Source organism: Streptomyces sp. NPDC111744, from assembly GCF_055634995.1.
Genome location: NZ_JBVKCG010000011.1, coordinates 1 through 55,914 on the forward strand (window position 1 = coordinate 1; position 55,914 = coordinate 55,914).

Genomic DNA, 55,914 nt, shown 5'->3' on the forward strand with positions numbered 1-55,914 from the left:
ACGCCTCGGGGATCCGCGAAGCGTTCCATGGCGTAGTCGCGGACCAGGTCCCGCATCAGAACCGCGCTCCAAGGGGTGAGGTTCAAGAACCGTTGGAGTGCTTTGGGCTCCTGCTCGCCGGCGAACTCAGCGATGGTCCAGCCGTTCTTGCGCTGCAACGGGGAGAGGAGCCCACGCAGGTACTGAAGGGCGTGCTCTTGAGATTCCGGGCGGTAGAACAGCGGGGTTATCCGCTCGCCCAGCGCGGCGAACTCGCGGTCCCAGAAAGCTAAATCGGCCGGGCTGACGGCGTCCGACGAACGATCTGAATCACGGGGCTGTGTCGTGGCCACAGCCAGAGCCTCCCATCACTCCGTGATCCAGATCTAGCCCTGTAGTACTAGGAGCAGCCGTGCCACGTCCTGGCCCTTGAGAAGTCATCGGAAGGCCGTTGGACCGTGGTGCAGTCCGACCTGCCTCCGCTCGCCGAGGGACGGTGGGACGTCAACGTCGTCGGCCCGGGCCAGGACGAACGACGGGCACGTCCCGGTTTGCGTGACCTGCGGCTGCTCCTTGACGGCAGCCGACGGGAGTGGACCTCTCCGGTGGCCGTCCGCATCCCGTAGGCCACCAAGGACGGCTACCTGGCGGTGCGGACCTGGCTGCGCTCGGCGCACGCGGAGACGCAGTCGCTTCGTGTCGACAGCGAGGGCATGACCGTATCGGCGCGGCTGCACCCCTTGCCGCTACGACAGGCCGGCGAACACGAGTTCTCCTTCCGCGTCGACTACGTCTCCTTCAGCACCGCGGATCTGGACGAGGCGCGGACGGTGCTCGGTGAGACGTACTACGCCAACTTCATCGACCGGCTCGAGACGGACCACGTCTTCAGTGCCGCCTTCGACGTGGTGAGGCTGGGGCCGTTGACCGTCGGGGAAGTCGGGTTCGGTGCCGACGTACGGTTGCGGTTCGGGGACCTCGGAGCCCATCAGGTGGACATCCCTGTGTCGGGGAGCATGGTGTGGCGCCAGGGGGAGCTGGACCCTCTTGTCACCAGGCCGGGGCGTGCGGCGGTGTTCCGGCCCCAGGGGCGCACGGTGCTGGAGCGGTTGCAGCGGGGCCGGATGCTGGCGGTGAAGATCGAGCCCAGCGCGCTCGAGCGCCATCTGGAAGGGATGCTGGGCAGGCCGGTGCGCGCGGGATTTCACCTGGCCCGCAGCATGGACGTGGCGTCGGGGAGGGGGCGGAGCTGGGCGCGGCTGGTGCGGATGGTCATCGGCGAGGCGGGCAGCGAAGGGAGTCTGCCGCGGCTGCCACTGCTCGCCGCTCAGATGCGGGAAGCCCTGCTGACCGGCCTGCTGCTGGCAGTGGATCACCCCTATCGGCAGGAGCTCGACCGGCCTGCGGAGGCCGGGATCCAGCGGCCCGTACAGCGGGTGATGGACGCCGTGCGCTCCAGCCCGGAGCACCCGTTCACTGCCGCCGAGCTGGCCCGTGTCGGGCAAGTCGGCGAGCGCAACCAGTACTGGGACACCGGCACCTGCGGTGGCGGAGTGTGGTGGGATCGCGAGCGCACGTACAAGAACGCGGTGACCAACGGGCTGTACCTCTGGCTGACCGCGGCACTGCACGAACGCGTCAGCGGCGACACCGTATGGGGGCAGCGAGCGACGACAGCCGCGGCGTGGTTCCGTTCCAGCGGATTGATCAATTCCTCGGGCCTTGTGAACGACGGGCTGACCTCGGACTGCCGCAACAACGGTGGAACCGTCTGGAGTTACAACCAGGGGCTGGCCATCGGCGGCCTGCTGGAGGCGTCGAAGGCGACCGGGGACGGCTCGCTGCTGACCACTGCCCGCACGTTGGCCGACGCGGCGATGTCCAGCCCGCAACTGACCACGAACGGGGTGCTCACCGAGTCCTGCGATGTCGGCCAGGCGACCTGCGACGACAACCAGAAGCAGTTCAAGGGCATCTTCGTCCGCTGTCTGTACGACCTTCAGCAGGCGACCGGCTCCGCCACCTACCGTTCCTACATCCAGCGGCAGGCGGACTCCCTGTGGGCCACGGACCGCGATTCACTCAACGCACTCGGCGAGCGGTGGGCCGGCGTCGCCCCGAACCAGGCGGACTGGCGCACACAGGCCAGCGCCCTCGGCGCACTCACCGCAGCCGACCCGACGGCATGATGGCGCCCGCACCGTCTCGCGTCGTAGCGCGTGGGCAATGGCGCGAGCCTCGATGCCCGCCTGACGGAGGACACCCGTGAGTGGATTGGTGTATCCGGCGAAGTGAAGGCGTGCGGCTTCGGGATGGGTCTGTGCCCCTGCGGCGAGGGGTTGCCCGTCCTCGTCGAGTACGCCCAGGGACCCGACCAGGTCGTGCAGGTCGGTCCGGTACCCGGTGGCGGCGATGACCGTGTCCGGTCGCAGTCGCGTGCCGTCGGCCAGTAACACGTCGGGGCCGTCGAACCCCTGGACTGCTGCGACCGGCTCGACCCGCCCGGACCGGACGGCGTCCACGAAGCCGTGGTCGAGCACCGGGTTGACCCCTTCGCGGGCATTGCGGGTGTACAGGCCCGTGCGGGGCCGCGGCAGTCCCCGTGAGGTCAGGTCCGGCACCGCGAGACGTTGCGTGAGCAGGGAGGTGCGGTCGCGCCACGCGAGCGGGAGGACCTCCGTCAGTCGGCCGACGGCGTGCCATCGGGCGCTGGAGCGGGGCAGGATGTTGGGCGGGGTACGGACTGCGATCCATACCCGTTCGGCTCCGGCCCCGGCGAGGACGCCGGCGATCTCGGTACCGCTGTTACCGGCGCCGACCACCAGGACGTCCCGCCCGCGGTAGGGGGCCGGAGAGCGGTAGTGGGCCGAGTGGAGCAGTGTGCCGGTGAAGGTCGAACGTCCGGGCCAGTCTGGGACGTTCGGGGTGTGGCAGCGGCCGGTGGCCACCACGACGGCACCAGCAGTCACTGGGCCGTCGGGGGTGTGGACCAGCCACTGCGCTCCCGAACCCGGCTCGGCCCGCTCGACGCGCTGAACCAGGGTGGTCACCCGGACGTCGAGTCGGTGATGGGCGACGTAACGCTCCAGGTATCGCACATAGTCATCCCGGCTCACCCACGGGCCCGCCTGGCGCGGCAACGACAGGCCGGGGAGGCTCGAAGTGCCGGGAGTGGTGTGCAGGCGTAGATGGTCATAGCGCTGCACCCAGCTCGCTCCCACCCGGTCCGACCGTTCCAGGATCACGGTCGGCACCCCGGAGCGGCGCAGTAGTGCGGCGACCGCCAGACCTTGGGGGCCGGCTCCGATCACTACCGTGGAGGTGCTGAAGTCTTGCTGCGTTGTCGGGGGCATCGCCTTCTACAACGGCGGATCGCGGCTCACGTCACCCTCGACGGGGAGGCACAAGGCCTGTGGAGCGGCGACGTCGGCTGTTCACCGGAACGGCGGGTGGCTGCCGTTACACCAGCGGTACGGACTCGTTGAGCATCGGGCAGCAGCGCGCCGCCTCGCGCAGGGGCGGCCCGCCGAGGGCCGGGCTCTGTCCGGTCCGGACGCAGCGGACGGGTTAGGGAGGCATGAGCCGGCGCGGCCCCGGCCTCTGTGGCGGGCTTTTCCTCCGGGCCGGCTCGCTCCACCTGTCCGATCTTTCGAGGGGCTCATGTGCAGGCAGTAACGACGCGCCACCGGCCACGGCTGCGGATCAGCGGAGTCTGCAAGAAGTACGGCGGCAGGCAGGTCCTGCGCAGTGTCGACCTTGATGTGTCTGCCGGGACGCTGGTGGGAGTCGTCGGCGAGAACGGCGCAGGCAAGACCACTCTGATGCAGATTGCCGTAGGGCAGCTCGCACCCGATCGCGGAAGGGTGACGAGGTCCGGGGCGGTGGGGTACTGCCCGCAGCGAGCGGTACTGAACGACGCGTTCACCGTCGGACAGCATCTGCGGTTGTTCCAGATGGCCTACCGGCTGCCGACGCTGGAACGCGTCGGGGAGCTGATGGAACTGCTGGCGCTGACCGGCTGCCGGCGACAGCCGGTCGGCGAACTCAGTGGCGGAACGCGACAGAAGCTGAACCTGCTCATCGCTCTCATGCACGATCCGGAGTTGTTGGTCCTGGACGAGCCCTACCAGGGTTTCGACTGGGACACCCACCAGCGGTTCTGGGCCCTGGCCGCCGATCTGCGTGATCAGGGCCGGTCGATCATCGTGGTTGCACACTTGCTGCACGACCTGCACCACTTCGACGCGATCGCTCATCTGCGCCAGGGCCGTCTGCACTTCGAGGAGGCCAACCGTTGAAGCTCTCCTGGACGGCCTTCACCGAACTGCTGCGCTCCACTCTGCTGGGCCACCTGCGCAACCGGCTGGCCTTACTTCTGGCGGTCGCGTTCATCCCCATCTGGGTCGCCGTGGCGCGGCTGTGCACCTCCGACGAAATGGTGCGCATCTGGCTGGACGCCATCAGCGCCCCCGTCTCCGCTCCGGCCAGCCAGGTGGGCCAGGTGACCAGCGCGCTGGGCGCCATCACGATGGTCGCCGGCTTCATCACCTTCACCGAGACCTTCCAATCGCGGCAGATGGACCGCCGCCTGCTGCTGGCCGGCTACCCCCGGCTGCCGATGCTGCTGGCCAAACTTGCTGCCATCGCCCTCACCGCCGCCCTGCTTGCCTCCTACACCGCGATCCTGCTGTGGATCTCCCTGCCCGTACACCACGCAGCACCCCTGGCGCTGGCCCTTGCAGGCGCCGGCCTCGCCTATGGCGGCATCGGGCTTCTGCTCGGCTCTCTGGTCCGCGGCGAGCTGGAGGGCTTCTTCCTCATCATCATGCTCAGCCTGGTGGACACCGGCCTGCAGAATCCCGTCTTCAACACACTCATGGACGTGGCGGGCGTATCCGCGCTTCCCCTGTACGGCGTGAACCAGCTGGCGCTGAGCTCAGCCCTGACCTCACACATCCCCTGGTCCCACGGCCTGCTCTCCCTCACCTGGTCCGCAGCGACCGGCGCCTTGGCGCTGCTCGTCCTCCACACCCAGCGCCCTTCCCGCTCCCCGTGGTCCCGCAGGACGAGAGTCCAGGCAGGGGGATCACGGTGAGGACGGCCTTTCCCCCCGGGCCCTCGTCGCCGGCCCAGGGGCTGTCCCACCACCGGCCCTGTCTCGCTTTCGGTGGTGACGGAGGGTCGTGATGGGTCGTTGACATTCGCGTGAAGGATGTCAGCGAGCTCGTGCAGACGGTCTTTTCGGGCCTGTCCCCGCTGGTCATTGGGGATGTGGTCGACGAAGGTGAGCGGATCGTGGTGCGGGCACGGACTCCGCGGGACACTGCGGTCTGCCCGCTGTGCGGGGCCCAGTCGGAACGCGTGCACGGCTATCACTGGCGGACAGTCGCGGACGTGCCGGTCGATGAACGACGGGTGGTGGTCCGTGTGCGGGTGCGGCGTCCGGTGTGTCCCACGCGCGGCTGCCGCCACACCTTCCGCGAACAGGTGCCCGGCGTCCTGGACCGGTACCAGCGGCGTACGACCCGCCTGACCAGGCAAGTCAAGGCCGTGGTCAAGGAGTTGGCGGGTCGGGCCGGGGCACGTCTGCCGGCGATTTCGGCGGTGAGCCTGTCGCGTCACACGGCCCTGCGCGCCCTGCTGCGGATCCCGTTGCCCACCGGGCGGTTGCCCCGTGTGAACGGCGTCGACGACTTCGCACTGCGCCGGCGGCACCGCTACGCCACCGTGGTCATCGATGCCGAGACTCATGAGCGGATCGACGTGCTGCCGGCCGCACGGCCGACACCCTGGAGGCGTGGCTGCGCGAGCATCCGGGCATCGAGATCGTGTGCCGTGACGGCTCGGCGACCTGTGCTGGGCGGGGGGCATTGCTCGTCGAGGGCCCGGGGGACCTACCGCACGTGGACGGGGAGCAAGCGTCTGATCGAACTCGGCTGCAAGGTCAACGGTGCCGTGGGCTGGAACCTGGGGTCCGAGCAGGTCTCCGATGGCCTGGGCTGCGCGAGCGAGGAGCGCTGCTATGTGCGCGAGTCCCGGGAGCGCTCCTGAGTCTGCCAGGTCGGGCGGCCCCCCAGGTGGCGCAGTGCTGATGCCGCCGCCCCGGCGCCGCACATGCCGTGTACCCCAGGGCCGGGTGGGGTGGCCGCTGAGCACAGGAACACTCCGGGCAGGCCAGTGGCGTACGGGTCCAGCGCCGGCCGGGCGCCCAGGAGGAGCTGGGAGACCGTCTTCGCTCCGGTGAGGATGTCGCCGCCGGTGAAGTTGGGGTTGGTCGCTGCGAAGTCGGCGGGGCGGGTGACGTGTCGGCCCACGATTCGTTCGTGTACGCCGGGGGCGAAGCGTTCGAGCTGCCGGAGGATCGCCTCCGTGGCATCGCCGTCGTAGCCGTGCGGGACATGGGCGTACGTCCAGACGGGGTGGACGTCGCCGACCGACCGGGAGGGGTCGGCAAGGTACTGCTGGCCGACGAGGACGAAGGGCCGCTCGGGCATCCGGCCCTGCGTCACGTCCCGTTCCGTCCGGGCCACTTCGGCGAGCGGGCCGCCGAGGTGCACGGTCCCGGCCCGTCGTGCCCGCTCGTCCCTCCAAGGCACGCCGCCCTCCACGGCCAGGTCCACCTTGAAGGCGCCAGGGCCACGGCGGAAGCGCCGGTACGCGCCCGTCACGCGGGCGGGCAGCCTGTCGCCGTAGAGGGCGGCGACCTGACCGGGGTCGAGGTCGAGCAGAGTCACGTCAGCGGGCGGGATCTGCCGCCGGGCGGTGATCCGCACGCCGGTCTCGATCGTGCCGCCGGCGGCGAGGAGAGCCGCGGCCATGCTGCGGGCGATGGACTGCGAGCCGCCCTCGGCGACGGCCCACCCGGCGGCGTGGCCGGAGGTGAGGATGCCGAGCCCGATCGCCGAGACGAGCGGGTCCCAGAACGGCCGGAACGCGTGCGCCGCCACCCCGGCCCACAGGGCCTGGGCCTGCGGGGTCCGGAAGAGGCGCGCGAGGACCGCGGGAGGCAGCACGGCCGGGAGGCCGAACCGGGCGAGCAGCAGCGGGTGCGCCGGGATCCGCAGCAGCGGGCCCATCACGTCGTGCGCGAGGGCGTCCCAGCGCCGCACCAAGGGCTCCACCAGGGCCCGGTAGCGGCGGCCGTCCGGGCCGAGCCCGGCTGCTGTCTCCGTGACGGAGCGCAGCAGGACCCCGGCCGTCCCGTCGTCCAGCGGGTGCACACAGTCGATCTCCGGCAGCCGCCAGCGCAGCCCCTGGCGTTCGAGGCCGAGGGCCCGGAGCGCGGGCGAGGTGACGGCCATGGGGTGGATGGCCGAACAGTGGTCGTGCAGCAGGCCGGGCAGGATCGCCTCGTGGCTGCGCGTGCCACCGCCGACCTCGTCGGCGGCCTCCAGCAGCGTGACGTCCAGGCCATCCCGCGCGAGGAGGGCCGCAGCGGCGAGCCCGTTGGGCCCGCCACCGACGACGACCGCGGTCGTCATGACGCCAACCCCACGGGCGGAACGCCGGACGCCAAGCGCAGCACGTGACGAGACACGGCACCGCACACGGGACAGTCCGGGCCATCGGTGGGCCCGGGCTGCCGGGTCACCATGTCGCCCACAGTGACCTGGCCTTGTCCGAGCAGGCCAGGGGCGGCGTCGTGGATCTCATATGCCACAGTCTGCCGGTGGATGGGCTGCCCTTCCAAATGGTCACCAACGTCAGCCGTGCTCTTATTCCTCGGCTCTTCCATGCGCCGAAAACCTTGGTGCGTCAGGGCGATCCTTGCCGGTGACCTGGTCAACCGATGTGCTCCCCGGAAGATGGGTGCAGGCTGTAGTGAAATCCTCTTCGCGGGTAACTGGATTGCGGGGAAGTACCGCTCCGGTGACGCGCAGAGGTCGGTTCCCTTCCCTGGCCTCACGCAAAGCCTTCATGGTCTTCTCACGGTGTTCCTTCCGCTCCGCCAGTAATACGAATCTCCTCCGGAGAGAATCGCGGAGCTGCTCATTTACTCAACACGCCGGTGAGGCCTCGGGTGCCGGATGGGGCGGCATCGGCCGAGGGGCTACGGATGCATGAAATTCTTTCCTGCCTGGGCTGAACTGGGAAGTGACGTCACCGTGTCACCCGCCTCGACTAAGCAGGAACGACCATTCAGCCCATTAAAAATTTTCTCAGCATTTGCGATCGGCTCGCCAGGTTCGGCGAAACCACGCGCATGAGTTGCAAGTTGGAGCATGCGCCTGCGTAATATTCCAGGAGCAGAGACAGGCGATGCTGTGTGACCGAGAATCGCCAAATACGTCTCCATCCCCTCACAGGAGCTGGCCCTTCGATGACGCCCAATTTCCCTGTCGCGCCTCTGCGGCGCACTTTGTCGGTATGGATCGCGGCGGTACTTGCCGTGGTGATCTCCGCTGTCGTAGTCGCTGTGTCGCCGACACAGGCAAGTGCCCTCGCCACGTTTGTAGATCTGGGCAGGGCGGACAGCTTCGCGGTACTGGCCGGTTCGGCAACCACCAACACCGGTCCCTCGGTGATCACCGGGGATGTCGGAGTGTCTCCGGGAACGTCCATCAGCGGATACGGGCCGCCCGCCGTGGTGAACGGGACCCTGCACTCTGCGGACACTGTGGCTCAGGACGCCCAGACCGACCTGATCACGGCGTACAACGACGCTGCCGGGCAGCCCTCCGACGGAGCACTTCCCCCGGACGCCGGTGGCCTGACGCTGGTTCCGGGCGTCTACACAGCCTCCTCCACTCTCGGGCTCACCGGCACCCTCACCCTGGACGCCCAGGGGGACCCCAACGCCGTCTGGGTGTTCCAGATCGGTTCGGGTCTGACGACGGCGTCCAGCAGCCGCGTATCCCTCATCAACGGCGCCTCGCCGTGCAATGTGTTCTGGAAGGTCGGCAGTTCGGCCACTCTTGGCACCAGCACCGCCTTCGTGGGCAACATCCTGGCCATGACCTCGATCACTGTCACCACGAGCGCGACCATCGAGGGACGGGCGCTGGCCCGTAACGGTGCCGTGACGCTGGACACCAACACGATCACCCGGCCGCAGTGCGCGGCTGGCACTACCGGTGGCACCACGACGACCGGTACGACCGCTACCGGCGGTACGACCGGTACGACCGCTACCGGCGGTACGACCGGGACGACCGCTACCGGCGGTACGACCGGTACGACCGGGACGACCGCTACCGGCGGGACGACCGGTACCACCGGGACGACCGCTACCGGCGGGACGACCGGTACGACCGCTACCGGCGGCACGACCGGCACGACCGCTACCGGCGGCACCACCGGGACGACCGCTACCGGCGGCACGACCGGCACGACCGCTACCGGCGGCACCACCGGGACGACCGCTACCGGCGGCACGACCGGTACCACTGGTACCACGACCGGCGGAACTTCCGGCGGAACCACCGGCGGAACTTCCGCCGGAACGTCCGGTGGGAACGGCCACGGCTGCAAGCCCGAACACAACGAGTATGGCGACAAGCCCGAAAAGCCCGGCCAGGACGACAGCTACGGCTGTGATCCTGCCTAGCATGCGCGGCCCACTCCAGCGGGGTGACTGCTCGCAGGCAGCCACCCACGTGCGCGAGTAGGACGGGTGGCGTGCGGCGCGGATCGTCATCGATTCCGCCGCACGCCGCAGGCGGAAGCCAAGGAGAACCAAGTGAGAGAAGTCGGGACGGAAGGACCGGATAGGGCCGTGCGGGGTGGCATTGCGTCAGCAGATGCTGACGAATCGGACCAGGCGGGCGCTAGGCCGACCGCACAGAAGGGGAGCGGGAGACCGACTGCGCTCCAAACGTCTTCAGAGCCGCCCCTCGCTCTTAAGGCCGGAGTACAAGTCGCCGTGGTCCTGTGCCTGGCGGCGGCCCTGGTACACGTGCTCCTGGTGTTCCTGCAGGTGGCACCCCCGAATCCCGTCTCCCGGCAGTACAGCCGACAGGTCAACGCCTGGATCTTCCCGTTGTTCGAACAGAACTGGCGGCTCTTCGCCCCGGACCCGGAGTCGGTCAACCGGCAGATTTCGGCAAGGACCGCGCACACCACCCCGGACGGCACCGCCCAGGTCAGCGGCTGGTTCGACCTGACCGCCGTCGACACAGCCGCGGTGGAACACGACCCCTTCCCGAGCCACACAGCACAGAACATGCTGCGCCGGGCCTGGATTTCCTACCTCGAAACGCACGGCGGCGACGACCATCCGCGCTCGCAACGCGCCCTGATGATCCAGCAGTACCTGCGCAACATCGCAGCGGATCGCGTCGCCGCACATCGCCACGGCGCATTCGAGTCCATCCAACTTCGGGTGATCACCCTGCCCATCGCCGCGCCGCCCGCAGCGGGCGGCCCCGGTCCCGGCACGGCCGCACCACGGCCCACCGACACCCGTTACCTGCCCTGGTGGAAGGTGGCCCGTCATGCAACAGGCTGAGCAGACATCGGCCCCGGCAACCACGCCGACGCGCCCCGGACACGGCGCCGAGCGGGCGAGCGCACAGGCGCCGCGACACATGCTGGCCCGTATCTCCACGCTCCTCACCCTCCTGCTGGAGCAGCCGATCTCCCTGTACGCCGCGGCGGTTCTGCGCATCGGGTACGGGTTCCTCTACTTCGCCTTCCTGGTGCGCGAGTTTCCCCACCGCGACGAGATCTGGGGTCCTGGCTCACCGTGGACGCCGGCACTGGCCAGGCAGCTCTTCGACCAGACCGGGTGGGCCAGCATCCTCACCCTGTCCGACAGCCGGGCCTATTTCGAGGTCTGCTACGCGGCAGCCATCGTCATCTCCGCACTGTTCATGCTGGGCTGGCGGACAAGAGCGGTGGCCGTGCTCTTCGCGGTCGTAGTGACGTCGTTCCACGCCAGGGCGATCTTCATGACGGACGGAGGGGACAACCTCATCCTCCTCATGGCCCTCTACCTCGTCGTCACCGCATGCGGCCGACGCTGGTCCCTCGACGCGCGCAGGGCCCTGCTCCGGGCATCCGCCGGCAAGGCAGTCCGGCTTCCGCTGGACCGGGCATCCGGCGAGCTGCGACGCCACCTCCGCGACGCGCGCCTGACAGTGATCACTGTGCTGCACAACTGCGGCATGCTCGTCATCGCCGCCCAGGTCTGCTTCCTCTACGGATCCGCTGGCCTGTACAAGGTGCAGGGTGCCTCCTGGGGCAACGGCACCGCCCTCCATTACGCCCTGAATCTCGACCTGTTCCAGCCCTGGCCCGCGCTCTCCGAAATGGCGGACGAACACGACGTACTGATCGCCATCGCCTGCTACCTGACGGTGCTGTTGCAGGTGGCCTTCCCGTTCGTCCTGTTCGGCAGGCTCAAGTACCCCGTCCTGGCGGTGCTGTTGGGCATGCACATGGGTATCGCCGTGTTCCTGGGCCTGCCGCTCTTCTCCGGCGCGATGATCGTCGCGGACGCCGTGTTCCTTCCGGACCGCTTCTACCGGTACCTGGGGCAGCTGTCGCGGCGAGTTGTCCCTTGGGCCGACGTCAGGGAGGCACAGACTCCGACTCCCGCAGAGGCTGCACTGGTACCTCCGCAGTCGGTACATACCGGCTGAGGCCGACACTTGGTGCCGCTGCACGACCGGAAATCCAACTCGCTGGCCGCTCGGTGCATCACGGCTCGTAGAGCACCGTGGTTGGGTGCCAGGTCCGGCAGCCCCACCCGTCCACCGCGCAGACCTGCCTTCTGTCCCGGTCTGTTGGCCGGCCGCAAGCCCGGACGGTGGTGCCCTGGTTCAGTGGATTGCTGCCTGACTTCGATGGCCCCTGGTCTCAGCCGCCCGCTCCTGGCCGGATCCGGTCGCAGACTGAGCGTCAACGGGGGGACGGGCGACCGTCCGTAGCGTGACGGGGAGGGACCGTGACCATCACGGCCGAAACAAGGCACAGACCTCAGCCGGAGGCCGGCGCGAGGCCGCCGCAGCCGGCGGCCACCCCGCCCGGAGGCAGCTCCGGACCGCGGCAGGGAGGGGTGTCGCGGACGGACGGTCCTCGACGTCTCCCGAGGCAGCAGGCCGTGGCCGCGCGGGCCGCTCTGCGCCGCCGCTCTGGGCATCCGTGCCCGCGCGGCTGCGCCTTCTGCGCGCGGCCACGGCCCTGCTCGCCGGCACACTCACGATGCTCCTGCTGGTGGCCGGGCTCACCACCCTGGGCACCTGGAGCAGCGTGGCCGGCCACGACGCGCCCCGCACCACCAGCGCGGCCGAGCTCGACCGCGCCGGAAAGATCCACTACGCGGGCCTGTCCAACTTCACCGGCTGGCAGCTCCAGTTGACCGTCTCCACCGCGAAGGCGGTGAGCGTCCACGTCCCGCTCACCCTCCAGCAGCAGTACAGCCTGCTGTCCCGGGAGAGCGAGTTCGAGATGGTCCCCGCCGCCCTGCACAACAGGATCGGCCTGCTGCCCTGGTCGCCTTTGGCCGGCGGCTTCCTCACCGGGAAATACCAGCGCGGCGGCACCCCGGCCGCCCACACCCGCGCCGGGTCCTCGAACGAGCTCTACCAGTGGGTGTCGGCCCAATACGCGGCATCCGACCGCAACTGGGCCACCATCGATGAGGTCGTCCGCATCGCCGAGGAGACCGGCGCGACTCCTGCCCAGGTTGCCCTGAGCTGGACCGCCGACCGCCCCGGCGTCATCGCCCCCATCTTCGGAGCCCGTACCCCAGAACAGCTCCACGACAGCCTCGGCGCCGTCGCCCTCACCCTGGACGACGAGGCAACCGCCGCTCTCGACAAGATCAGCGCCCCCACACCGGGCGGCTATCCCTACGGCGCGTTCGGCACCAGCCAGCGCGACCGCCGACTCCAGGGCGGGGACCAGGCCCTCGGAGACCTCATTGGCAGCGGATCGAACCAGCCCACCGGTCGCGTGTCCGCGCCCACCGGACAACGGTCGTCCGTCCGCTGACGGTGGGCGCGGAGCGTGCGGAGCACCGTTCAGCCGAGTCGGTCGGTGGGCTGTGCCGCTTGGGACTGGGTGGCTGCGAGGCTGGCGAGGAGCTTGAGGCGGTCTTCGGAGGTGCTGCCCGGCTCGGCGGTGTAGAGGGTCAGGTCGTGGACCGCCCGGTCGGGCATGGGCAGGTCCAGGGACTGGTAGGTCAACTCCAGGTCGCCGACCTCGGGGTGCCGCAGCCGTTTGACGCCGTCGTGACGGATACGGACGTCGTGGGCGGCCCACAGGGTACGGAAGTCAGGGCTGAGGGTGGACAGCTCGCCGATGAGGTCGCGCAGGGCCCGATCGTGCGGCTCGCGCCCGGCTTCCGCGCGCAGCAGGGCCGCGGTGGCGGCGGCGGCGCCGTCGAAGTCGACGAAGAAGTTCTGCGCGCCGGGGTCGAGGAAGATGTAGCGGGCGATGTTGGGGTGGTGGTGTCCGTCGGTGGTGGGGCTGTCGAATACCGGGGAGTGCAGGGACTGGCCGAGCGGGTTGGTGGCGACGATGTCCTGGCGACCGTTGCGGACGAAGGCCGAGGACAGTGTCACGGAGTCGAGCAGCCACTGGACCGCAGGCGGGACGGCGACGTCCTTGCGCCGTGACGGCGTTCGGCGGGCGGGGCGGGCGGCGCGGGCCAGGTCGAACAGGTAGGTGCGCTCGTCGTCGTCCAGCTGCAGGGCGCGGGCGACCGCGTCGACGACGTCGTCGGACACCCCGGCGATGTGGCCTTTCTCCAGCCGGGTGTACCACTCGGTGCTCACCCCGGCCAGCACGGCGACCTCCTCACGCCGCAGCCCCGGCACCCGGCGTCGACCGCTGGTGGGCAGCCCGACCTGCTCCGGGGTGATCTTCGCGCGGCGGCTGGCGAGGAAGTCGCGGATCTCGGTGCGGTGGTCGGTGCGGTCGTCGGGGCGCGGGTCCATGCCTTCCACGGTAGCCACCGCGCCGCAAGCAGGGAGGTTGAGCTTGTACCCCCCATAAACCCGACCTTCCTCAAGGGTGGGGCGGCCGGTTTCCTGGGACACGTACCCCGATCACGACCCCCCACGGAGATGAACCTTGAGTACGCGCGGAGCAGTTTTGGAGGCCCCCGCCGCGGGGTCTGCCGAAAGCACCGAGCAGCCGCCGGCGGCCCGGCTGCCGCTCGTCGTCTACGTGCTCGCGCTGGGCACGTTCCTGATGGGCACCACCGAGTTCGTGGTGGCCGGCCTGCTGCCCTCGATCGCAAGCGACCTGCAGGTCAGCGTCGCCCAGACCGGCCTGATGATCACCGTCTTCGCCATCGGGATGATCGTCGGCGCCCCGCTGATGGCGCTGCTCACGCTGCGGCTGCCCAAGCGGCTGACGCTGATGCTGGCCCTGGGCGTCTTCGCCGCCGGTCACGTGATTGTCGCCCTCAGCTCGAACTTCACCCTGGTCCTTGCCGCACGGTTTCTGACCGCCATTGCCACCGGCGCCTTCTGGGCGGTGGCCAATGTGGCCGCCGCACGCGCCGCGGACCCGACCGCCAGTTCCCGCGCCCTGGGCCTGGTCGGCGCCGGAGCCATGCTTGCCAACGTCGTCGGCGTGCCGCTGGGCGCGTTCGCCGGGCAGGCCATGGGCTGGCGCGGACCGTTCTGGGCCCTGGCCGCCCTCTCCGCGGTGGCCATCGTGCTCATCGCCCGCACCGTCCCCCACGACGATGGCGATGCGCAGGCGGTGTCGATCCGCTCCGAGGTGACCGCGCTGCGCTCCGGCCGTCTGTGGCTGGTCCTTGCAGCCTGCGCCACCACGACCGGCGGCGTTCTGGCCGCGTACTCCTACATCTCGCCGCTTCTTACCGACCGGTCCGGGATCTCCTCCGGGATCGTGCCGCTGGTCCTGGTCGGCTTCGGCCTGGGCGCCCTGGCCGGCTCGCTGGTTGGAGGCCGCCTGGGCGACCGCCGCCCGCACAGCGTGACCCTCGTGGCCGCCACAGGAGCAACCCTCCTGCTCCTGGCGATCTCCCTGCTGGCCGGCTACGCCGTGCTCACCGTCATCCTGGTCGCCCTGCTGGGCTTCTTCGGGCTCGGCGCCAACCCGGTGCTGATGGCTCTGGCCGTCCGCTTCGCACGCCAGGCACCGGTCCTGGCCTCCGCCCTGACCGTCTCGGCCTTCAACCTCGGCACCGCCATCGGCTCCTGGATCGCCGGACTCACCCTCGGCACCTGGCTCGGGACCACTGGCCCCGCCGTGGTCGGCACCGTCATCGCCGCCCTCACCCTGATTCCCACCACCGCCGTCGCCCTCGCCCGGCGGCGCCGCTCCGCCGCGTCCGGTCCGACGGACCTCCAGGGTGCGCGACCCGGCCACGCCGACAGGCTTGAACCCGGCCCAGGTGTGTACCCGCCCCCTACCCACTGACCAGCACCACCCGACACACCACCCCCGCACTGGAGAGCACCTCATGCGCGCAACCCTCATGTACAGCGCCGGCGACGTCCGCGTCGAGAACGTCCCCGACTCCGTCGTCAAGCACCCCACCGACGCTCTGGTCCGCATCACCGCGTCCTGCGTCTGCGGCAGCGACCTGCACCCCTACAACTCGATGAAGCCCGAGGACGGCCCCGCCCGGATGGGCCACGAGTTCATCGGCATCGTCGAGGACACCGGCTCCGAGGTCACCACCGTCAAGCGCGGCGATCTGGTCGTCGCCCCGTTCGCCATCTCCGACAACACCTGCGCGTTCTGCCGCGAACACCTGCACACCTCCTGCGCCCACCCGCAGGCCAACTTCTGGGACGGTCTGCCGGACGAGGGCGGCCAGGCCGAAGCGGTCCGGGTCCCGCTCGCCGACGGCACCCTCGTCAAGCTCCCCGTCGCCCCGGACTCCGCTCTCATCCCGTCCCTGCTGACCCTCTCGGACGTCTTCGGCACCGGCTACCACGCCGCCGTCGCAGGCGGCGTGAACGAGCGCACCCGCGTCACCGTGATCGGCGACGGCGCAGTCGGCCTGCTCGCGGTCCTGTCCGCCAAGCGGCTCGGTGCGGAACAGATCATCCTGATGGGCCGCCACCAGGCGCGTACCGACCTCGGCCGTGAGTTCGGCGCCACAGATGTCGTCGCCGCCCGCGGCGAGGAAGGCATCGAAGCGGTCCGCGAGCTCACCGGCGGCCACGGCACGCACGTGGTCCTCGAAGCCGTCGGCCACATGCCCGCCTACGAGCAGGCCCTCGGCGCCGTCCGCCCCGGCGGCGTGATCAGCCGCGTCGGCGTCCCCCAGTACGAAGACGCCCCGATCGGCTTCGGCAGCCTCTTCCGCCACAACATCCGCCTCGCCGGTGGGCCCGCACCGGTCCGCGCCTACATCGAGGAACTGATGCCCGCTATCCTCGACGGCACCATCGACCCGGGGAAGGTCTTCGACGCCACCACCGACCTCGACGGCGTCCCGGCCGGCTACCAGGACATGGCCGACCGCAAGAGCCTGAAGGTCCTCGTCAAGCCCTGACCCCGGACACATCAGGACGAACGCCGACCCATAAGGCCCCCACTCCCTCCAAGAACCCGCCCCAGACCGGAATCCCCGCAGTGTGGCGCGGCAGACGCCGTGCCGGCTCAGGTCGTACAGCAGCAGGTGGGAGATATGGGTGACCGCGAAGACGTAGACGAGGCCGGAAAACGGTCGGAGAACGAGACCGGCACCGCGCCCGCGCAGGAGTTGCTCGCCTCACAAGGACTTCGAGCACCCGCCGGGTCGTCCCGTACGGGCGGGGTTGTTCGCAGACTCACCGGCTTGCTGTGTCGGAGCACCGCTCCGTCCGAGGGGATATCCGCAGCAAGGTCCGTTCCGTTCGCGGCTTGTCGAAGTTATGGACAGGACACTCCCTGTTGTCCGTAGCTTCGACCGCACGGGGCCGTGTAGCGTCCAGGTCAGCAGTCGTGGTTCCGAAGTACCGCCCGTGGACGTGAGTTCACGGGCAGCTTGCTGTTCAGCGTCTCTGAGGACCAGGACGACCACCTCCGGTTTCCGCAGGGTGCGGGAGCCGACTTCGAGTCCCCTTGGAGGACAGATGGCCAGCGGAACCGTCAAGTGGTTCAACGCGGAAAAGGGCTTCGGCTTCATCGAGCAGGACGGCGGAGGCCCGGACGTCTTCGCCCACTACTCGAACATCAACGCCTCCGGCTTCCGTGAGCTCCAGGAAGGCCAGAAGGTGAACTTCGACATCACCCAGGGCCAGAAGGGCCCGCAGGCGGAGAACATCACTCCCGCCTGAGCCGGCCGACTCCGCGACGCCCGCTCGGGAACTCGTAGGTGTGGACTCCCAGGCAGAACTCCTGAAGACGATGCAGCGGACGGTTGAGGAGTCCGGACTCGAATACAGGTGCTTCCATGGGTTCGGCCTCATCGTTGGCTGTCCTCGGTGCGGAGCTCCAAGTTCGAAGTTGGAAGGCTGCAGCGCCGTTGACCCCGCCCGAGACGACATGTACGCGGGCGTCCGTTGCACCGAATGTGGGTGGGACGACGGCGGCGAAGTCTGACTACACCGCGCACACCGCACTGAGTTTCGTCGGGGCCAACGCGCTGTGGCGTTGGCCCTCGTCATAGGCGGTGCCGCGGCGGTGCTGCAGGCCACCCGGGTCACGCTGGGTCTGCTGGCTCACCGGATCGGTCAGCTCTCCGAGCAGATCCGGGACGTGGAGACTCGTCTTGTCCGGCTCGTGGAATGCCATGCTCCGCAGCTGCTCGACGTGGTGGGGATCGGTCCGGACACGGCGGTCACGTTGCTGATCACGGTGGGGGACAACCCGGAGCGGCTGGACGGCGAGGCGTCGTTCGCCGCGCTGTGCGGTGTCAGCCCTGTCGAGCGCTCCTCGGGACGCTGGCAGTTCCGTCGCCTCAACCGCGGCGGCGACCGGCAGGCCAACGCCGCCGTCCACCGCATCGTGTTCACCCGTCTGCGGGTCGACCCGCGCACTCAGGACTACTACGAGCGCCGGGTCAAGGAGGGCAAGACCCGGCGCGAAATCGTCCGTTGCCTCAAACGCTATGCGGCCCGGGAGGTCTTCCACCTGGTCAAAAAGCTACGGCCAGCACTCCGCTCATAGGGGCTGTGACACCTGGTAGCAAGACGAAGCCCCGCGGGCCGCGTGGCCGATCAGCAGCACGTGGCAAGGAAACGGCCCGCGGCGACTGCTGGACCAACTCGTGATGCCCAGGGCCGCGTAGAGCGGGACTTGCTTGACGCGATCGGCTGTTCGAATGCGCTGTGCGATGTCTCCCGTTCTCTCCGTGACCGCCGGGCTCCGGCTGGGGACGACTGGCTTGTGCTTCCAGCGCGATGGTGGGATCGGGCCCGAGTTCGTGCAGGCGCTGTCCTGCGGCCGCCTCCGCGGGGCTGGGTGGCTCATCGCGGCCCGGACCCCGATCTCGCGGGACCACCGCGGCCGGGGACACGGGTCAGGGCCGGAACAGATCGCCGACTTCGAGAAAGGTGAACCTGAAGCCGGATTCAGTAAACTGGCGGTTCTGTCCAGCGGCGGCGGTGATGACGTTGAGGAGCGAATACGTGACCGGTCTACGGGGCCGCCGCAGCGAGCGCGCATCACTCGAACAGCTCCTGGCGAGTGTCCGCGAAGGCCAGAGTCGGGTGCTGGTCCTTCGCGGCGAGGCCGGGATCGGCAAGACGGCGTTGCTGGAGTACCTCGCGAGCCACGCATCCGGGTACCGCATCGCGCGCGCCGCGGGCGTCGAGTCCGAGATGGAACTCCCGTTCGCCGGACTCCACCAGCTGTGCGCGCCGTTCCTCGACCGACTCGACCGGCTCCCCGTCCCGCAACGGAACGCGTTGGGAACGGCGTTCGGCCTGATGCAGGGGGACCCGCCGGACCGCTTCCTGATCGGACTCGCGACGTTGAGCCTACTGTCCGACGTTGCGGAGGAACGCCCGCTGCTCTGCCTCGTCGACGACGCTCACTGGCTTGACCAGACCTCGGCGCACACGCTCGCGTTCGTCGCCCGGCGCCTGTTCGCCGAGTCGGTCGCCCTGGTCCTCGCCACCCGAACGACTGTCGAGGACCAGGTGCTCCGGCAGCTGCCGGAGATACAGGTCAGTGGGCTGGGCGAGGCGGATTCCCGGGCCTTGTTGCGGGCCGTGCTCCAGGGCCCACTCGATGCGGCCGTGCTCGACGGGATCGTAGCCGAGGCGCGCGGCAACCCTTTGGCACTGCTGGAGCTGCCGAGGGGGCGAACGCCCACGCAGCTGGCGTTCGGCCTCGGGCTGCCGAACACGACGCCACTGGCCAGTCGCATGGAACAAGGGTTCATTCGACGGCTTCGACCGCTTCCGGACCAGACCAGAAGGCTTCTCCTCACGGCCGCGGTCGAGCCGGTCGGCGACATGACGGTGCTGTGGCGTGCGGCCGGGCGTCTCGGTATCCCTTCGGACGCGGCGGCCCCGGCCGCGGCGGCTGGCTTGATCGAGTTCGGCACACGAGTGCGGTTCCGCCATCCGCTGGTGCGCTCCGCCGCGTGGCGGGCGGCCGACGTGCGTGATCTGCGCGAGGTCCACGGCGCGCTGGCCGAGGTGAGCGAACTCGATCCCGACCGCAGGGCGTGGCACCGTGCTCAGGCCAGCACGAAGCCGGACGAGGCGGTCTCCACCGAACTCGAGCGTTCGGCCGGCCGTGCCCAGGCGCGTGGTGGGTTCGCCGCGGCGGCGGCATTCCTCGAGCGGGCGGCCGAGTTGACCCCCGGCCCGGCACACCGGGTGACCCGCCTCCTCGCGGCAGCGCAGGCCAGAGTTCAGGCAGGCGAGTTCGACCCGGCCGTCCAGTTGCTGGCGGCCACCGAGGCAGGACCGGTCGATGAACTCGGGCGGGCGAGGATCGATCTGCTGCGTGCCCAGATCGCGTACGCCTCGCGTCGCAGCAACGAGGCTCCCCGGTTGCTGCTCGCCGCCGCCGAACGACTCGAGCCGTTCGACACCGAACTCGCCCGGCAGACCTATTTGAGCGCCTTCTCCGCCGCCATGTACGCGGGCCGGTTCGCCGGTGCCGCGGACCTGGCGGAGGTGGCGGCGGCCGCACCCCGGATCACCCCGGACCGGGCCGGCCGGGGTGACATGCTGCTGGCGGGCATGGCCTCCATGGTCAGGGACGGGTATCCGGCTGCGCTGCCGACCGTCCGTCGAGCATTGCGGGCATACCGCACCGAGGAGATCTCGGTGTCGGAAGGCCTGCGGTCCCTCTGGGTCGCGGGGGTCGCCGCGGCGGACGTGTGGGACGACGAGAGCTTCGATGTCCTCACCGCCCGCTTCGTGAAGATCGCTCGCGATGCCGGGGCCCTCAGCGAGCTTCTCCTCGCGCTCAACTCCCGCATCATCATGCTGATGTTCGCCGGTGAGCATGAAGCGGCGGCGTCCGTCGTCGACGAGGCGAGAGCGGTGAGGGAGGCGATCGGAAGTGAACGTCCTCTCTACGAGATCATGGTGTTCGGTGCGTGGCAAGGACGCGAAGAACACACCCTCCCGCTGATCGAAGCCACTCTGAGCGAGGTCGTGGCCCGTGGCGAGGGCATTGGGACGACCGTCACGCAATGGGCGAACGCGCTGCTCTTCAATGGCCTGGGCCGGCACGAGGACGCGCTGGGCCCGGCTCGTGCGGCAGGCGAGTACCCGCGGGAACTAGCCGCCGCGAACTGGGGGTTGGTCGAGCTGATCGAGTCAGCCGCCGGCTGCGGCGCCACCGACCTGGTCGCCGATGCGCTCAAGCGGCTCTCCGAGATGACACAGGCCAGCGGTACCGATTGGGCGCTCGGCGTCGAGGCGCGCTCGCGTGCGCTGATGAGCGAGGGCGACGCCGCGGAACCCCTCTACCGCGAGGCGATCGAGCGGCTGGGCCGCACCCGGGTCAGGGCCGAGTTCGCCCGGGCTCGTCTTCTCTACGGCGAATGGCTGCGCCGCGAGGGCAGACATCTCGACGCCCGTGAGCAACTGCGGACGGCCCACGAACTCTTCACCGCGATGGGCGCCGAAGGATTCGGTGAGCGAGCCCGTCGAGCGCTCCTGGCCACGGGCGAGAGGGCACGCAGGTACACCGTCGAAGCCCGCGACGAACTCACACCTCAGGAGGCCCAGATCGCCCGGCTCGCCGCGCACCAGCAGACGAATTCGGCGATTGGTGCACAGCTGCTGATCAGTCCCCGTACCGTCGAGTGGCACCTTCGCAAGGTGTTCACCAAACTCGGCATCACTTCCCGCCGAGAGCTGTCCGAGGCGCTGCCCGACACCGTTCACGCAACCCACCCGCCCCGGCGAATCAGACGGAACGACCAGTGAGCAGAGGCGATCGGCGAACGTCGGATCGGTCGGCCGGTCGCGTGTCCGTGCCACAACGCGGCGGCCACTGCGGGGACCTGCCGGCCGCGAACGCGGACGGTGACACCGCTCGAAGCGGCGCCCGCCGTACGGTTCCAGGACGAGGCGTTCCTCCGGCTGTCGTCGACCGACTCGCTCAGCTGCCGGACCGACTCGAGAGGGTTCTCGGCGTTCTCAGCGACCCTGTGTTCCGGCAGAGGCGCACGGGCCGAGCCCCGAGCGCTGCCCGGCCAGCCGTCACCGGTATCGGCATCCGCCGAGCGAGCCGATCCGCGGGACAGCCCACTCATCGGCCCCCGGCGGCGGCTCCCCGGCGCGGTGGGACAGCCGGCGTGGCAACCTGACGGGCGAGGTCGGCGACAAGCAACTCTTCCAATTCGGCGAGGTCGAGGGTGTCCGCGGCTTGGCGGAACGTCCGGACGAGACGCCGGTGAGCGGTGGTGCTCACCGGGCGCAGCCGCGCCGTGATGAGGTGAGTGCGGGCACGGCGCAGGAGTTGCCGCGCGTGTGCCTCCCGCACGTTCAGTACTTCCGCGATCCGTGCATAGGGGTAGTCGAAAGCCATACGTAGGAGATAGACGGCTCGTTCGGCGGGGGGCAGCCGTTCCATGAGCAGCCGGATCGCGGTGTCCACCGCTTCCTGGCGTTCGACTGCCGTCTCCGGCCCCGTGGAACAGTCCGCGGACTCGGGCAACCACGGGCCGGCGAGGATTTCGCGGCGCCAGCGGGCCGACTGGGAGACGTTGATGGCGAGCCTGGCGGTCGTCGTCGCGAGGAACGCCGGCGGGCAGACGACGACGGAACGGTCGGTTCCGACCCAACGCAGCCACGTCTCCTGCACTACGTCCTGGGCCTCGCCCACGTCGTGCAGGATGCGCAGACCGATGGCGAAGAGCCGGGGCGTCGTGCCGACGAACACGGCGGCGGAGCCATCCTCTCTCCCGGCCGACCGGCCGTCGTCCTGGTCCGGGTGGTCCGCGTGCGACTCCAGCAGCATGGTCACGCTCTCGCCTCCGTTCACACCTGGCATCCGTTGATGCGGCATGCGAACACGGTCGCTTTCCGGGCAGCTCCACGGCGCCCCCGGCAGTGCCTGGTCCACACCCTGGTCCTGGGCAGTGACCACCCCCGGGGCCCCTGGCCACCGCTCCTCGGCACGAGCCGCCGGGCTCCCGGAACACACGTCCCGCGACTGGGCGTCCGCACGCGAAGTGCCGGGGAGGCCGAGGAGGGAGGTCGAGCAGCAAGGCGGGATCGTCCTGCCGCAGGGGTGTCCGTCGAGGGAGGACAAGACCGCAGGGCTCTCAGCCGAGGCCCGTGCCGGTCGGCGTGCCACACGACCGTGCACCATCCCGTCTCCGTTGTGTCGAGCCACGAGCGGAGGTCCCCTGCGCGAGATCCTGATCGGCGGTGGTGGCTGTCCCCGTTTCCGCGCCGCGCCGGAGTCTGAGAGGAAGCGGAGTGCGGGCGCGGCGCGCGCGTCACGGGGGCGACGCGCGCCCTTGCGTCACCGGCCGGCGGCTGCTGCCGGAGGTGACGACCGGCTCCGCGGAGGCGCGGCATGACACCGTGTCGCTGCGGCGCCACCTGCGCGGGTTCCGGCTGATCGTGGGCAGCGTGACAGAGATCCGCCGGGCGGACCGCATGCCCACGGTCCCGACGGTGAAAGGAGTCGGGCAGCAACCGCGAACCGTGTAAGGCATTTCTCGTGGTCACCGTCGGCCCCGCGAGCCGTGCTCCCACCATCCCCGGGTTCGCCCAGCAGGCGATGGAGCACAGGCACACGGAGGAACAGCGGCGATCCACGACCACCTGATGACGGCTTTCGAACCAGGTGGCGCCCCTGCCCCCGGGCGGCGAGCGCGACAAGCTGCCGAGCGGTGATGGCCGTGGGAGGCGGGTTCGCCGCCATGAGCCCGCTGGGGTGCCGTGTTCAGGAGGTTGGCCACACAGGGGGCTTGACTGGTGACAGGAGCAGGAACGAGAAGGGGCGAGATGGACGTCAGGTGATCTGGCTACGGGATCTGCTGATCCTCAAGGACACGGTGAGCGCGCAGGAACGCGCGGACCACGGCGGTGAACCGTGCGGGCCGTTCGATGTGCGCGAGGTGCCCGGTATCCTCCAGTACCGACAACTCGGCCGCAGGAATGGCCTCGTGGAGGAGAGCGGCCCATCGTGGGCCGCAGATGAAGTCCTGACGGCCTGCCAGTACAAGGGTCGGCGTGGCGATGCCGGGCAGCTCGTCCCGGACGTCGAACGGAGGGCCCTCCCCCTGGGCGGGAGCCGCGTACATCCGAAGCGACCGGCGGGCGGGCGCGAACTCGTCCTCTCGGCCCCAGTAGTCGAAGACATAGGCAGGCATCATCGTCCGCAACACGGCAGTGGTGCCGTCGTCGTCGAGCAGATCTAGAGGGGTCGTGAGGGCGGCGACGTAACCGGTCGTCTCCGGGTGGTGGTCGGCATGGTCTCTCACGAACCGCTCCATGGCGGTGACCGCCGCCGCCCAGAACTGGTCGTCCGCCACCGGCGATGTGTCGTACAGGACAAGGGCGGCAAGCCGTCCGGGGTGGTCGAGGGTGTACTGCTGGGCGACAAAACCACCGTGGGAGTGGCCGAGCAGGGTGAGCTGTGGCAACCCCAGGTGTTCGACGACACTGTGCAGGAAATGCGTGTACGTGGCCACGGTGTAGTCGCGCGGATCGGGAAGCCGACCGGACTCGCCCGTGCCGACCGGTTCCACGTAGACCATGGTCAGGCAGTCTTCGAGGCCGAGCACGCGCAGGTACTCCCAGCCGATGCCCGGTCCGCCCGGATGAGCGAGGCACACGGGGCCCGAGCCGGCGACGTGGTAACGCAGATCGACGTCGGCCGATCCATGGCGGACAGTGATCGTGTGGGTGCCGGGGGACAGAGGCGACGGCGGATCGTCGGTCGCGCGGGGGAGTTCCTGCGGCTGATTCGAGTGCTTCACGCCTGCCGATGATTCGTCACGTGTGGATGTACTGCAAGGAAAAGCATGACAGGTAATCACACTGTTATGGGACGCAGCAGCCACGCAACATTTGGCGCCGTGGATCGCGCACCGCGATGTGTCGTACCAGGGCGGCTGGGCGTGGGCCGGGCGGACGGCCGGCTTCGCGTTCGCTGACGAGACGCATGATGGCCTGTGAACCGATGTGCCGCAGGCCGCGGAGACCGCTGCTGCTCAGGACCCGGCCACGGTGGTGCGCCAGAGGCGGCTTCGGATCGCGGGGGGCGCCGAAACTCACAACGTTGTCACGGGAGGTGGGTGCGGGCCACCACTGTCGTCTCCGGACGTGTGAAAGTGCGGTAGGCTGATCACAGTGTTCTCGACGTCGGGTTTGGACACCTCGCGCAACGTCGGGAATGCTCCCGCACCCGTTGCGCAGAGCTGAGCGGGTGCGGTGTCCCGGACGCCCGTCGATCCCCCGCGAGGTGGCGTCCGGGGCACGGTCGGCCGCTGGTGAGGGTCTGTTCAGGATTGTCCGGCGCGGTAGAGACCTCGGCCGGTGCGCCGGACGCGGGAAGAGCCTACGAGACGGTCGAGCGTGCTGCGGATGGCGTTGATGCTGCCGCTGTCGGTGGCACGGCCGAGCGCCACCGCTACGTCGCGGGCGCGCACATCGGCGTCGCCGACCTGCGCGAAGTAGTCCAGGATCTGCTCGGTCAGCCTGCCGTACCTTCGCTCCGTGGCGACCTTCGCGCGAGACGTCCGCTTCGCTGTTTCCTTCTCACCTCCGGGCTGCCGTGATGCCCGGGTGACGTCGGCCGAGGTGTCGAGGGAGGCGGGGGCCGAAAGCGTGTCCGCCTCGGTCCGCCCCGCGTCGCGGTGCCGACCCGTGCCAACGGTGTCCGTCGCGGCCGTCGCTCCCGGCGAGTCCGCCAACACGGCTTCGAAGGCCCGCAGGGCCCGATGGACGGTGTCGAGGTGGGCGGCGACGGCGGCCAGTTCCCTCTCCAACGCCCGCTTCTGCAGCTCCAGACGGCTGAGGTCCTCATGGAGACTCTCAGCAGTGACCTCGATGTTGTGCGCTGCGCGAGATGCCGGAACCATGTCTCCCTCTCATCCTCAACCCCTCGTGCCACGCCCCTGCCCAGCTCACCTGGGGGTGTCACGCGACCCGGATGCCGGGGCGGGTACTGCGAAGCATCATATGCAACACGTACTCTTCGTCGCAGAGCGTCTGAAGCTCTCACACCAGATACTGGAATCATCGGCATACGAGGCCCGCCGGTGTCACGGTGACGATGATGCGGTGTTGGTTCGGGGGACGCCCGCCTAATGTCAATTGTTGCCACTGTCCCGAGCGCCGCGCAACGGGCGAACGCGTCCTCGGTGGTGCGGCAGCCGACGTCCTCACCGCCGAAGGCTTGATCGGGCAGCGGGTGTCACGGGTGAGCCGCACGGCAGTCCTCAGCAGTTCGTCGGCCGCGGGGCCCCGTAGGCGCACGAACGACAGGTACGGGCAGGAGAAGGCTTCGACGGACAGCGCGGGGGCGCCTCCCGCCGTCGAAGACACGGTGGCGTGGGGTGATGGCAGGAACAGCCGGCGGATGGCCTCGGCCGTGGCACCGCCGGCAGGACAGCCCTTCGGCCCAGGGCCGTCGCCCGGCACCCGGCACCCGTCGTCAGGGCGGCTCGGACAGTATGTATCGAGTGACACGGTTCACGTGGCTGGCCGAACCGTCGCAAGCACTACCGGCAGCGTCGACAATAGTGTGACAGCATGGGATGCCGCTCTCATCCACGAGGCGCCGTCCACTGATGAAGGAATTCACCCATGCCCGCGATTCTGATCCACGGCGTTCCTGACACCCACCACGTATGGGACGGTGTCCGACAGCACCTGACCAGGACCGACGTGGAAGCCTGGGATCTGCCCGGCTTCGGCGCCGCGCGACCGGCCGGTTTCGGCTCCACGAAGGAGGAGTACGTGGACTGGCTCATCCAGCGGCTGGAGCGGGTCGGCGAGCCGGTGGACCTGGTCGGCCACGACTGGGGCTGCATTCTCACTCTCCGGGTCGCCTACCTGCGGCCGGATCTGGTCCGTACCTGGGCAGGAGGCAACGGCCCGGTTAACGCCGAGTACGTCTGGCATCCGCTGGCCAAGATCTGGCAGGACCGGGTCGAGGGTGAGCGCTTCATGTCCGAACTGCGCACCGAACCCTTCGCCGCCGACCTGGCGGCAGGTTTCGACGTGCCCCTCGGCCTCGCCAGGGAGATGGCGAGCCGCGTGGACGAGCCGATGAAGGACGCGGTCCTCAGGCTGTACCGGTCGGCGATCACCATGGGGGCGGAGTGGGAGCCGGGCCTGTCCGCCGTGTCGGCGCCGTGCGTCGTCTTCTGGGGGGCGCTCGATCCCGCCTGCCAGATCGAGTTCGGGCGCAGGCTCGGCGCCTCCGTGCACGCCACGGCGGTGATCGAGATGGACTGCAATCACTGGACGGTCCTCCAGCGGCCCGCGGAGGTGGCCGAAATCCTGGAGAAGCACTGGAGCGCGCACGCCGACGCGTGACGGGCGCGGCGGCCGGACCGATCGGAGAACGGCATACGGCGTCGGCGCGGGCACGACGCGCTGTGTGGGCGTCGGCCCGGCGACGTCCCGGTCCCGCCGTGGTCGACGTCGACGACCGCGTCTTCCGGCCACCGGCTCGTCGGCCCGCCAGCGCCGTGTCTCCTGACGATGTGACGCACGGGCCCGGCGTGCGGGGGAACGGGCCGGAAGGCGCGCACGGCCCGCGACGTCGAAGGAGGAGGCCGAGGCCGACTCGCGCTCGTACGACGCCCCTCTCCCGGCCGGCCGCGCGTCCGAGGTCGGAACGAGTCGTGCCACGGGGCCGGCGCGGAACCACGGCGCCCGTGCCGCCGAGCGCGTGTGTCTCCCCCCGGTCCTGATCGAGTCGACGCGGGAGATCCCCCGCTGGACGGCGCCGGTCGGCAAGCCCCCCGGCCGGCACCGCGAACGCCCCGGGGCCTGCCGCATGCGGTGGCCGATTGACCAGAACTTGTCATGTCACACCATGTGGTGTCGACCGGTCTAGAAGGGTGAAGCCTAGAGAAACAGAGGACACCGTGCGTGAGATCGTGATCGTGGGTGGTGGTTACGCGGGTTTCTACACCGCGTGGGGCCTGGAGAAGAAACTGCGACGGGGTGAGGCACGCGTCACCGTGGTCGACCCTCGTCCGTACATGACGTACCAGCCGTTCCTGCCCGAGGTGGTCGCCGGGTCGGTGGAGGCCCGTCATGCCGCGGTCTCGCTCCGGCGGCATCTGCACCGGACCCGCCTGATCGCGGGCGCGGTGACGGAGATCCGCAACAGCGCGCACACGGTCACGGTCAGGCCGCAGACCGGGCCGGACTTCGACCTCCACTACGACGTGCTCGTGGTGACGGCGGGAGCCGTCACGCGCACCTTCCCGATCCCGGGGCTGGGTGACCAGGCGTACGGGCTGAAGCATGTCGAGGAGGCCGTGGCGATCCGCGACCGGCTGCTCACCTCGTTCGACCGCGCGGCGACCCTGCCGCGCGGGCCCGAACGCAGCAAGCTGCTCACCGTCACCGTCGTCGGTGGTGGCTTTTCGGGGGTGGAGGGCTTCGGCGAGCTGCTGGGCCTGGCGACCGCGCTGCTCAGGCACTATCCGGAGATCGGCGCGGAAGAACCCGCCTTCCACCTGGTCGAGGCGCGGGCCCGGATCCTGCCCGAGGTCACCGACCGGCCCGGTGAGTGGGTGGTGCGCTCGTTGGAGAAGCGGGGTGCCCGGGTGCACCTGAACACCCAGCTCGTCTCGGCGAAGGACGGACGCGTCGTGCTCTCGGACGGAGCGGAGTACGACTGCGGCCTGCTCGTGTGGACGGCGGGCAACGCCTCCAACCCGATCGTGCACAACCACACCGACCTTCCCGTCGACGAACGGGGTCTGCTGACCGTGCGAGCTGATCTCAGGGTCGGTACGGCCACCGAGGCGGTGGCGGACGTCTGGGCGGCCGGCGACGACGCCTCGGTGCCCGATCTCGCGGCCGGACGCCCGGACGCCCGCACGGTCCCCAACGCTCAGCACGCCGTCCGCCAGGGCAAACGTCTGGCGAAGAACATCCTGGCGACACTGCGCGGCCGGCCGACGAAGGACTACGTGCACCACAGTCTGGGTGTGGTGGCGACGCTCGGGCTCGGCCATGGCATCTTCCAGTACCGCCGACTGGTCATCAAGGGCTTCCCGGCCTGGCTGATGCACCGGGGCTACCACGTTCTGGCGGTTCCGAGCTGGGAACGCAAGGCCCGCGTGTTCGCCGTGTGGGCCACCGCCGCACTTTACGGCCGCGACATCGTCTCTCTCGTCTCGGTCCAGCACCCCAGGGAGGCCTTCACCTCCAGCGGCGACCCCCGCCGGAGCGAGGAACCCACGGACGCCGTCGCCGGATAGGCCGTCCTCGACGCCGCCGGGCGGCGGGTGTCCCACCGTGCGCACCCGCTGCCCGGAACCGCTACGGCTTGACCGCGCGGTACAGACCGCGGCCGACACGGCGAACGCGGGAGGTGCCGACCAGACGGTCGAGTGTGCTCCGGACGGCGTTGATGCTGCCACTGTCGGTGTCACGGCCCAGAGCGGAGGCGACATCGCGGGCACGGACGTCGGCGTCTTCGGCTTCCGCGAAGTACGCCAGGATCTGCTCGGTGAGCTTGCCGTACGTTGTCACGCTGTCGGCGTGGGCGTCGGTGTGGCCCGCCGGCGCCCGGCTCTCGTCGGCGCTGCCGGCCGTGTTCGCGGGCGGTGCCTGCCGCGCGGGGGCGGGCGCCGGCTCCGGCGTCGGATCCGTGTCCGCCGGGCCGGGTGCCGCGGATGACGGAGCGGACGCGGGCATGAGGGCCTGAAGGGCGTTGAGGGCTAGCTGTACGGAGCCGAGGTGAGCGGTGACCGCAGCCAGTTCCCTCTCCAGCGCCTGCTTCTGGATCTCCAGCCGGGTCAGGTCCTCCTGGAGGCTCTCGGCGGTGATCTCGATGTTGCGAGCCGTGGAGGTCACGGAGACCATGCGTTCCTCTCGTCCTCAACCCTTGTTCTGGCCGGGACATCATATGCAGCGGCCGCCGGTCGAGAAGGGGACGGGGCAGCGGTGGGACAGCGCATCGCCCACCGGGACGACCCGCCGGATCCGTCCCCCGACCCGTCAGGGACGGTCCCCCTTCGAGCGGCCGGGCCCGGTGTCGCTCGCCTCGCCCGAGCGTGGCTTGCGGTCGACGGGCCCGGCCACCGAGTGCTGCAGTCGTCTGAGGGCCTCGGAGACCGCGTCGATGCGGGCGTCCACCGTGTCGATCGCTTCTCGGAGCAGGATCAGCCGCCCTTCGAGCAGGGCGGCCTCCGCCGCGAGCGACGCGCTGACGGCGGTGGGATCGGTCTGCCGGTCAGTGCTTCGGGGCATCCTCTCGTCCTTCCTCAGCTCGTGCCGGAAGCCCGTGGACAGGTCGCTCTCGAACAGCGATCGCTCGAACGCGTCGGCTGGCGTGTGTCCCTGCCATGCTCCTCCTCCTTCGCTGCGGGGCTCGGGCGGACATCGCCGCAAGCCGTCGACACCGCATAGACCGGGCAGCAGGGGGAGCTGTGACAGCCCGTCGTACCGCGCGCCGCGCTACTGCGGTTCGCAGCCGGGGTCAGGAGCGTCCTCCGCCGGCGGAGCGCCGTGCGGCAGGACGTGGAGGACCTCCAGGACGACATCCGTCGCGCCTCGGTTCTGGCCGATGTGCGCGTGGTCCGCGCCCGGCGTCTCCGTCAGGAAGCTGCCCGCCGCGTACACGCCGTCGGACGCGCACGCGGCATTGAAGTGGCTCAGTGTTCCCTGCTTGACATACGCGTACAGATAGCCGTCGTGGTAGTGCCATCCCGTCGCCTGGCCGTCAGGGATGGTGATCTCACGGCGGGTGTAGTCCCGGTCACCGATGGTCCGCTGTGCCAGGATCCTGCCGCTGACGCCGGGACCGCCGGGTGTCGCCTGGGCGACACCCGGGGTGAGCGAGAGCCCTATGAGCATGGTTCCGACGGCTGCGGCATTCCATACGTTGCGCATCGTGATCCCTTCGGGGATGAGTGTGGAGGGACCGTTCGGGGTAAGTGGACGTCACAAGCGGCCTGTTCAAACGCAACACACTGTATTGGCATTGCACATGACATCCGGCAGCGGGGTCACATGAAAGTATGTTTTTGTTGCGGAAGTGCCACACCTTCCGACCGCTTCCCGGACAGCTGTCGAACCGACAGGAGACGCGGAGGCCGAGCCTCTCCCCGGGACATGGATGTGGCGTTCCCGGACACCGCCGGTTACCTTCCAGGGCGTACACCGCCGCAGTGGCAGTGCTGAGGGGCCGTCGGGAGGGAGAAGGCGGTATGGAACCTGTCGGTGACACCGTGCCGATCGCGGAGTTGCTCGATGAGCGGCGGCATCTGCTGGAGGTCGCTCACTGGATGCTGGGCAGCCCCGTCGCGGCCGAGCGTGTCATCGACGAGGCGTATCGGGAGTGGTACGGGCTCACCGATCGCCAACGGTCGCGGATAGGGTCGCCACGGGCCTGGCTGAGCCGGGTCGTGGGGACCATCTGCCTGGAGCGGCTGGCCCCGCCGGACCCTGAAGGGGACACCCAGCGGCGCGCGCGGGAGAGGGGACTGCGCGATACCGGCCCGGAGAGCGGAGTCAGCGCGGTGCTCCCGCCGGAACCGGAGACGCTGTCACCCGCGAAGAGAGCGGCGTTCGTGCTCAGCGACGTCCTGAGAACGGCAGTTGGCACGGTTGGGGGCAGCCCGGGACAGCCCGAACCGGAATGCGCCGAGCCGGCGAACCGGGCCCGTCACAGCCTTCGGACCCGGCGCGCACAGCCGGCATCACCACGTCGCCAGGACGAGATCGCCCACGCCGTACGACAGGCATGTGCCGATGAGGACGCCGGCCGTCTGGCGTCCCTGCTGACTCCCGACGTCACCGCGTTCTTCGACGGCGGAGGCAAGGTCCGCGCGCTGACGCGGCCCGTCACCGGCAGCGAAAGGGTCGCCCGGAGTCTGCTGACCCTGCTCGCCCGGCACCCGCGCACCACGTTGCACACCCACCCCGTCAACGGATCCACCGGCCTCGTGGCGCGCTACGACGACCAGGTCGCCGCAGTCGTCACCCTCGACGTAGCCGACTCCCGTGTCGTACAGGTCTGGGTCGTCCTCAACCCCGACAAACTGCGCTCCTGGAACCGTCCTCGTCCCTGACATGCCGCTCCGGGGCCGGTCTCAGACACCCCGGACGGCCGCCCGGCGGGAGCGGGAGCCGATGAAGGCGGCGATCTTGCTCGGGTTGAAGACCCACATCACCTGATGAATGCCCCGGTACGTGGCCGCGATGGTCATGAAGGTGGCGGCCCGGCCGTCCCGGTGGAGCAGGATCCCGCTTCGTCCGTTCGCCTCGACCGGTTCCACCTCGACGGTCGGCCAGAACCGTGGATAGGCGGTCGACAGGTTCGCCACGCGGGCACGGCCCAGAACGGGAACGCGAGCTGCCCCCCGGATGCCGTTCCCGTCGGACAGACTGACCGCGTCCGGCGTGAGCAGTGCCTCCAGCGAGGCGACGTCCCCCTGCCGAGCGGCGGCGACAAAGGCATCGAGCAGCTTGCGGTGCTCGGCGGCGTCGACGCTGTCCCGCTGGTCGTCGGTGAGGTGCTTGCGCGCCCGGCTCACGATCTTCCGCACGTTGACGGGGCTGAGCTGCAGGATGTGCGCGATCTCGGGATAGCCGTAGTCGAAGGCTTCTCTCAGCACGTACGCGGCGCGCTCGGTCGGGGGCAGCTTCTCCAGTACCAGGAGCAGGGCGAGTTCCAGTGCTTCCGCCCGCTCGGCGCCGACCTCCGGGTCGTTGCTGGTGTCGACGGGCTCGGGCAGCCAAGGGCCGATGTAGGTCTCGCGGCGGACGCGGGCTGACTGAGCCACGTTGATGGCCAGCCGTGTGGTGGTACTCGACAAGAACGCCACGGGGCTGACCACGACGGCACGGTCGGTCCGCTGCCAGCGCAGCCACACCTCCTGGACGACGTCCTCGGCCTCCACCGCACTGCCCAGCACGCGATAGGCGATGCCGAAGAGACGTGGCCGGAGCTCTACGAAGACGGAGACGGCCTCGCTCATGTTGCTCCCCACGGGGGGCGCCTGTGGATGCATGTTCCTTCGGTCTCCGTTTCGCTGGTACCGGTGTTCTCGCGGACGCGGCCATGTGGCCGTCTGCCGGGAACCGCCAGGGCGGCGGCCGGCGTGCTGAGGGTTCTGGCGGGCGGTGCAATCACCTCCGCTCCAAGTGACCGGCGGCGCAGGCTCTTCGTGACGGTTTCGCGATGGATTTCTTGCCGGACCTTCGGCGGGCGGGCCGTCGGTCCGGAGCCGACAGCACCCGGCGCCGGGTGCACGGGGCCGGAGGCCTCCCCGGTCGGTGGATCACTGTGGGTACCGACGCTTCGCGCCGACGGCGGTCGGTACCGGCCCGATGTCACACCCGCGCCGACCGTTCGGTCTTTCATGTGAAAAGCGGTGATGCATCGCGCACCGCGTTCCTGGTGTTCCCCGAAAAGCCACCGCCCGAACCGGTATCCGTTCCTCACGCAGGAGGTGTTCCATGGATTGGCGCGTACGGGGTCTGTGCCTGCGCGAAGATCCTGATCTTTTCTTCCCGATAGGCAATGTCAACAGCGGTCCGGTAGCGGTACAGACGGACGAAGCGAAGGCCGTTTGCCGTCGTTGCCCGGTGATGGCGCATTGCCTGGAGTGGGCCGTGGACGCGGGCCCGGTCGAGGGCGTCTGGGGCGGCACGACGGAAGGCGAGCGCCGCGCCCTGCGACGACGCGCGGCAGGCGGGTCGACGGCGACGGAAAGCGCCGCTTGAGCGCGGGTGCCGTCGCCGGCCGTTACCGATGCGGGTGGGCGGGGTGGCCCCGGAACCGGGACCACCCCGCCCACCCACATCGGCTTTTCGTCAGGCCGCCGCGTCCGGGTCGACCCGTACCGCGGAGACGTCCAGGGTCAGGGTCACCTTGTCGCTGACGAGGACTCCCCCCGTCTCCAGCGGCGTGTTCCAGGCCAGCCCCCAGTCCGAACGCCGCAGGGTGGCCGTGCCCTCGAAACCGACCCGGTGCTGCCCGTGGGCGTCGTCGCCGGCACCGCCGAAGACGACGTCGATGTCCAGGGGCAGCTCGATGTCCTTGATGCGCAGACTGCCCATGATGCGGAACTCGTCGCCGCCGAGCGGGACGATGCCGGTGGAACGGAAGCTCATCAGGGGGAACGTCGCGGAGTCGAAGAAGGCGGGTCCCCCCAGGTGCGCGTCGCGCTCCGGGACTCCCGTGTCCAGACTGTCGGTCTGGACACTCACGTACGCCTCGGAACGGGACGGGTCGGAGCCGTCGAGTTTGAGCAGGCCCTCGAAACGGTCGAATCTTCCGCGGACATGGGAGATCATGGCGTGCCGGACGGAGAACCCGATGGTGCTGTGGACCGGGTCGACGGTGTAGGTACCGGTCACCGCCGGGTACGGGCCGGAGCCGGGAGAAACGGCCTGATGGCGTTGAACCAGCATGGTGGGTTGCTTTCTCTGTGGTTGCCGTCTGTCGGTGGCAAGGTGTGTCGGCGTCCCGACCGGAACCGTGCCGGATGTGGAAAGGGCCTGCCGTGCCGCGATGCGGACGACAGGCCCTCACGCGGGTGGCGGGCCCTGCCCCGGGGCCGCCCCGCCCGGCGACTCACTGCTGCTGGGCGAGCCAGTCGGTGAAACGGGTCTCCGCGATGTGCGCGTCCGGACCGGGCAGCAGCGTGTTCTCCTGCAGGTCCGCACCGAAGTACGGGGCATGCGCGTCGGTCACGACCTTGCGCGGGTCGTTCTTGGCGGCCAGGCCCTTGCGGATCAGCTCGTCGAGCCGGAACTCGTCGGGGCCGGCGACCTCCACCACTGCGTTGACGGGGGTGCCGACAGCGGTGCGGCCGACGGCGGCGGCCACGTCGTCCGAGTAGACGGGCCGGATCCTGACCGGAGCCAGACGGACGGTGTCACCGTCGGTCGCCGACTCGGCGATGCCCTTCATGAACTCGAAGAACTGCGTCGCGTGAACGATGGAGTACGGAATTCCCGAGTCCCTGATCAGCTCCTCCTGTGCCTGCTTGGCACGGAAGTAGCCGCTCTCCTGGAGCCGGTCCGTCCCGACCACGGAGAGGGCGACGTGGTGGGTCACACCGGCGTCCGCCTCGGCCTTGAGGAGGTTGGCGGTCGAGGTACGGAAGAACTCCATGGCGGCGTCGTCCTCGAAGGAGGGCGAGTTGGAAACGTCGATCACGACCGAGGCGCCGGTCAGGACCTCGCCCAGGCCCTCGCCCGTGAGGGTGTTGACGCCGGTGTTGGGGGCGGCCGGCACCGCCTCGTGACCATGCTCGTTGAGCTTGGCGACCAGCTTCGAGCCGATCAGTCCGGTACCGCCGATCACTACGACCTTCATGTTGAAATTCCTTTCGGGAATGTGCGATGTCGTCCGCATAAGAAAGACCGGATGCACACACTTCCTGTGACAACGTCACGGTGCATTCCCTGAGCTTTTCTTCTGCCGAGATTCAATGGCTCTGAAAAAAGCCGGGAAGCGCGCGAGCGAGGAGTGGCGGGCGGCTATTCGACTAGCTTTCCCTCGGTGGAGACATCCGCCATGAGGGACGCGATCTCATCCGGGATGGGTGAGATGCTCTCGTGGGTGATCCCGGTCGTCGGGGACCAGACGAGGTTGACGCGGAAGGCGGGGTCCGTGTCGGGGAAATCGCTGCGGTTGTGACAACCACGGGTTTCCCGGCGTTCCAGGGCCGCTTCGAGGGTGGCGCGGGCCGCCAGGGCGGCCGACTTGAGGTCGAAGGCGTGGGCGAGGTCCTGGAAGCCGGCGATGTCGGGGTGCACTCCGACGTTCTCCATGCGCTTCTCGATGGTGTCCAGCTCCGCCAGGCCGGCGCGCAGACCCTGTTCGTCACGGACGACGCCGGCGTGTTCGGTCATGGTGTTGCGGATGGCGCGCTGCAGGGCGCGGACGTTCTCGGGTCCGTCGGCGTCGAGCAGTTCGTCCACTTCGGCGCGGGCCTGGGCCACGGCGGCAGCGGACCGGGGCTGCGCGGTCAGCGTCTTCGAGTAGGCGGCGGCGGCCCTGCCGGTGATGCGGCCGTAGACGAGGAGTTCGATGAGACTGTTGCCGCCGAGGCGGTTGGCGCCGTGCAGGCCGCTGGAGGCCTCGCCGATGGCGTACAGGCCGTGGACGTCGGTGCTGTGGTCCTCGGGACGTACCCAGACGCCGCCCATCGAGTAGTGCGCCGTGGGGGCGACCTCGATGGGTTCGCGGGTGATGTCGAGCATCTGCAGCTCGAGGAGCGTCTGGTAGACCCGGGGGAGCCGGTTCATGATCGTCTGGCGGGGGAGGTGGGAGACGTCCAGCCAGACCCCGCCGTTCGGGGTGCCGCGGCCTTCCTTGATCTCGGTGTAGGACGCGAGGGCCACGCGGTCGCGGGTGGACAGTTCCATGCGCTGGGGGTCGTAGCGGTTCATGTACCGCTCGCCGAGGGCGTTGCGCAGGATGCCGCCCTCGCCGCGGGCCGCCTCACTGACCAGGGTGCCGGCGGCGTTCTCCGGTTCGATGATGCCGGAGGGGTGGAACTGGACCAGTTCGGGGTCGCGCAGGCGGGCGCCGGCCTCGACCGCCAGGCGGAAGGAGTCACCGGTGTTCTCGTCCCGCCGCGAGGAGGTGCGTCGCCAGATACGGGTGTGCCCGCCGGCCGCCAGGATGACGGCGTCCGCGTGGACGAGGTGACGGGTGCCGTTGTTGAGGTCGAAGCCGTAGGCCCCGAAGACGGCACCGTCGTGGACCAGGAGACGGGTGACGTAGACGCTGTCCAGCATGGGTATGTCCAACTGGCTCGCACGCCGGATGAGCGTGCGCTGGATCTCCAGGCCGGTGTAGTCGCCGGCGAAGGCGGTCCGACGGAACTTGTGGGCGCCGAAGAAGCGCTGCGAGATCCGGCCGTCCCCTTCGCGGGCGAAGGCCATGCCGTAGCGTTCCAGGTCGTCGATGCCCAGGGCGGCGCCCTGGGTGACGATCTCGGCCGTGCGGGGGTCGCCGAGCAGGTAGCTCTCCTTGAGGGTGTCCGCGGCGTGCTGCTGCCACGTGTCCTCGGGGTCCATCGTGGCCAGGGCCGCGTTGATCCCGCCGGCGGCCAGAGAGGTGTGGGTGTCCTCCTTGGGACGCTTGCCGACGGCGATGACGTCGACGCCGGCCTCGGCCAGCTCGATCGCCGCCCGCAGGCCGGCCCCGCCGGTACCGATCACCAGCACGCTGGTGGCAAGACGTTGTTCGGTGATAGGCACGATTGCTCCCGTCGCTCTGGGTGGTCACTGACTAGGACCAGGCTGGGCGGCGGTTTGTGACAAGAGCGCCGCTCCGACGCCCGGCACGGCTCTTCCCGCACGTGGGGGCCCGTGTGGGAGTCCGGTCAGGAAGCCGGCGACGGCTCGGCGAGGCGTGGGACCAACAGTGGTGACGACCGAGAGTGTGCATCACGTGTCACAACATGGCGGCATTCCCGGTCGTACCGATGAGCCGACGGCCGAACGAGCCGGCCCAGTGACGTGTTCGACGGCGAGGAGGAGGAAAGAGATGACGTACGTCATCGCGCAGCCCTGTGTCGACATCATGGACCGGGCGTGTGTGGCCGAGTGCCCGGTGGACTGCATCTACGCGGGCTCACGCACGCTCTACATCAACCCGGCGGAGTGCGTCGACTGCCACGCCTGTGAGCCCGTCTGCCCCGTGGAAGCCATCTTCCACGAGGACGACCTGCCGCAGCACTGGGCGCACTACCGGTCCGTCAACGCGGAGTTCTTCGACGCCGCGCTCCCCGGGCGGCGCGGGCGGCGTGCCGCACCCGGTGACCACCCCCTGGTTGCGGCCCTGCCCCCGCAGAGCCTGCACAAGAAGGACGTCTCCGTCTTCGCCGTCCGCAAGGAGGAAGCCGCCGACGCGGACCTGTGGTTCCCGTCGTGACCGGCGGCGCCCACGACGAGGGGCCGCCGCGGGGGGGCGGCGGCCGACGCCTGCCGGAGGTACCGCTCAGGAGGCGAGCGTGATGGTCGTCGGGGTACCCCTCCAGGCCATACGCGCGTAGGGGCACAACGTGTCGGCCTTCTCCAGCAGACCGGTGGCCACGTCGGCGGCGACACCGGGCCACCGCACCACCAGGTCGACGTGAAGCACGTAGCCACCGTCCTTGGGATCCCGTCCGAAGGCGACGGTCGCCACGACGGAGATGGGCGCCGGGTCGAGTGCCTCCTGCCGCGCCAGGAGGCTCAGCGCGCCGTGGAAGCACGCCGCGAAGCCGGCCGCGAAGAGCTGCTCGGGATTGGTTCCCTTGCCGTCACCGCCCAGCTCGGCGGGCATGCGCAGTTCGAGGTCCAGGGCGCCGTCGGACGAGCGTGCCCGCCCGGAGGCCCGCCCGTGCGAGGCCACACCGCCGTGCACGGTCACGGTGGTCGTGTAGATGGGCAGGAACTCGTCCCCGTCGTAGTCCTTTTCGGTCGACAGGGTGGGCAACTGGATCCGCTCGGTCACGGCATGACTCCGATGTCGTCGCGGTACGGCTTCCCGGCGGACGGCCGGGAGCGCGTACACGGGGGCCTGGGGTGCCAGGGGGCGGTGACGGGCCGGGCGGCGGTGCGCCCTCGTGGGACCGGGGTGCCCTCTCTCGCAGGCTGTACCGCACCGCACACGACGCACGTCACGTTGTCTGTCCTCAGGCAGGTGGGAGGTCCGACTTCCGGACTACTGGATGACCGACAAGCAACCGTTCCTGTGACGCCTGCCCGTTGCCGACCCGAGACCCCCGACAGCAGGTCAGCCGCTCAGAGAGGCCACGTAGGGCGCCAGCTTGGCCGGGTTCATCACCCACATGATCCGCTCGATGCCCTGCGCCGAGACATCGACGGACAGCAGGGCGACAGCCTCCCCGCCGGACGAGACCAGCACGGCCGGCCGGCCGTTCGCCTCGACCCACCGGATGTCCGCCTGCGGCCAGAAGCGCGGGGCGAAGGCCACGAGGTACCGCGAGACATGGGGCCGTCCGACCACCGGGATCCTGGACGCGCCGCGGATCCCGCCACCGTCCGAGTAGCTGACGACGTCCGCGGTGAGCACGTCCTCCAGTACCGACAGGTCGCCCGTTCGCGCCGCGGAGAGGAACACCTCCAGCAGCCGCCGATGGGCGGCCGGCGTGACGCGCTCCTTGCGCTCGGCGGCCAGGTGCCTTCGTCCGCGGCTCACCAGCTGACGGGCGTTGGCCTCGGTCGTCTCCAGGATCTCGGCGATCCGCCCGTAGGGATAGTCGAACGCCTCCCGTAGCACGTAGGCGGTGCGCTCCACGGGATTCAGCTTCTCCAGGAGCAACAGAACCGCCATTTCCAGGGCCTCGGCCCGCTCCGCGCCCAACTGCGGATCATGACTGGTGTCGACGGGCTCGGGAAGCCAGGGCCCCACGTAGGACTCACGGCGGACGCGGGCGGACTGGGCCAGATTGATCGCCAGGCGGGTGGCGACCGTGGTCAGGAACGCGGCGGGTTCGTGGACTTTCGAGCGGTCCGTGTTCTGCCATCGCAGCCAGGTCTCCTGCACGACGTCCTCGGCCTCCGCCGCACTGCCGCCCAGGACACGGTACGCGATGCCGAAAAGCTGCGGGCGCGCCGAAAGGAACTCCTTCGTCGCTTGGCCAAGGTCGTCGGGATGGGCGCCAGCGTGCATGGATCTCCCCTTCTGGCTTCGTGCGAGCCATGCTACAAGCGGCCACCGAGGGACGCGTCGGGGGTCGGTGGCGTGATCGTGTCCGGCGCCCTCCGGTGGCACACCGTGGCACTCGATGAGTCAGGGACACCTGCCGTCGCGGGCCGGGGCACTCGACCGGCTCCGGGACCACCTCCTTTGCGGCCGTTGCCTGTCACGAATCGATCGCGCACCCGGTCAAAAGTGGGAAGCCATGGACCCAGGGAAGGCGCACACTGTGTCGGACAAGACGTCATCACACGACCACGGCGACCGGGAGGCGATTGCGGCCGGGACGAGTGCGGCGAAGGTCCGTCAGGAAGCCGTACCCCTGACCCTCGCCGGGAGCGCGGTCCGTACCGAGCCCGATGGCGCGCTGGAGCACCTGGCCGAGGCGGGTGGCAGGTCCGGCGGTCCGGGCGATGACCTGCCCCCGCGTTCCCTCTGCTGAGCCGCCCTATGGACACTCCCGTCGACGTCGTGCACGTCATGCTGACGGTGCTCTTCGCCCTCGTGGCGTCGCACGTACTGCGGCACGGCGTCCGGTCACCGGGCACGGGGCGCCGTGACCGGGTGGACCACCTGCTGCACTTCGTCATGGCCGTGGCCATGGCGGCGATGGCCTGGAGCGGCGGCCGATCGCTGTCCGGCCGGACCATGACGGTCCTCTTCACGGCCGCCGCACTGTGGTTCCCGCTGACCGCCCTCCACCACCGCACGGCGGACACGGCGGCGACGATCGCCGGGCGGCTGCAGCCCGCGGCCGGCATGGCGGCGATGGCCTGGATGCTGCGTACACCCCACGGCCGGGCGGTCCCCTCCCACGAGACCCTGGCCGGAGGCGTCCCGGTCGCGCACCACGGCGCGGCACTCGGCCACACCGCGGGCGCATCGGTAACGGGTGTGTGGGTCACCGGCCTGCTGGCCGGGTATCTCCTTGGGTGTGCGATGCGGTCGCTGACCCGTCCCATGCCCTCGCTGCGGTCCGCCACGGCCGCCGCGCATCGCGCCGCCGCGACGGACCCATACGCTCACGTGCGGGACGGAGCGATGGCGCTGGGGACGGCAGTGATGGTGCTCATGCCCCACTGACCGCGTGTCACAGGGCACCGACCACGGCCTTGCCGCGCATCAGGAAGTCCGAGAGGTAACCGTCGTGGGGCACGCCCGGAGCCATCCAGTAGGTCGGGTGGTCACCGACGTACACATTGGCGATGGTGGGTTCCGTCAGCAGCGCGTCGAGCAGGGCGTGGTCGCGAGTGAGGGCCGAGAGCACGAGTGTGTCCCTCAGCGGAGCGGTACCGTCCGTGCGGTTCCAGGGCGCCACCCATACACAGGGAAACGGCAGTTCGGTCCGTAGCTGTGCTGCACTGGCGCTGCCGACCTGATGGACGGCCGGACGCAGGACGGCACTTCCGTCACCGAGGTCGTCGACGACGCCGTCGCCACCGAGCCAGGCACGGGTCCCGGCCGCCACCGACCTCAGGTAGGAGCCGAGGGCCCGTGCCCGGTCCAGCCGGCACACCGGGAGAACCGCCCGGGCGTCCTGGGGTGGCACACTGGGCAGCCGGGACAGGCGGGCCGCGACGGCCTCGGCGAGCGGCGCCGGATCGCCTTCGACGAAGACGGCGGTGGCGTTGACGCACGCGGTGCCACCCTCGTCAGCGACCGAGCCGACGATCGTGTCGAGGTGCTCCCGCCAGTCGGTGTCCGCCGTGATGAGGATCTTGGTCCGGCCCGGCCCCTGCGGCAACACGTGCCGATCGTGGGCGTACCGGGCGACCATCTCGTCGCCGCCGTACACCACCGCACGATCGGCACCGCGGATCAGCGTGTCGGCGGTCCGGTGGTCCGTGGGCAGCAACACCAGCTGGTCCTCCCGGACCCCCGCCCGGTGCAGCGCCCCGACCAGGCGGTGCGGGGTGAACGGCTCCCGCTGCGACGGACGTACGGCGACGCGGTAGCCAAGGGCCAGCGCCTCCAGCCACAGCCGGTGCACACCGGGATGGTTGCCGGAGGCGTGGACGGCGAACACGTCACCCCGGCGCGCCCATACGGCGTGCCCTGCCTCCAGGGCCGGGTCCCGGCGGTCGGAGACCGCACCGCGCGGCCTGCCCTGCTCGGCGGACGAACGGGCCAGAGCGACGAACCGCGCCGTGCCCCGCGTCGCGGCACGTACCACCGTAATCGGGGTGCCGGAAGTGCGGCTGACGAGGTGTTCGTACTCGCGTACGCCCAGTCCGCCGACGGTGCCGGTGGCGAACTCCTCGCCGGCCGCCCCCAGCAGCGCGTCGACGCCGGTTGCGGGCACCGCCTCGGCCTTGCGCAGCGCGGCCAGCGCCCGCCCGACGTACACCGGCGGCACCAGGCTCAGCCGGGCCACCTCGGCACCGGACACATCCGTCACCGGGCTCGGCACGCGCGTCCGGTACGGGCCGTTGGGGCCCAGCGCGTCCAGGTGGACCGACCCGGTGACCTCGTCGGCCGTCATCAGTACACGCCCTCGATCACGGTTTCGCCCTTCACTGTGGGTACCGGCGCCACGTCCGCGACGGCGTCGCCCGCCTGACCGTCGGCCGGCCGCACGCGCACGGCCGTGTCGCGTTCCGCGTTGTTGGGGATGAGCATGGATCTGCTGACGTGGCTGACGACCACCTGGCCCCGCTCACCGACCTCGACCCGCTCCCCGGTGTCGGGCGACACGACCGACAGGAACACGTACGGCGACACCGGGTCGAAGACGCAGGGCTGCGACGCGTCGAGACCGACCCGCTCGAGCAGCGCGGTGAGCATCATGGTGTTGCCGTACATGCCGATGAGCGGCACTTCGGGAAAGACCTCCGTGCTCAGCAGGTGGCGGGTGTCGGGGTCCATGTGCGTGCCACCCCAGATGATCGCCTGGACGGAGCCGTTGATCCGTTCCAGGAGTTCGTCCTCGTTCGCGAAGCGCTCCAACAGCGGGGTGGTGGCGGCGAGTACCCCGATGTCCTGGGTCAGCAGAATCCGCCGGCACTGCTCGACGAGGTGGTCGGTGTAGGACTCGACCTCCTCGTTCCGGCCCGCGGCGACCAGCTTCTTCACCCAGCGGGGATCCATGTCGATGCTCAGCCCCGGGCCGCCGAGTGACACTGCCGCCCGCTGCAGCACGTCCCCCACCAGATGCGGGCCGGTCGGAGCCACGGTCAGCCACTGGGTACCGGTGGGCAGACCGTGGTCCCGGAGACGCTTGCCGACCTGCTCCGTACTGTGCCGCATCCAGTCGGCGAGCTGGACGACCCGCTTGGGCGCCCCGGTCGTGCCGCCACTGTCGAAGACGTTGACCAGCCGGGCGCCGCTCCCGTAGCCACGGGGGATCAGGTCCGCCACCGGGGCGTCCCGCAGTTCGTCGGTCAGGTCGGGGAAGAGCGACAGGTCCTCCACGCCCTTGACGTCCGACCGCGGATCGAAGGCGAGCCGGTCGGCCCGGTCGAGCCAGTACCGCGAGCCGGTCGCCGGGTCGAAGTGCCAGCGCATGGCCGCTCGTACGAACTCGTCCGGGTCGACGCCGTCGGACGGTCCGGCGTCCAGGATGGCGGAGGACTCGTACGTCATGGCTGGTTCCTTCCTCGGCACGGTCTCGTGCGCATGACGGGGTTTCAAGTGGGCCTGGCGGCGTGCGGTCACCGGCTGAACAGTTCGAAGGCGACGGCGGGCCGGCCGTCGAACCGCGCACTGTGCGCGCGGGTGGTGTCGGCCAGGAAACGGCGCGCGTACGTCTCGGGGTCCTCCTCGGTCAACGCCTTGAGGTACGTCCGGTGCTCGCGCAAGGACCGCACCCCCTGTTCGAAACCCGGCTCGGCAAACACCGCGTGCGTCGGCGTCGGCGAGTTGGCGACGGCCACCCACCGGACGCCGTCCCAGGGCCGCAGTCCCTGGTCGGTGAGTTCCGGGAATATCCAGCGGTTGCCGGCGTCCGCCGACGCGTCCAGTACGGCGCGGCCCACGGCCACGTGGTCCGGGGTGTTCCAGGCACCGTGGGCCCAGGTGTCCCGGTGGTTCAGTGTGATCACCAACTCGGGCCGGTGACGCCGGACGGCTGCGGCGATGTCGCGGCGCAGGGGCACGCCGTACTGGATCACACCGTCCCGATGGTCGAGGAATTCGACCGTGGAAACGCCGACGGCCGCGGCGGCCGCACGCTGCTCCGCCTCGCGCAACGACCGGGCTCGTTCGGGGGTCAGGGTGTCGATACCGGCCTCACCACGGGTGGCCAGTACGTAGGCGACCTGCCGGCCGTCGGCCACCCAGGAGGCCACGGCGGCGGAGCACCCGTACTCCAGATCGTCGGGATGGGCCACCACGGCCAGTGCTCGTCGCCAGTCGTCCGGCATCGGGCGCAGCGGTGGAAGGGGGCTGTCGGTCATGTGTCTGCTCTCGTCGGTCGTACCTGGGGGCGGGCAGTCGGCGAGGGGCCGACGTCCCGTCAGCTGACGGGGTGGGGTGGCACGGCATCGGTGGTGCCTGTGCGCGCCTGCGCCGTGACCGTCGTGCCGACTGTGCGTGCCCGTCGGATCAGGGGAGAAGGCTCTCCAGGGGAACCGCCGGATCGGAGAGGACGGCGTCGTCCGTCTCCACGCCGGACTCGATCACGGAGCGGATCGTGCCGATGACGTCCCACACGTTGACGCTCATTCCTGCCAGGACCCGGTTACCGGACATCCAGAAGGCGATGAAGCGCCGCTCGTCGCGTGCCCCGCGGAAGACGACACGGTCGTAGCCGCCCGGCTCGGCGTAGCCGGTGTACTCCATCCCGAGGTCGTACTGGTCGGTGTAGAAGTACGGCAGCCGGTCGTAGACCGCGTCCTTGCCCAGCATGCTCAGCGCGGCGGTGCGCGGCTGGTGCAGCGCGTTGGCCCAGTGCTCCACGCGCAGGTGCCGGCCGAGTCGCGGGTGGTAGGAGTTGGCCACGTCGCCGGCGGCATGGATGTCGGCCACGGACGTCCGCAGGTGCTCGTCGGTGACGATGCCGTTGCGTACCTCCAGGCCCGCCTCGTCGGCGAGACGGACGTTGGGTGTGATGCCCACCCCCACCACCACGGCGTCCGCGGGCAGGTGGCTGCCGTCGGCCAGCCGGACCCCGGTCACGCGGCCACCGGTCCCGGTGACGCGCTCGATCTGGGCGCGGGGCCGCAGGTCGACGCCGTGCTCCCGGTGCAGGCCGGCGAAGACCTCGGCCGCTTGCCGTCCCAGAACCTTGAGCAGGGGCAGTTCCGCGTGCTCGAGCACGGTCACCTCCGCCCCGGCCGTCCGGGCCGCCGCTGCCGTCTCAAGACCGATCCATCCGCCGCCGACCACCACGATCCGCGCACCCTCGGTGAAGGCGGCCTTGAGACGCTCGCTGTCGCCCACACGCCGCAGGTACAGCACGTTCTCCAGGTCCGCCCCCGGGACCGACAGACGGCGCGGTGAGGAACCGGTCGCCAGCAGCAGCTTGGCGTAGGGCACGCGACGGCCGTCGTCCAGCGTGACCTCCTTCGCCCGCCGGTCGACGGAGGTCACGCTCGTGCCCAGAAGCAGGTCGACTCCGTGTTCCCGGTACCAGCCCTCGGGGTGCACGTGGATCGACTCGCGGTCCTCCTTGCCCAGCAGGTAGCCCTTGGACAGCGGCGGTCGGATGTAGGGCCGCTCCTGCTCGTCCCCGATGACGAGGAGCGGCCCGTCGTGGCCGTGCTCGCGCAGTTCCTCCGCGGCCTTGCCGGCGGCCAGGCCGCCCCCTACGACGACAAACGTATTCTCACGCGACATGATGATCCCGGTCCCAGGTCGTGCGGCACACACCGCGAAGCGTGTGGAGCGGTCATCCATGAGACCGGGCGACGACACTCGTTGTGACACACCCGCGCCGGCACGCCGGGGGCGGCCGTCGTCGGCGTGCCCCCGGCCGTCTTCGCGCGGACGCCGACACCCCGACACACGTCACGGCCCGGCCCACCGGACCGGGACGTGTGATCCGTTGTCTCACCAGGGGGATCGGAGCGTCACCGCCAGGACGTCCGGATCGTCGTGCCCCGGCGGCGGGACGAATCCGTGCCGTGCCAGGTCGTCGATCATCCGCGAGCGCGAGGCGGGCCACATCCAGAACGTCTCGGTGTGTTCCCGCAGCACACCTTCCGCACTCCGGACCCAGTAGTCGACGCGGGTGCGGATGCGGTCACCGGCGGCCGACATCACCATGTCTCCGCCGTACGTGTGCTCGCCGACCCGCTGCTCGGGCAGGACCCGCAGGACGCTCCGGGCAGGAAGCCGGGCAGGCGGCAGCTGCACGAACAGCGAACCGCCGGGGACGAGGGCCGCGCCGATCGCGGGCCACAGCGCGCGCCGCGCGGCCGGCGGGAGACAGGCAACAGCGTTGTGGCAGACGGCCACGTCCGCGACCGCGCGCAGAGCCGCCTCGTCCAGGGTGTGCGGGTGCACGGTCACCCGCTCCCTCTGCCGCGCGGGCAGGGCGGCGAGGCGGGTCATCAAGGACGTGCGCATGGCCCGGGCCGGCTCGACGGCGTGCACGCCGACCCGGGACTCGGCCAGGCTCATCAGCGTGACCCGCCCGGTACCGGCACCGATGTCCAGGACGCCGAGACGGGCCTTCGCGACTTCCCGGCCGTAGAGGTCACGGACGAGCCTCTCGTCGTCGTCTGCCTGGAGGATGTCGTAGAACTCCGCCGTGACGGCGTAGGAGTCGGGTCGGGGCCGGGCGATCGGTGCTCTCGCTGTGACAGGGCGCATGTCCAGCAAGACAGCACGTCGGCCGTGCCTGTGACAGCGGTGACGGCGAGTCAGCTGCCTGCTCGCGCGGGGTGGCGGTGATCGTCGCGGCAGAGGTGGAGTTCTACGTCCCGCCGCTGACCCAGGACATCGACATCATCGGCAAGCCCCTCGCCCGCATGACACGTCTCCGGGTGGTTCAGGCACTCAGTTCCGGTACCGACGAACTGCGGGCGGAACTGGACCGGGTCCCGCGTGACGTGACCTTGTGCAACGCGCGAGGCGTCCCCGCCGGGAGCACGGCGGAGCTGGCCCTGACCCTGATCCTCGCCTCCCTGCGGGGAATACCGGAGTTGGTGCACGACCAGGACCGCGAGGCATGGCGGCCGCACGTCTTCCCCTCCCTGTACGAGCGGTCCGTGCTCATCGTCGGCTACGGCGCCGTCGGGTCCGCTCTGGAAGAACTCCTGGCACCCTTCGGCTGCGCCGTGACCCGCGTCGCGCGCGACGACCGGGACTCACCCCGGGGGCCGGTCCACTCCGTCACGCGCCTGCCCCGGCTCATCGCGGAGGCGGACGTGGTCGTACTGGCCACTCCGCTGACCCCCCTGACACGTCAGCTCTTCGACGTCGATCTGCTGGCTCGCATGCAGGACGGAGCACTGCTCGTCAACGTGTCCCGAGGCGCCGTTGTCGACACCGGTGCCCTGCTCAAGGAGGCACACGGGGGACGGCTGCGGGCCGCACTCGACGTGACCGACCCCGAGCCGCTCCCGCCGGGACATCCGCTCTGGGGAGCACCCGGCGTGCTGATCACCCCGCATGTCGGCGCCTTCACCCCTTCCTTGTTGCCACGTCTCGAAGAACTCGTCCGACGCCAGTTGACCCGGTTCGCCGCGGGTGAGGAGCTGGACAACGTCGTCGCACGCTGACGGGCGCCCGGTGCGGCGTGACCGAGTCCGGCGGGTCCCGCACGGTGACGTTCGGCCGACATCACGCCATACCGGTGACACGTCGACCGAACGCCTCGTGTCACACCGAAGCCGTCTCGCCGGTCATGACTACGACAGCAGTTCACGAATCCTGCCCGAACAGCACAGCCATGGACGAGTCGGCCGCGCTGTGCCACATGCGCGTTCCGCCCGCTGTGCCGAGCGGGGTCCGCAACGCCGCGGACCACCGGATCGCCACGGACGGTGCCACCGCGGGAGACGGCTCGTGCGGCGCACCGACCAGCGCCGAGCCGCTCCCGGGCCGGCACCGAACGTGGATCGGGGCTTCGTGAGCGAGGAACGCGCCGGTGCCCGGCACGGACAGCTACGGCTGCGCAGCGATCGGAAGCCCTCACACGCGCCGGTGCCGCGCTCCTGCGGAAGAGCCGGGGACCGCGGCGCCGGACGCGGCGAGCTTCGGGTGACGCAGAAACGAAGGGTGAAGAGATGGCCAACGACAGCCGGCCTGCCGAGCCGGGGCAGAGGCGCACGGGGGAGAGGCTCGCCCGGTGGTCGGACAGCCGACTGGGCCACCGCCGCCTGGCCCGTTCCGCTCGGCGCCTGGCCTTTCCGGACCACTGGTCGTTCATGCTCGGGGAGATCGCGCTCTACAGCTTCGTCATCCTGCTGCTCACCGGCGTCTACCTGAGCTGCTACTTCCACCCTTCCTCCGAACCGGTGGTGTACCAGGGCAGTTACACCCCGTTGCGGGGACAGCTGATGTCGGAGGCCTTCAACTCGACCCTGCACATCTCCTTCGACGTCCGTGGCGGTCTGCTCATCCGCCAGGCCCATCACTGGGCGGCACTGGTCTTCGTCGCCGCCGTGTTCGTGCACATGCTGCGGGTCTTCTTCACGGGCGCGTTCCGCAAGCCACGAGAGCTGAACTGGATATTCGGGTTCCTGCTGCTCGTCCTGGCCATGTTCGCCGGCCTGACCGGCTACGACCTGCCCGACGACCTTCTGTCCGGCACCGGCCTGCAGGTCGTGAACGGCACGATCCTCTCCATCCCGGTCGTCGGGACCTACCTGTCGTTCTTCCTCTTCGGCGGAGAGTTCCCCGGCCACGACCTGACCGCCCGCTTCAACACCCTCCACATCCTGGTCATCCCCGCACTGATGATCGCCCTGATCGTCGGCCACCTGGCCCTGGCCGTACGCCACCGGCACACCCAGCATCCCGGGCCGGGCCGTACCAACGGCAACGTCGTCGGCCTTCCGTTCCGGGTGTACGCCGTCAAGGCCGGCGGCTACTTCTTCCTCGTGTCCGGCGTGATCTTCTTCATGGCGGCCGTCGCGCAGATCAACCCTGTGTGGAAGTACGGGCCCTTCCGTCCCGACCAGGTTTCCGCCGACTCCCAGCCCGACTGGTACATGGGCGTCGCCGACGGCTTCCTGCGTGTCATGCCCGGCTGGGAAATCAGTTTCTGGGGCCACACCCTGGCCCTGGACAACCTCCTGCCCCTGCTGATCGGCGTGCTGCTCTTCCTGGCCATGGGCGCCTACCCCTTCATCGAGGCCTGGGTCACGGACGACGACCGCGACCAGCATCTGCTGGACCGCCCCCGCAACCGCCCGGTGCGCACCGCCCTGGGCGTGGCCTGGCTCAGCGTCTACGCGGTGGCCCTCATGGGTGCCGCCAACGACGTGATCGCCACCCGGCTGCACGTCTCTGTCAACGACGTCACCTGGACCGTGCGCATCGGTCTGTTCGTCGCACCGGTCCTGGCCTTCCTCGTCACCAAACGCCTGGCACTGGGCCTGCAGCGGCGAGACCGCGACAACGTGCTGCACGGGCGCGAGAGCGGCGTCATCAAACGTCTTCCGCACGGCGAGTACGTGGAGATCCACGAGCCGCTCAGCCAGGCGCGGCTGCACGCCCTGACCGCCCACGAGCAGTACCGGCCCCTGCGGGCCGCACCCGTACCGGACGGGGACGGCGCCATGCAAAGCCGAACCCAGCGCCTGCGCGGCAGGCTCAGCCGCGCCCTCTACGGCCCGGGTACACAGGTTCCCAAGCCCACTGCGGCCGAGTACCGGGAGATCAGCGGCCGGCACCGGTCCTGAGCGATGCCCCTCACCCGGAAACCGTCGTCACGACATGTCACGCCTTCGACGGTTCTCCGGTCACAGGGGTGAAAGGCGACACAAGGAACCGCCGGAGCAACCAGCCGACGTTGCACGGCAGTTCGCCCGGCGGGACCTCCGTCCCGCCGCCCCGAGCGGCCTTCCTCCCCGCAGCGGCGACGGTGCCGTCGGCACAGCCGCAGCGCACCTCACCCGTGCCCGAGCAGCGGGCCGTGCGGGGTCGAAGGCCAGCAGCACACCACCCGTTCCCCCTTCGGGAGCGGGATGCACCCATCCGTTCCGAAAGGCACTCCACATGAACCGCACCTCCCGCACCAGCCGGGCCCGTCTCTCCCTCACCGTGCTGGCCGGCGCCACCGTCGTCGCAGGCCTGCTCGTCACCACGGTCGCCCCCGCCTCCGCCGACAAGGACACCCCCTCACGGGGGCCCAAGCCCACCGTCGTCCTGGTCCATGGCGCGTTCGCCGACTCCACGAGCTGGAACGGCGTCATGAGAAGGCTCCGGCACGACGGTTATCCGGTGGTCGCCGTCGCCAACCCGCTGCGCTCCCTGAGCGGCGACTCCGCCTACCTCAAGGACGTTCTGGCCGGCATCGACGGTCCCGTGGTGCTGGCCGGTCACTCCTACGGCGGCTCGGTGATCAGCAATGCCGCCACCGGCAACAAGAACGTCAAGGCGCTGGTCTACCTCGCCGCCTTCCTCCCCGAGAAGGGCGAGAGCGCGGTCGACCTGTCGGGGAAGTTCCCCGGCAGCACCCTCGGCGCAGCGCTGCGCACCGTGCCGTTCACGAACGCGGACGGCTCCCAGGGCACCGACCTCTACATCCAGAACGACAAGTTCCGGCACCAGTTCGCGGCGGACGTACCCCGTGACGAGACCGATCTGATGGCCCTCACCCAGCGACCGGTCACCAACGCCGCCCTGGCCGAGGGCGCGGCCGAGCCGGCCTGGAAGACCATCCCGTCCTGGGACCTGATCGCCACGCAGGACCTCAACATCCCGCCGAAGGCCCAGGAGTTCATGGCAGAGCGAGCCGGCGCCCACACCACGGAGGTCCGGTCGTCCCACGCGGTGAGCGTCTCGCACCCCGGGAAGGTCACCGAAGTCATCGAGGACGCCGCCCGCTCGGTGCGCTGACCCTTCCGCGCAGCGCCCACGCGGCCAGGCTGTTCGGTGGTACCGACGGGGTCGCTGCCGCGGCCCCCTCGGTGTCCTGCTGCCTGGACTGTGACGGCGGCAGGACACGCGTGGGCGAACCACGCGTGGGCGAACACGGCAGGGCCATGTGTCGGCCGGCGCGGAGAACGGCGGTCCTGGTACAGGTCCAGGCCGCTCGTTCTCCGCGGCCACACCCGCTCTGGTGGCACGGTTCGTCGGCGTTGTCACACTCGACCGGTGCGGCCGGTCAGGTGTTCCCACCCCGCTCCATCGACCGCCGGTCCGCCGTGCAGGTGCTGCACCGCGCGGCCGCGCAAGGACGAACTCATGCGCCGCGAACCGCGGATCATCACGATAGGCTCCGACGACCTCGCCGCCACCGTGGCGATGCATCGTCGGTGTTCCTCGCAGACCCTGTGGAGCCGCTACCACCGGGCGATGCCCGATCCCCGGACCTACCTGCCCACACTGCTGGGCCGCCCCGGTTCGGTCCATCTGGCCGCGCGGGACACCACGGGCCGCATCGTCGCCGTGGGTCACCTGATGCCGGACCAGTCGGCCGTGGAGGCCGCGCTCCTCGTCGAGGACGCCTGGCAGGGCCGTGGCCTGGGCACCCGCATGCTGCACCACCTGGGCTACCACGCGCTCATGGGCGGCTGGGCGACGCTCTACGGCCTCGTCCTGTCCGGTGATGAACGTATGGCCGCCGTCCTGCGCCACGCGCGGGTGCCCGTGCACCGCAGGGAGGAGGGCGGCGTGGTCACCGCCTGGGTCCACGTCCGTGACCTGGCGGCCGACCCGCCCACCCGCCGACGGCGAGGTTCCCTACGCGCCGAGCACCGGTGATCGCCGAGCGTTCCCGGTCAGTCGGTTGCGGTACGGGGGGCGACAACTGCTCGCGCGGCCCGGCGTTGCGAGGCTACGCGAGGCAGCACGACGCGGCTGTCCCGCACAGCCGGTGCGGGCCGTCGCCCGCACCGGCACCTCCTCACGGCGCGGAGTGGGGGTACAGGTCGCCCTCGAACGCCGCGGACTCCAGGATCTCCCTGACCGTGGTCAGGCAGCGAGCCGCATCCGCCCCCTCCACGAGCCGGTGGTCGTACGACAGCGACAGGCGCACCAGGTCCCGGATGCCGATGAGCTCCTCAGCGGTCTCGTCCTCGGCAACCGTGATCTCCAGCAGAACGCCGGTGGCGGGGGAGGGGATCTCGGTGTCCACCTTGTCGGAGGAGACCGCCATCGGTGACGGACTCGCCGAGGGCCGGCAGGGGCACGGAAACCGTCGTGATGTCGTTCAGCTCCTCACGGCTCGGCGGGGCGCGGGGCCCCGAACCTGTCGTCCACGGCTGGGTCATTCGGGGTCGGTGGCGTCACGTCGCCGCTCACAGGTCGAGGCCGTAGCGCGCGCGGGCCTTCGCGACGGTCGCGCGGGGGACCTGCCCGGCCCGGGCCAGCCGGTCCAGGGCGGTCACCGCGATCGACTCGGCGTCCACCCGGAAGTAGCGACGCGCGTCCTCACGGGTGTCGGACAGACCGAAACCGTCGGTGCCCAGGGAGTAGTAGTCCTGTTCGACCCACTGGCTGATCTGGTCGGGAACCTGCCGCATCCAGTCGCTGACGGCCAGCACCGGCCCCGGCGCACCGGCCAGGGCCCGGGTGACGAACGGCGTGCGCTCCTCACCGCGCATCCGGGCGTCGTCGGCCCGCATCGCGTCCCGGCGCAGTTCCGTCCAGGACGTCACCGACCACACGTCGGCGTGCACGCCCCAGTCGGCGGCGAGGAGTTCCTGTGCGCCCAGCGCCCAGTGAATGGCCGTGCCGGAAGACAGCAGCTGGAGCCGGGGTCCGGCCACGGCGGGGTCGGCGGGCCGGAACCGGTAGATGCCCCGGACGATGCCCTCCTCGATGCCCGGGACCGTCGGCATGGCCGGCTGGTGCTTCGGCTCGTTGTACACGGTCAGGTAGTAGAAGACGTCCTCGGGCCGCTCGCCGTACATCCGGCGCAGACCGTCCCGGACGATCACCGCGATCTCGTAGGCGAAAGCCGGGTCGTAACTGATCGCCGCCGGATTGGTGGCGGCCAGCAGGTGCGAATGCCCGTCTCCGTGCTGCAGACCCTCACCGGTCATGGTCGTGCGCCCGGCGGTGCCGCCGACCACGAAGCCGCGGCCCATCTGGTCGCCGAGCGCCCAGAACTGGTCGCCGGTGCGCTGGAAACCGAACATGGCGTAGAAGATGTAGAAAGGGATCATCGGCTCGCCGTGCGTGGCGTACGAGGTCGCCGCAGCGGCGAACTCGGCCACGGAACCGGCCTCCGTGATGCCCTCGACGAGCAGCTGCCCGGTGGTGCTCTCCTTGTAGTGGAGCAGCTGGTCCGCGTCGACCGGGTCGTAGTTCTGGCCGAGCGGCGAGTAGATGCCGGCCGTGGGGAACATCGATTCCATGCCGAAGGTACGGGCCTCGTCGGGGATGATCGGCACCCAGCGGGCTCCGCTTCGCGGGTCGCGCATCAGGTCCTTCACCAGCCGGACCAGCGCCATCGTGGTGGCGACCTCCTGGTGGCCGGAGCCCTTCTCCAACGCCGCGAAGGGTGCGCCGGGCGGCTCCGGCAACGGCTTGGCGCTCACCCGCCGGACAGGCGCGGGACCGCCCAGGGCGGTCCGGCGCTCGCGCAGGTACCGCACCTCGGGCGAGTTCTCCCCCGGGTGCCAGTACGGGACCTCGTCGCCGGCGAGCGCGCTGTCCGGAATGGGAAGCTCCAGCAGGTCGCGCAGCACCCGGAACTGATCCATCGTGAGCTTCTTCATCTGATGGTTGGCGTTGCGGGACTCGAACGCCGGGCCCAGGGTGTGACCCTTGACCGTCTGCGCGAGGACCACCGTCGGCGCGCCCCGGTGCTCCACCGCGGCCCGGTAGGCGGCGTACACCTTCAACGGCTCATGTCCGCCCCGGGAGTTCTCGAACAGCTCGACCACCTGCGCGTCGCTCAGGGAGGCGGAGAGGGCGGACAGGGCGTCACCGGTGAAGAAGTTCTTGCGTATGTAGGCCGCGTCCCGCGCGGCCAGAGTCTGCATCTGCGCGTCGGGCACCTCGCCCAGGCGCCGAACCAGCCGGCCGGTGGTGTCCTGCCCCAGCAGCGGGTCCCAGGCCTCGCCCCACAGGGTCTTGACCACGTTCCAGCCCGCGCCGCGGAACCGTGCCTCCAGCTCCTGGACGATCTTCGAGTTGGACCGTACCGGCCCGTCCAGGCGCTGCAGATTGCAGTTGATGACGAAGGTCAGGTTGTCCAGGCCCTCGCGAGAGGCCAGTGTCAGGGCGGCCATGGACTCCGGCTCGTCCATCTCCCCGTCGCCCAGGAACGCCCACACCCGGGATGCGGAGGTGTCCTTGATGCCGCGAGCCCGCAGATAGCGGTTGAAGCGGGCCTGGTAGACGGCGCCGAGCGGGCCGAGGCCCATGGACACCGTCGGGAACTCCCACAGCCACGGCAGCCGCCGGGGGTGCGGGTAGGACGGCAGACCGTGACCGCCCGCCTCCCGCCGGAAGGCGTCCAGTTGTTCCCTGTTCAGCCGCCCTTCGAGGAACACCCGGGCGTAGATGCCCGGGGAGGCGTGCCCCTGGAGGAACAGCTGGTCGCCCGAGCCGTCACCGTCCTTGCCCCGGAAGAAGTGGTTGAACCCGATCTCGTAGAGCCAGGCCGCCGACGCGTACGTGGAGATGTGGCCGCCCAGCCCCAGCCGCGAACCGCGGGTGACCATCGCCGCGGCGTTCCACCGGTTGAGCGCGGTGATCCTGGACTCCAGCGCCAGGTCACCGTCGAACTCCGGCTGCACGGCGGCCGGTACGGTGTTGATGTAGTCCGAGGACAACAGGCCCGGCAGGGACATGCCGGACTTCGCGGCGAACTCGTGCACCCGCCGCACCAGGTACACCGCTCGCTCCGGCCCCGCGTTCCGCACGACGGCGTCGAGGGAGGCCTGCCATTCGGCGGTCTCCTCGCGGTCACGTTCGGGTAGCTGGTCGAGCTCACTGATCAGAGGGGCCTCAGTGGGCCGGGACGGATCACTCATGGCAGCCTTCCTGGCACGGCGTGGGTGTCGGCGACGCCGGCCGCGGACACGGTGTGTGCCGCGGGGCGACGGGTGGGAAGCACGGGCGGTGGCGCGTCGCCGCCGGTGCCCTCAGTGGTTCGTGAGCCACTGGGTGAACGTGTGATGGCCCAGATGGGCGTCCGGCCCGGGAAGGAGGGCTCGCTCCCCGAGCACCGCGCCGAAGAACGGGGCACGCGCGTCGGCGATCACCGGGTGGGGCCGGCCCTGGGCGGTCAGCAGCTCGGCGGTGGCGTCCTGGAGCCGGAGCTCTTCGGGCCCGGCTGCCTCCAGCACGCCGAAGAGCGGTAGGCCCACCGCGACATGGGCGAGCAGCGCGGCGACGTCGTCCGTCGAGACCGGCCGCAGCAGCAGCGGTGGCACGTGCACACCGTCGGGCCGGGTGCCGGCGGTCGCGGTGGCCGCCACGGACTCGAAGAACGGTGTGGCGCGCACCAGGGAGTACGGAACGGTGGCGCGCCGTGCCAGGTCCTCCTGCGCCGCCTTGGCCCGGAAGTAGCCCGAGCCGACCCGGTCGGCGGCCACCACCGACAGCGCCACGTAGTGCTCGACGCCGGCCGCGGTGGCGGCCTTGAGGAGGTTGCCCGTCGCGGTGGTGAAGAACTCCGTGCCGACCCCCTCGTCCCGGGAGGGCGCGTCGGTGACGTCCACGACCACGTCGGCGGCGCGCAGCGCCTGGTCGAGGCCTCGACCGGTGCTCACGTCGACCCCTTCGCTGCGGGAGACCGGCACGACCTCCACCCCGTGGTCCCGGAGCCTGGCGAAGGTCCTGGAACCGATCAGACCGGTGGCACCTGCAACGACGACTCTCATCTGGATCTCTTCCGTCGGGGGGCCGATGACCCCGCTGGGTCGGCGTGGACGTCGGTGGCGGACGTCGACGTGCCACCGTGCTCGTCACACCTAGACAGGACGGGTCCGTTACCTGTGACACCGGGCCGGGCTCCCGGGCGCCGGACTCGGCCGGCCGTCGCCCGTGTCACAGATCCGCCGGACCTCCGGTCAGAAGGGTGGAGCGGTCTTCACGACCGGACATGACCACGGTGACGGCGGACGACGGACCGCCCGGACACGGTGGAACCACGGAAGGTGCGATTCAGTGTCGGAGAACTCACAGCACGCCCACCACGGCCACGACGGACACGGTCACGGAACCGGTGGCGAGGACGGCCCGAGCTGGACCCGAGCGGCGAAGATGCTTCAGGACGCCGCCCCGATCACCGTTCCCGAGGGTGCCTCGGCGATGACCATTCACGTCCAGTGGGAGCCCGGTGACCCCGGTACCCCGCCGCACCGCCACTCCGGCCCGGCGTTCGGCTATGTCATCAAGGGTGCGGTGCGCTTCGAACTCGAGGGCGAGCCCGAGCGCGTCGTCGAGGCCGGCGGCACCTTCTGGGAGCCGGGCGGCGACGCCATCCACTACCAGGACGGCAACGCCCTCGCCGACGAGCGGACCGAGTTCGTCGTCACCATGATGTGCGCCCCCGGCAAGCCCATGCTCGAGCTGGTGGACGAGGAGGAGCTGAAGGAGCGCGCCCACCTTCGCGCCCCGCGGCCCACCGCCTGATCCGCCGGAGGGCCGGGGGGGCGGCCCCAGCGAGGAATGGAGGTCAAGCCCGCCGCGTCGCCCCCCCTACAGGAAAGAGCCGCGGGAGGGGGGGGGCGAAAACGAGGGTAAGAAACCCCCATGTTGATG

The 55,914-nt window shown here is 70.1% G+C and carries 47 protein-coding genes and 4 pseudogenes; 26 read left to right on the plus strand and 25 right to left on the minus strand.

Annotation, left to right across the window (positions count from 1 at the left end):
- A partial coding sequence (locus ACZ7OO_RS23935; RefSeq protein ID WP_471507425.1) for a transposase occupies positions 1-332 on the minus strand: 332 nt, incomplete at its 3' end.
- Between the two features lie 105 nt (positions 333-437).
- Here ACZ7OO_RS23935 and ACZ7OO_RS23940 point away from each other — a divergent pair.
- Both ACZ7OO_RS23940 and ACZ7OO_RS23945 read left to right on the plus strand, forming a co-directional pair.
- Positions 438-605, plus strand: coding sequence for a hypothetical protein (locus ACZ7OO_RS23940; RefSeq protein ID WP_471507427.1), 168 nt, complete (start codon positions 438-440; stop codon positions 603-605).
- 87 nt (positions 606-692) lie between these two features.
- The gene (locus tag ACZ7OO_RS23945) at positions 693-2,168 is read left to right on the plus strand and encodes a glycoside hydrolase family 76 protein (protein ID WP_471507429.1); all 1,476 of its coding nucleotides are present in this window, start codon (positions 693-695) and stop codon (positions 2,166-2,168) included.
- Here the strand turns inward: ACZ7OO_RS23945 and ACZ7OO_RS23950 are convergent.
- Positions 2,058-3,332 (minus strand): flavin-containing monooxygenase, encoded by a 1,275-nt coding sequence (locus tag ACZ7OO_RS23950; protein WP_471507431.1) that lies wholly within the window; start codon positions 3,330-3,332, stop codon positions 2,058-2,060. The genes ACZ7OO_RS23945 and ACZ7OO_RS23950 overlap by 111 nt on opposite strands.
- Positions 3,333-3,641: 309 nt before the next feature.
- Between ACZ7OO_RS23950 and ACZ7OO_RS23955 the strand changes: the two genes are divergently transcribed.
- The 3 genes and pseudogenes from ACZ7OO_RS23955 to ACZ7OO_RS23965 form a co-directional block, all read left to right on the plus strand.
- Positions 3,642-4,277, plus strand: a complete 636-nt coding sequence (locus ACZ7OO_RS23955; protein WP_471507432.1) for an ABC transporter ATP-binding protein — start codon at positions 3,642-3,644, stop codon at positions 4,275-4,277.
- Positions 4,274-5,074, plus strand: a complete 801-nt coding sequence (locus ACZ7OO_RS23960) for a hypothetical protein (protein ID WP_471507434.1) — start codon at positions 4,274-4,276, stop codon at positions 5,072-5,074. The genes ACZ7OO_RS23955 and ACZ7OO_RS23960 overlap by 4 nt, the downstream gene beginning before the upstream one ends.
- Before the next feature lie 110 nt (positions 5,075-5,184).
- Positions 5,185-5,837, plus strand: a pseudogene (locus ACZ7OO_RS23965) (ISL3 family transposase); the annotation flags it as partial.
- 162 nt (positions 5,838-5,999) lie between these two features.
- Here ACZ7OO_RS23965 and ACZ7OO_RS23970 read toward each other — a convergent pair.
- Positions 6,000-7,460, minus strand: a complete 1,461-nt coding sequence (locus ACZ7OO_RS23970) for a phytoene desaturase family protein (protein WP_471507436.1) — start codon at positions 7,458-7,460, stop codon at positions 6,000-6,002.
- Positions 7,457-7,714, minus strand: a complete 258-nt coding sequence (locus ACZ7OO_RS23975; protein WP_471507438.1) for a DUF3556 domain-containing protein — start codon at positions 7,712-7,714, stop codon at positions 7,457-7,459. Before ACZ7OO_RS23975 ends, ACZ7OO_RS23970 begins: the two co-directional genes overlap by 4 nt.
- Positions 7,715-8,521: 807 nt before the next feature.
- Here ACZ7OO_RS23975 and ACZ7OO_RS23980 point away from each other — a divergent pair.
- The 4 genes from ACZ7OO_RS23980 (at position 8,522) to ACZ7OO_RS23995 (ending at position 12,915) form a co-directional block, all read left to right on the plus strand.
- Entirely contained in the window at positions 8,522-9,526 is a 1,005-nt protein-coding gene (locus ACZ7OO_RS23980; RefSeq protein ID WP_471507440.1) for an ice-binding family protein, read from the plus strand.
- Between the two features lie 315 nt (positions 9,527-9,841).
- On the plus strand, positions 9,842-10,426 hold the full coding sequence (locus tag ACZ7OO_RS23985) for a DUF5819 family protein (protein WP_471507442.1): 585 nt from the start codon (positions 9,842-9,844) through the stop codon (positions 10,424-10,426).
- Entirely contained in the window at positions 10,413-11,561 is a 1,149-nt protein-coding gene (locus ACZ7OO_RS23990) for an HTTM domain-containing protein (protein WP_471507444.1), read from the plus strand. The genes ACZ7OO_RS23985 and ACZ7OO_RS23990 overlap by 14 nt, the downstream gene beginning before the upstream one ends.
- A 502-nt stretch (positions 11,562-12,063) precedes the next feature.
- On the plus strand, positions 12,064-12,915 hold the full coding sequence (locus ACZ7OO_RS23995; RefSeq protein ID WP_471507446.1) for an aldo/keto reductase: 852 nt from the start codon (positions 12,064-12,066) through the stop codon (positions 12,913-12,915).
- 29 nt (positions 12,916-12,944) lie between these two features.
- Here the strand turns inward: ACZ7OO_RS23995 and ACZ7OO_RS24000 are convergent, their stop codons facing one another.
- On the minus strand, positions 12,945-13,862 hold the full coding sequence (locus ACZ7OO_RS24000; RefSeq protein WP_471507448.1) for a helix-turn-helix transcriptional regulator: 918 nt from the start codon (positions 13,860-13,862) through the stop codon (positions 12,945-12,947).
- Positions 13,863-13,998: 136 nt separating this feature from the next.
- Here ACZ7OO_RS24000 and ACZ7OO_RS24005 point away from each other — a divergent pair, with 136 nt between their 5' ends.
- The 5 genes and pseudogenes from ACZ7OO_RS24005 (at position 13,999) to ACZ7OO_RS24025 (ending at position 21,236) form a co-directional block, all read left to right on the plus strand.
- Positions 13,999-15,321, plus strand: coding sequence for an MFS transporter (locus tag ACZ7OO_RS24005; RefSeq protein WP_471507451.1), 1,323 nt, complete (start codon positions 13,999-14,001; stop codon positions 15,319-15,321).
- Positions 15,322-15,364: 43 nt separating this feature from the next.
- On the plus strand, positions 15,365-16,408 hold the full coding sequence (locus tag ACZ7OO_RS24010) for a zinc-binding dehydrogenase (RefSeq protein ID WP_471507453.1): 1,044 nt from the start codon (positions 15,365-15,367) through the stop codon (positions 16,406-16,408).
- Positions 16,409-16,970: 562 nt separating this feature from the next.
- A complete protein-coding gene (locus ACZ7OO_RS24015) occupies positions 16,971-17,174 on the plus strand; it encodes a cold-shock protein (RefSeq protein WP_098750155.1) in 204 nt (67 codons plus the stop codon).
- A gap of 343 nt (positions 17,175-17,517) precedes the next feature.
- Positions 17,518-18,006, plus strand: a pseudogene (locus tag ACZ7OO_RS24020) (transposase); the annotation flags it as partial.
- Positions 18,007-18,467: 461 nt separating this feature from the next.
- Complete coding sequence (locus ACZ7OO_RS24025; RefSeq protein ID WP_471507455.1) at positions 18,468-21,236, plus strand: ATP-binding protein; 2,769 nt, start codon at positions 18,468-18,470, stop codon at positions 21,234-21,236.
- Between the two features lie 325 nt (positions 21,237-21,561).
- Here the strand turns inward: ACZ7OO_RS24025 and ACZ7OO_RS24030 are convergent, their stop codons facing one another.
- The 3 genes from ACZ7OO_RS24030 to ACZ7OO_RS24040 form a co-directional block, all read right to left on the minus strand.
- Entirely contained in the window at positions 21,562-22,272 is a 711-nt protein-coding gene (locus ACZ7OO_RS24030; protein WP_471507867.1) for a sigma-70 family RNA polymerase sigma factor, read from the minus strand.
- A gap of 1,018 nt (positions 22,273-23,290) precedes the next feature.
- Complete coding sequence (locus ACZ7OO_RS24035) at positions 23,291-24,247, minus strand: alpha/beta fold hydrolase (RefSeq protein ID WP_471507457.1); 957 nt, start codon at positions 24,245-24,247, stop codon at positions 23,291-23,293.
- 525 nt (positions 24,248-24,772) lie between these two features.
- Complete coding sequence (locus tag ACZ7OO_RS24040; protein WP_471507459.1) at positions 24,773-25,351, minus strand: hypothetical protein; 579 nt, start codon at positions 25,349-25,351, stop codon at positions 24,773-24,775.
- A 727-nt stretch (positions 25,352-26,078) separates the two neighbouring features.
- Here ACZ7OO_RS24040 and ACZ7OO_RS24045 point away from each other — a divergent pair.
- Positions 26,079-26,813 (plus strand): alpha/beta fold hydrolase, encoded by a 735-nt coding sequence (locus ACZ7OO_RS24045; RefSeq protein WP_471507461.1) that lies wholly within the window; start codon positions 26,079-26,081, stop codon positions 26,811-26,813.
- A gap of 557 nt (positions 26,814-27,370) precedes the next feature.
- Positions 27,371-28,720, plus strand: coding sequence for an NAD(P)/FAD-dependent oxidoreductase (locus ACZ7OO_RS24050; RefSeq protein WP_471507463.1), 1,350 nt, complete (start codon positions 27,371-27,373; stop codon positions 28,718-28,720).
- Between the two features lie 61 nt (positions 28,721-28,781).
- On the opposite strand, the gene ACZ7OO_RS24055 is transcribed toward ACZ7OO_RS24050, so the two are convergent.
- The 3 genes from ACZ7OO_RS24055 to ACZ7OO_RS24065 all read right to left on the minus strand — a co-directional run bounded on the left by ACZ7OO_RS24055 (position 28,782) and on the right by ACZ7OO_RS24065 (position 30,356).
- The gene (locus tag ACZ7OO_RS24055; RefSeq protein ID WP_471507465.1) at positions 28,782-29,327 is read right to left on the minus strand and encodes a hypothetical protein; all 546 of its coding nucleotides are present in this window, start codon (positions 29,325-29,327) and stop codon (positions 28,782-28,784) included.
- A gap of 135 nt (positions 29,328-29,462) precedes the next feature.
- Positions 29,463-29,714 carry a hypothetical protein gene (locus ACZ7OO_RS24060; RefSeq protein ID WP_471507467.1) on the minus strand — a complete coding sequence of 84 codons (252 nt, stop codon included), beginning with the start codon at positions 29,712-29,714 and terminating at the stop codon, positions 29,463-29,465.
- 207 nt (positions 29,715-29,921) lie between these two features.
- Positions 29,922-30,356 carry a cupin domain-containing protein gene (locus ACZ7OO_RS24065; protein WP_471507469.1) on the minus strand — a complete coding sequence of 145 codons (435 nt, stop codon included), beginning with the start codon at positions 30,354-30,356 and terminating at the stop codon, positions 29,922-29,924.
- Positions 30,357-30,673: 317 nt separating this feature from the next.
- On the opposite strand from ACZ7OO_RS24065, the gene ACZ7OO_RS24070 reads away from it, so the two are divergent.
- Positions 30,674-31,537: a sigma-70 family RNA polymerase sigma factor family protein gene (locus tag ACZ7OO_RS24070; protein WP_471507471.1), complete on the plus strand. Its 864-nt coding sequence runs from the start codon at positions 30,674-30,676 to the stop codon at positions 31,535-31,537.
- A gap of 21 nt (positions 31,538-31,558) precedes the next feature.
- Here the strand turns inward: ACZ7OO_RS24070 and ACZ7OO_RS24075 are convergent, their stop codons facing one another.
- Positions 31,559-32,479, minus strand: a complete 921-nt coding sequence (locus ACZ7OO_RS24075; protein ID WP_471507473.1) for an RNA polymerase sigma-70 factor — start codon at positions 32,477-32,479, stop codon at positions 31,559-31,561.
- Positions 32,480-32,927: 448 nt separating this feature from the next.
- Here ACZ7OO_RS24075 and ACZ7OO_RS24080 point away from each other — a divergent pair, with 448 nt between their 5' ends.
- Positions 32,928-33,194, plus strand: a complete 267-nt coding sequence (locus ACZ7OO_RS24080) for a WhiB family transcriptional regulator (RefSeq protein ID WP_471507475.1) — start codon at positions 32,928-32,930, stop codon at positions 33,192-33,194.
- Positions 33,195-33,284: 90 nt separating this feature from the next.
- On the opposite strand, the gene ACZ7OO_RS24085 is transcribed toward ACZ7OO_RS24080, so the two are convergent.
- The 3 genes from ACZ7OO_RS24085 to ACZ7OO_RS24095 form a co-directional block, all read right to left on the minus strand.
- Positions 33,285-33,881 carry a YceI family protein gene (locus ACZ7OO_RS24085; RefSeq protein ID WP_471507869.1) on the minus strand — a complete coding sequence of 199 codons (597 nt, stop codon included), beginning with the start codon at positions 33,879-33,881 and terminating at the stop codon, positions 33,285-33,287.
- Between the two features lie 166 nt (positions 33,882-34,047).
- The gene (locus tag ACZ7OO_RS24090) at positions 34,048-34,794 is read right to left on the minus strand and encodes an SDR family oxidoreductase (RefSeq protein WP_471507477.1); all 747 of its coding nucleotides are present in this window, start codon (positions 34,792-34,794) and stop codon (positions 34,048-34,050) included.
- Between the two features lie 164 nt (positions 34,795-34,958).
- Positions 34,959-36,689: an L-aspartate oxidase gene (locus tag ACZ7OO_RS24095; RefSeq protein WP_471507479.1), complete on the minus strand. Its 1,731-nt coding sequence runs from the start codon at positions 36,687-36,689 to the stop codon at positions 34,959-34,961.
- A gap of 289 nt (positions 36,690-36,978) precedes the next feature.
- Here ACZ7OO_RS24095 and fdxA point away from each other — a divergent pair.
- A pseudogene (gene fdxA / locus ACZ7OO_RS24100) lies at positions 36,979-37,287 on the plus strand (ferredoxin); the annotation flags it as partial.
- A gap of 144 nt (positions 37,288-37,431) precedes the next feature.
- Here fdxA and ACZ7OO_RS24105 read toward each other — a convergent pair.
- A complete protein-coding gene (locus tag ACZ7OO_RS24105; RefSeq protein WP_471507481.1) occupies positions 37,432-37,929 on the minus strand; it encodes an Ohr family peroxiredoxin in 498 nt (165 codons plus the stop codon).
- 282 nt (positions 37,930-38,211) lie between these two features.
- The gene (locus ACZ7OO_RS24110) at positions 38,212-39,111 is read right to left on the minus strand and encodes an RNA polymerase sigma-70 factor (protein ID WP_471507483.1); all 900 of its coding nucleotides are present in this window, start codon (positions 39,109-39,111) and stop codon (positions 38,212-38,214) included.
- 232 nt (positions 39,112-39,343) lie between these two features.
- Between ACZ7OO_RS24110 and ACZ7OO_RS24115 the strand changes: the two genes are divergently transcribed.
- On the plus strand, positions 39,344-39,580 hold the full coding sequence (locus ACZ7OO_RS24115; RefSeq protein ID WP_471507485.1) for a hypothetical protein: 237 nt from the start codon (positions 39,344-39,346) through the stop codon (positions 39,578-39,580).
- Positions 39,581-39,588: 8 nt separating this feature from the next.
- Positions 39,589-40,221: a DUF5134 domain-containing protein gene (locus ACZ7OO_RS24120; RefSeq protein WP_471507487.1), complete on the plus strand. Its 633-nt coding sequence runs from the start codon at positions 39,589-39,591 to the stop codon at positions 40,219-40,221.
- Positions 40,222-40,228: 7 nt separating this feature from the next.
- Here the strand turns inward: ACZ7OO_RS24120 and ACZ7OO_RS24125 are convergent, their stop codons facing one another.
- The 5 genes from ACZ7OO_RS24125 to ACZ7OO_RS24145 form a co-directional block, all read right to left on the minus strand.
- Positions 40,229-41,620 carry an aldehyde dehydrogenase family protein gene (locus ACZ7OO_RS24125; RefSeq protein WP_471507489.1) on the minus strand — a complete coding sequence of 464 codons (1,392 nt, stop codon included), beginning with the start codon at positions 41,618-41,620 and terminating at the stop codon, positions 40,229-40,231.
- A complete protein-coding gene (locus ACZ7OO_RS24130) occupies positions 41,620-42,720 on the minus strand; it encodes an acyl-CoA synthetase family protein (RefSeq protein WP_471507491.1) in 1,101 nt (366 codons plus the stop codon). Before ACZ7OO_RS24130 ends, ACZ7OO_RS24125 begins: the two co-directional genes overlap by 1 nt.
- Positions 42,721-42,788: 68 nt before the next feature.
- Positions 42,789-43,532, minus strand: coding sequence for a PIG-L deacetylase family protein (locus tag ACZ7OO_RS24135; RefSeq protein WP_471507493.1), 744 nt, complete (start codon positions 43,530-43,532; stop codon positions 42,789-42,791).
- Between the two features lie 148 nt (positions 43,533-43,680).
- On the minus strand, positions 43,681-44,913 hold the full coding sequence (locus ACZ7OO_RS24140) for an NAD(P)/FAD-dependent oxidoreductase (protein WP_471507495.1): 1,233 nt from the start codon (positions 44,911-44,913) through the stop codon (positions 43,681-43,683).
- A 213-nt stretch (positions 44,914-45,126) separates the two neighbouring features.
- A complete protein-coding gene (locus ACZ7OO_RS24145; RefSeq protein WP_471507497.1) occupies positions 45,127-45,891 on the minus strand; it encodes a class I SAM-dependent methyltransferase in 765 nt (254 codons plus the stop codon).
- Between the two features lie 77 nt (positions 45,892-45,968).
- On the opposite strand from ACZ7OO_RS24145, the gene ACZ7OO_RS24150 reads away from it, so the two are divergent.
- The 4 genes from ACZ7OO_RS24150 (at position 45,969) to ACZ7OO_RS24165 (ending at position 50,955) form a co-directional block, all read left to right on the plus strand.
- The gene (locus ACZ7OO_RS24150; RefSeq protein ID WP_471507499.1) at positions 45,969-46,802 is read left to right on the plus strand and encodes a 2-hydroxyacid dehydrogenase; all 834 of its coding nucleotides are present in this window, start codon (positions 45,969-45,971) and stop codon (positions 46,800-46,802) included.
- 507 nt (positions 46,803-47,309) lie between these two features.
- Entirely contained in the window at positions 47,310-48,929 is a 1,620-nt protein-coding gene (gene qcrB / locus ACZ7OO_RS24155; RefSeq protein ID WP_471507501.1) for a cytochrome bc1 complex cytochrome b subunit, read from the plus strand.
- 316 nt (positions 48,930-49,245) lie between these two features.
- Positions 49,246-50,088 (plus strand): alpha/beta fold hydrolase, encoded by an 843-nt coding sequence (locus ACZ7OO_RS24160; protein ID WP_471507503.1) that lies wholly within the window; start codon positions 49,246-49,248, stop codon positions 50,086-50,088.
- Positions 50,089-50,436: 348 nt separating this feature from the next.
- Positions 50,437-50,955, plus strand: a complete 519-nt coding sequence (locus ACZ7OO_RS24165; protein ID WP_471507505.1) for a GNAT family N-acetyltransferase — start codon at positions 50,437-50,439, stop codon at positions 50,953-50,955.
- Between the two features lie 142 nt (positions 50,956-51,097).
- Here the strand turns inward: ACZ7OO_RS24165 and ACZ7OO_RS24170 are convergent.
- The 3 genes and pseudogenes from ACZ7OO_RS24170 to ACZ7OO_RS24180 all read right to left on the minus strand — a co-directional run bounded on the left by ACZ7OO_RS24170 (position 51,098) and on the right by ACZ7OO_RS24180 (position 55,031).
- Positions 51,098-51,464 (minus strand): annotated as a pseudogene (locus ACZ7OO_RS24170) (2-oxo acid dehydrogenase subunit E2).
- Between the two features lie 27 nt (positions 51,465-51,491).
- Positions 51,492-54,179, minus strand: coding sequence for a pyruvate dehydrogenase (acetyl-transferring), homodimeric type (aceE, locus tag ACZ7OO_RS24175; protein ID WP_471507507.1), 2,688 nt, complete (start codon positions 54,177-54,179; stop codon positions 51,492-51,494).
- Between the two features lie 111 nt (positions 54,180-54,290).
- Complete coding sequence (locus tag ACZ7OO_RS24180; protein ID WP_471507509.1) at positions 54,291-55,031, minus strand: SDR family oxidoreductase; 741 nt, start codon at positions 55,029-55,031, stop codon at positions 54,291-54,293.
- Between the two features lie 286 nt (positions 55,032-55,317).
- Between ACZ7OO_RS24180 and ACZ7OO_RS24185 the strand changes: the two genes are divergently transcribed.
- The gene (locus ACZ7OO_RS24185) at positions 55,318-55,785 is read left to right on the plus strand and encodes a cupin domain-containing protein (RefSeq protein ID WP_471507511.1); all 468 of its coding nucleotides are present in this window, start codon (positions 55,318-55,320) and stop codon (positions 55,783-55,785) included.
- Positions 55,786-55,914: the final 129 nt, after the last annotated feature.

Excerpts from the sequence above, each read along its gene's own strand:
- ACZ7OO_RS23945 (WP_471507429.1), top strand. The coding sequence starts at position 693 with ATGACCGTATCGGCGCGGCTGCACCCCTTGCCGCTACGACAGGCCGGC.
- ACZ7OO_RS23950 (WP_471507431.1), bottom strand. The coding sequence starts at position 3,332 with ATGCCCCCGACAACGCAGCAAGACTTCAGCACCTCCACGGTAGTGATC.
- ACZ7OO_RS23970 (WP_471507436.1), bottom strand. The coding sequence starts at position 7,460 with ATGACGACCGCGGTCGTCGTCGGTGGCGGGCCCAACGGGCTCGCCGCT.
- ACZ7OO_RS23975 (WP_471507438.1), bottom strand. The coding sequence starts at position 7,714 with ATGGAAGAGCCGAGGAATAAGAGCACGGCTGACGTTGGTGACCATTTG.
- ACZ7OO_RS23990 (WP_471507444.1), top strand. The coding sequence starts at position 10,413 with ATGCAACAGGCTGAGCAGACATCGGCCCCGGCAACCACGCCGACGCGC.
- ACZ7OO_RS24000 (WP_471507448.1), bottom strand. The coding sequence starts at position 13,862 with ATGGACCCGCGCCCCGACGACCGCACCGACCACCGCACCGAGATCCGC.
- ACZ7OO_RS24010 (WP_471507453.1), top strand. The coding sequence starts at position 15,365 with ATGCGCGCAACCCTCATGTACAGCGCCGGCGACGTCCGCGTCGAGAAC.
- ACZ7OO_RS24015 (WP_098750155.1), top strand. The coding sequence starts at position 16,971 with ATGGCCAGCGGAACCGTCAAGTGGTTCAACGCGGAAAAGGGCTTCGGC.
- ACZ7OO_RS24030 (WP_471507867.1), bottom strand. The coding sequence starts at position 22,272 with ATGCTGCTGGAGTCGCACGCGGACCACCCGGACCAGGACGACGGCCGG.
- ACZ7OO_RS24040 (WP_471507459.1), bottom strand. The coding sequence starts at position 25,351 with ATGGTTCCGGCATCTCGCGCAGCGCACAACATCGAGGTCACTGCTGAG.
- ACZ7OO_RS24045 (WP_471507461.1), top strand. The coding sequence starts at position 26,079 with ATGCCCGCGATTCTGATCCACGGCGTTCCTGACACCCACCACGTATGG.
- ACZ7OO_RS24055 (WP_471507465.1), bottom strand. The coding sequence starts at position 29,327 with ATGGTCTCCGTGACCTCCACGGCTCGCAACATCGAGATCACCGCCGAG.
- ACZ7OO_RS24060 (WP_471507467.1), bottom strand. The coding sequence starts at position 29,714 with ATGCCCCGAAGCACTGACCGGCAGACCGATCCCACCGCCGTCAGCGCG.
- ACZ7OO_RS24065 (WP_471507469.1), bottom strand. The coding sequence starts at position 30,356 with ATGCGCAACGTATGGAATGCCGCAGCCGTCGGAACCATGCTCATAGGG.
- ACZ7OO_RS24070 (WP_471507471.1), top strand. The coding sequence starts at position 30,674 with ATGGAACCTGTCGGTGACACCGTGCCGATCGCGGAGTTGCTCGATGAG.
- ACZ7OO_RS24075 (WP_471507473.1), bottom strand. The coding sequence starts at position 32,479 with ATGCATCCACAGGCGCCCCCCGTGGGGAGCAACATGAGCGAGGCCGTC.
- ACZ7OO_RS24080 (WP_471507475.1), top strand. The coding sequence starts at position 32,928 with ATGGATTGGCGCGTACGGGGTCTGTGCCTGCGCGAAGATCCTGATCTT.
- ACZ7OO_RS24090 (WP_471507477.1), bottom strand. The coding sequence starts at position 34,794 with ATGAAGGTCGTAGTGATCGGCGGTACCGGACTGATCGGCTCGAAGCTG.
- ACZ7OO_RS24110 (WP_471507483.1), bottom strand. The coding sequence starts at position 39,111 with ATGCACGCTGGCGCCCATCCCGACGACCTTGGCCAAGCGACGAAGGAG.
- ACZ7OO_RS24115 (WP_471507485.1), top strand. The coding sequence starts at position 39,344 with ATGGACCCAGGGAAGGCGCACACTGTGTCGGACAAGACGTCATCACAC.
- ACZ7OO_RS24120 (WP_471507487.1), top strand. The coding sequence starts at position 39,589 with ATGGACACTCCCGTCGACGTCGTGCACGTCATGCTGACGGTGCTCTTC.
- ACZ7OO_RS24125 (WP_471507489.1), bottom strand. The coding sequence starts at position 41,620 with ATGACGGCCGACGAGGTCACCGGGTCGGTCCACCTGGACGCGCTGGGC.
- ACZ7OO_RS24130 (WP_471507491.1), bottom strand. The coding sequence starts at position 42,720 with ATGACGTACGAGTCCTCCGCCATCCTGGACGCCGGACCGTCCGACGGC.
- ACZ7OO_RS24135 (WP_471507493.1), bottom strand. The coding sequence starts at position 43,532 with ATGACCGACAGCCCCCTTCCACCGCTGCGCCCGATGCCGGACGACTGG.
- ACZ7OO_RS24140 (WP_471507495.1), bottom strand. The coding sequence starts at position 44,913 with ATGTCGCGTGAGAATACGTTTGTCGTCGTAGGGGGCGGCCTGGCCGCC.
- ACZ7OO_RS24145 (WP_471507497.1), bottom strand. The coding sequence starts at position 45,891 with ATGCGCCCTGTCACAGCGAGAGCACCGATCGCCCGGCCCCGACCCGAC.
- qcrB (WP_471507501.1), top strand. The coding sequence starts at position 47,310 with ATGGCCAACGACAGCCGGCCTGCCGAGCCGGGGCAGAGGCGCACGGGG.
- ACZ7OO_RS24160 (WP_471507503.1), top strand. The coding sequence starts at position 49,246 with ATGAACCGCACCTCCCGCACCAGCCGGGCCCGTCTCTCCCTCACCGTG.
- ACZ7OO_RS24165 (WP_471507505.1), top strand. The coding sequence starts at position 50,437 with ATGCGCCGCGAACCGCGGATCATCACGATAGGCTCCGACGACCTCGCC.
- aceE (WP_471507507.1), bottom strand. The coding sequence starts at position 54,179 with ATGAGTGATCCGTCCCGGCCCACTGAGGCCCCTCTGATCAGTGAGCTC.
- ACZ7OO_RS24180 (WP_471507509.1), bottom strand. The coding sequence starts at position 55,031 with ATGAGAGTCGTCGTTGCAGGTGCCACCGGTCTGATCGGTTCCAGGACC.